Genomic DNA, 55,982 nt, shown 5'->3' with positions numbered 1-55,982 from the left:
CCTTCTGGGACCCGTACAGCCGCCTCGACAAGATCCCGGTCGCGCTGGTCAACGACGACAAGGGCACCACCGCCGCCGGAAAGCACATCGCGGTCGGCGACGAGATCACCGGCAAGCTCCTCGACTCCAAGACCTTCGAGTGGCACGAGGTGAGTTCCGCCGAGGCGCACAAGGGCGTCGAAGACGGTACGTACTACCTCTCGCTCACCATGCCGTCGGACTTCAGCAAGCGGGTCGCGTCCAGTTCGGGCGACTCCCCCGAGACCGGCGCGCTCCAGGTGCGGACCAACGACGCCAACAACTACATCGTCGGGCAGATATCCCGGACAGTGTTCTCCGAGGTGCGCACCGCCGCGTCGACCAACGCCTCGCGCAGCTTCCTCGACCGGATCTTCATCAGCTTCTCCGACCTCCACGACGCCACGGCGAAGGCCGCCAAGGGTGCCGACGACCTCAAGGGCGGTATCGGCAAGGCGAAGAAGGGATCGCAGGATCTGGCGGACGGGCTGACGGACGCCAAGGCCGGCAGCAGCAGTCTGGCCGGTGGGATCGTCAAGCTGAACAAGGGCGCGGGCGACCTCGAAACCGGCTCCCGGCAAGTCGCCGACGGCACCCAGTTGCTCGCCGACAAGGTCAACGGGGTGGCGGCCGACGTCCGCCCGTTCCTGAAGGACAACGGCAAGTCGATCGGCGACACCGCCCGGCTGGTCGCCGATTCCTCGCAGACCGTACGGGACAACCTCGACCTGCTGGTGAAGTCGGCGCCCACCGCGGCCACCGCCGCCCACACAGCCTCCGACGACCTGGCCGACGTCTACCGCACCCGTTGCACGGAGCAGCCGCTCGCCGACCCCACCGTCTGCCCGCCGCTGAAGCGCGCGAAGACCGCGGCGGCCGATGTCGCGAAGGTCGCCGACGATGTGAATGTGCTGGTCACCAACCAGAACGGCGATCTGAAGAAGCTGCGCGCCCAGCTGACCACACTGCAGCAGCAGGCCACTGACCTGGCCGAGAGCGCGCCGCACCTGGACGAGGACCTCAAGTCCGCCGTGAAGAAGGTCAACGCGCTCAACACCGGCGCCCACAAGGTCGCCAAGGGAGCGGACGAACTGCACACCGGCCTGGCCACGGCCAAGACAGGCTCCGCCGACCTGGACACCGGGGTGAGCAATCTCAAGAAGGGCGCCAACGACCTGGACGGCGGGCTGATCCGGCTGGGTGACGGCTCGGCCACCCTCGCCGAGGGACTCAACGACGGCGTCGGCAAGATCCCCGACTACGACAAGAAGGACCGCGACGCGCGTACGGAGGTCATGGCCGATCCGGTGCAGCTGGCCTCCAAGTCGCTGCACGCGGCCCCCAACTACGGCACCGGCTTCGCCCCTTACTTCATCCCGCTCTCCCTCTGGGTCGGCGCGATGGTGGCGTACATGCTGATCCAGCCGCTCAACCGGCGCGCACTCGCCGCCGGGGCCTCCGCCTGGCGGATCGCCTTCGCGGGCTGGCTGCCGGTGGCCGCGATCGGTCTGCTGCAGGTGGCCGCCCTGATGTCCGTACTGCACTGGGGCCTCGGTCTGCAGATGACCCGTGCCGCCGGAACGATCGGCTTCCTGGCGCTGGTCACCTGCTGCTTCGCAGCGATCGTGCAGTGGCTCAACGCCCGGTTCGGGGCTGCGGGACGCATCCTCGTGCTGGCGGTGCTGATGCTCCAGCTGACCTCGGCCGGGGGTACGTATCCCGTCCAGACCAGCCCCGGATTCTTCAACGCGATCCACCCCTACCTGCCGATGAGTTACGTCGTCGAGGGGCTGCGCCGGCTGATCACGGGCGGCGGCCTCGGTCCCGTCTGGCAGGGCTGCGCGGTGCTGCTGGCCTTCACAGCGGGGGCGCTCGCACTGACGGCGGTCTCCGCACGCCGCAAGCAGGTGTGGACCCTGGACCGCCTTCACCCGGAGCTGAGCCTGTGAGCGCGCCCGGACCTGTGAGAATCAGGGGCATGGAAAGCAGTAGCACCACGCGCCGCCAGGCCACCCGGCAGAAGCTCTACGAGGCGGCGGTGACTCTCATCGCCGAGAAGGGCTTCTCGGCGACCACGGTGGACGAGATCGCCGAGCGCGCCGGGGTCGCCAAGGGCACGGTCTACTACAACTTCAAGAGCAAGACCGAGCTCTTCGAGGAGTTGCTGCGCCACGGCGTCGGGCTGCTCACGGCATCGCTGCGCTCGGCGGCGGAGGAGACCGAGGGGCGCGGCGGCACCCGGGTCCAGGCCCTGGACGCGATGATCAGGGCCGGTCTGGTCTTCATCGACCGCTATCCGGCCTTCACTCAGCTGTACGTCGCGGAGCTGTGGCGCACCAACCGGGCCTGGCAGTCGACCCTTTTGGTGGTGCGTCAGGAGGCCGTCGCCGTGGTCGAGGAGGTTCTGCGCGAGGGCGTGAAGAACGGTGAGCTCAGCGAGGAGATCGACATCCAGCTGACGGCTGCCGCCCTGGTCGGCATGGTGCTGGTGGCGGCCCTGGACTGGCAGGCGTTCCAGCCGGAGCGGTCGATCGACGATGTGCACTCGGCACTGTCGCTGCTGCTCCACGGGCGCGTCAGCGGGCGCTGACCCCCGAGGGGGCCGCCCCTGAGGCGGGGCCGGCCACCGCTGCCGGGGCGGCCCCGCCGCGGCCGCCCGCACCGACGCACAAAGACGCCGGTCCGGCGAGGCTCGATCCCCCCGAGCCTGCGCCGGACCGGCGTCTGCTGTGCAGCCGGAGAACCTTCCCCCGTGACCCCCGTCTTCCCCCCGTGGTCCCCGGGCTCTCCGTCGTGCCCCCCGCTCCGGAAGGAGTGCCGCGCCCGTTCCGCCGCCCCGTGTCGGCGGTGCCGGTGCCGCGCCCCTCTCCGTGGGCTCCAGTCTCCCGTCCCCGCAGGTGGGAGCCCATCCGCGCACCTACTCATCTCGTTGTCTAGGTACGGATACTCAGGGCTGCGTACCGAAGCCCACTCCGGGCCGATCGCCGTCTGGTTACGATCGCGTCCGTGTCCGTACTCCCTCTGGTGTTCACAAGTGGCTGGGCGAGCGGGATCAACGCCTATGCGGTGGTCCTGCTGCTCGGTGTCTTCGGCGCGACCGGGATCACCGACGAGGTGCCCGCATCGCTGCAGCGCACCGATGTCCTCGTCGTGGCCGGTGTGCTCTTCCTGTGCGAGGTGGTGGCGGACAAGATCCCGTACGTGGACTCGGTCTGGGACTCGGCGCACACCGTCATCAGGCCGCTCGCCGGTGCCGTCGTGGCGGCGCTGCTGGCCGGCGAAAGCGGTTCGCTGCCGGAGCTCGCGGCCGGGGCCGTCGGCGGTTCCACCGCGCTGATGAGCCACCTGGTGAAGGCCGGCACCAGGATGGCGGTCAACACCTCGCCCGAGCCGTTCAGCAATATCGCGGTGAGCGCGGCCGAGGACCTGGGCGTCGCAGGAATCGTCACGTTCGCGATATTCCATCCGCTGGCGGCCGCGGTCATCGCCGCGGCACTGCTGCTGCTCGGCATGGTGATACTGGTCTTCCTGACCTCCCGGATCCGTCGGTTCCTGCGCCGCAGGGCCCAGCGCCATGAGGAGAAACGCCTGGCCGGGACCGGTTCGCACTGGCCACTGGACTGAGTGTCACAGGCGGCCGTTAAGGTCACTGACATGGCACGAATTGCGGTGATCGGCGCCGGGATGGGCGCGATGGCGGCGGCCGCCCGGCTCGCCGTGGCAGGCCACCGGGTGACGGTGTACGAGCGGTCGGAGACCTTCGGCGGCTCGGTCGGCCGGTATGCCCATGAGGGCTTCGCCTTCGACACCGGTCCCGCGCTGCTGCATCTGCCCGCTGTCTACCGCGACTTGTTCGTGAAGACGGGCAAGGAGCCGCTGGAACGGTGCGTCAACATGACCCAGGTCGATCCGGCGAGCCGCCACATCTTCGCGGACGGCACCGCGGTCTCGCTGCCGAATGCCTCACGGGCCGGGGTGGTCGCCGCCCTGGACACCGCGCTCGGGGGCGGCGCGGGCGCGGCCTGGGGCGAGTTCCTCGACCGGGCGCGCGATGCCTGGGACCGGTCCCGGCGTCCGCTGCTGGAGGAGCCGTTGCGCTCCGACTGGCAGGTGCTCAGCCGTGATCCGTATCCCGCGCTCCGGCAGCGCCGGCTGCTGCGCTCGGCCCGTCAGGCGGGCACAGTGACGGAGGTCGGCGCGTGGGAGCTCTCGGACCCCCGGCTGGCCGCCCTGTTCGACGGGTACGCCCTGTCGTACGGGCTCGACCCGCTGCGCGCCCCGGCGGCGGCCGCCCTGCTGCCGTACATGGAGGAGACCTTCGGCAGCTGGTACGTCTCCGGCGGGATCCGGGCCCTGGCGCAGGCGGTGTACGAGCGGTGTCTGGCCCGGAAGGTGGAGTTCGTCTTCGGCGGCGAGGTGGCCCGGGTCGTCGAGAAGGACGGCCGGGCGGCGGGCGTCGAGCTCCTGGACGGGACGGTTGCCGAGGCCGGCCATGTGGTGCTGGGGGCCCGTCCGAATCCGGGCCTGGTGCCCGGTCAGGAGCTGTGGCGGGACGGCGATGTCGCGGTGCAGCCGAGGCAGGGAGTGGTGCCGGGCCGGTTCCTGGTCCTGCTGTCGCTGCGCGGCGCCCGGCCCGCGGATGCCGTGCACCGGACCGTGGTGCACCCGGCGGACGGGGGGGCGGAGCGCGAGGCGGTGTTCGGCGGAAGGCTCGCCGACCGTCCCACGGTGACGGTACTGCGCCCGGACGACCCGTCGACCCGCCCCGACGACGCGCACGAGGCAGTGACGCTGATGGCGACGGTCGCCCCGCACGGCGCGGTGGACTGGACGGACGCGGCGCTGCGCGAGCGGTGCGCCGACGCACTGATCGAAGCGGCCGGCGAGGCCGTGCCCGGCATACGGGAGCGGCTGCTCCACGCCGAGGTGCGGACCCCGGCCGAGACGGCGGCCGACACCGGCGCCGAGGGCGGCTCGGTGCCCGCGCCCGCGCTGGCCGGGGCGGGGGGCGCGTATCTGCACCCGGGCAATCGCACCCGGCTGCCGGGGCTCTACGTCGCGGGCGGCTGGTCGCATCCGGGTGGCGGGCTCGCCCATGCGGGGATGTCGGGGGCGCTGGTCGCCGGGCTGATCGTGGAGGGGGACGGGTTCCGGGGCTCCCAATGAGGGAGAGGCCGCCGGTCGGCGGCGCCACCCGGGTGCCGGGCAGGTCCGATCGCCGCCCTGCCCTCGGTCACTTCCGCGGCACCCTGCTCCTGCCGGTCCGTGGTCAGTAGCGGTACTGCTGCTCGTTGTGGCCGGTGTCGTAGCCGTTCGGGTACGGGGCAGGCTGTGCCGGCTGCTCCGGAGGTGCGGACGGGTACTGCTCGCCCTCGCGCTGCTGCGGCACCCAGACACCGCCGGGCGGGGTCTCGGGGGCGTACTGCTGGGCGTACGGATCGGCGGCGTACTGCTGCTGGCCGCCGTAGCTGTCGTTGCCGTAGCTGTCGTACGAGGTGTACTGCGCGGAGCCGCCGGTGGTGCCGGTCCCGATGTACGGGTCGGAGTATGCGGCGTACTGCTGCTGGCCCGTGCCGTAGTCGTACTGCCCGGCGGACGAGTCCTGACCCTCGTACGGCTCCTGGCCCGGCGCCGCGTACGTGGAGTGGTCGGCGAAGGGGTCGTACGCCGCGTACTGGGACTGCTGCTCGGGCTGCCGGCCCTGGTTCTGTCCCTGCTGTGACTGCGGGTGATCGCTGTAGATGCCGTACTGCCCGGTGTCGTCCGGCAGCGGCTCCGGCTCGTAGACCGCAGCCCCCGGTGCCGCGGCGTCCGCCCGCTGCGGGACCTGCTCGTCGTACTCCATCTCCAGGTCCGACACCTCGAGCTTGGGCTCGCGGCTGCCCCGGTCGCCCCCGCCCCGGCGGCGACGGCTCGCGCCGGGGCTGCCCCCTATCGCCCAGCCGGTCGAGAAGCCGCGCCTGAAGGACAGCGTGACGTACGTCTGACCGGTTGCGAACGCGATCGCGCCGACGGCGATGACGAACACGGACGGCATCAGTACGCCGACGACCACACAGCCGAAGCCTCCGAAGGCGAGCAGACGCCAGCGAAGGCGCGCCTTGTACTGCAGGAGCACCTCGCCGAGCAGCCACAGCGCGACGATTCCGAACGCGATGTAGAGGACTGTCCAGCCCATGCCCGCCCCCTCCTACGGCCACCGCCCCGGGTCGTGGCGGGTACGGCCGGTCACGACTGCTTGTGCAGTCCGAGATTCTCGTAGATTTCGAGCGTCGCCGTCGAGTTGTTGAGCGTAATGAAGTGCAGTCCGGGCACACCCTCGGATCGCAGCTTCGCGCAGAACTGCGTTGCGAAGTCGATGCCAATGGAGCGTACAGCGGCGGGATCGTCCTTGGCGGCGAGGATGCGTTCTTTCAGTGCGGAAGGGAAAGACGCGTTGCTGAGCTGCGCAAACCGGTCCAACTGCTTGACGCTGGTCAGCGGCATGACCTCGGGGATGATCGGCGTTTCGCAACCCGCAGCGACCACACGGTCACGCATCCGCAAATAGTCCTCCGGATTGAAGAACATCTGGGTGATCGCATAGTCGGCACCGGCGCGGCACTTGTCCACGAAATGCCGGGTGTCGGTGTCCCAGTCGGTCGAACGCGGATGCATCTCGGGAAATGCCGCGACGCCGACGCAGAAATCGCCGGATTCCTTGATGAGCCGGACGAGATCGGCCGCGTACCGCACACCCTGCGGGTGCTCGACCCACTCGCCCATCGGGTCGCCGGGCGGGTCTCCGCGCACGGCGAGGATGTTCCGGATTCCGGCGTCGGCGTACTGCCCGATCATGTTGCGCAGCTCGGCGACGGAGTGGTTGACCGCCGTGAGGTGCGCGACCGGGGTGAGGGTGGAATCGGCGGCGATCTGCTGGGTGGCCTTGACTGTCCCGGCTCGGGTGGAGCCACCGGCCCCGTAGGTCACGGAGACGAAGCTCGGCCCCACCGCCTCGACGCGGCGCAGCGCATTCCAGAGGTTCCGCTCACCCTTCTCGGTCTTGGGTGCCCAGAACTCGAACGAATACGAAGTCTTGCCGGTCGCGAGGAACTCACGCACCGTGCGTGCGTGATCTGTCCTGGTAGAAGGTGTGCCAAGGGCCATACGGGCAGGTTAACCAGCGCGCGACAGTCACAGGACCAGACCAGCGGTAATTGCCCGAATTGACTGGTTGTTTGTCCACCCTTCGGACATCTGGCCGGATCACACTCCGGTGCGCACCCGGATTCGCTTGGCCAGCTCGGCGGTGGCGGCGCCCGGGTCGGCTGCCTCGGTGATCGCCCGTACGACGACCACCCGGCGCGCTCCGGCGTCCAGCACCTCGTCGAGATTGCCCGCGTCGATCCCGCCGATGGCGAACCACGGACGCCACTGGTCGAGCGAGGCGGCGTACCGCACGAGGTCCAGGCCCGGGGCGTGCCGGCCGGGCTTGGTCGGGGTGGGCCAGCAGGGGCCGGTGCAGAAGTAGTCCACCCCGGGCTCGGCGACGGCCGCGTCGACCTCGGACTCGGCGTGGGTGGAGCGGCCGATCACCACGTCCTCGCCGATGATGGCGCGGGCGGCGGAGACCGGCAGGTCGCCCTGGCCGAGGTGCAGCACGTGGGAGCCGATGGCGTGGGCGACATCGGCCCGGTCGTTCACCGCGAGGAGCTTGCCGTGGCGCCTGCAGGCTTCGGCGAAGACCGCCAGGTGTTCGAGCTCCTCGGCCGCTTCCATGCCCTTGTCGCGCAGCTGGACGATGTCCACACCGCCGGAAAGGACGGCGTCGAGGAACGCGGGGAGGTCACCTTGGCGCCTGCGGGCGTCCGTGCACAGATAGAGCCGGGCGTCGGACAGCAGCGCGCGAGGCGTGGACATGGTGCGCTTCCCCCCTGGAGAGCGTTGCGGAGCGGTTATCGGTACGGCGCGGGGGTGCGGGCCGCGCACTGCTGCGCGGCCCGCCCCTCACATACGGACTGCGGTCAGACGGCGAGCGCCTGGGCGCGGCGCTTCACCTCCGTGCCGCGATTCTCGCTCAGCGCCTGGGCAGGGGTGCCCGGCAGGGTCGGGTCGGGGGTGAAGAGCCATTCCAGCATCTCTTCGTCGGTGTAGCCGTCATCCCTCAGGAGCGTCAGGGTTCCGGAGAGACCCTTGACCACCTTGTTGCCGTCGATGAAGGCGGCAGGCACCTGAAGCGTCCGGTTCTCACCACGTCGTACGGCGATGAGCTGGCCCTCCTTGACCAGCTGCCGCACGCGCGTCACCTCGACATCGAGCATTTCGGCGATGTCGGGAAGGTGGAGCCAGGCGGGGACGAGAGCATCGATCTTTGCGTCAATCTCGGTCACAGGGACAAGCGTGCCATCCCGGACCGACAGTCGGTAGCCAGGCCGACCGTACGGGGGTCTGGGTACGCCGTCAGAGGGTTGCCGACTTCAGCGGTACGGAGGGGTCGGCGGCCCGTGCCGGATCGAGATGTGCCCCCGCCTCGATGAGCTTGCGCCCCTGCGCCAGATCGCGTGGCCGGCCGACGGCGAGGACCGCGACCAGGACGCCGCCTCGCAGCCAGCACACCGACCAGGAGGGACCGGCCGGATCGCCGCGCCACAGCAGGGTGTCGGCGCTCCCGTGGTGGCCCGCGTACTGCACGAACCGGTCGAACTGCTCGGACCAGAAGTACGGCACGGGGTCGTACGTCTGCAGCGCCGGGCCGTTCTCGGCCCCCGCCCCGATGATGTTGGCGGCGGCGGTCCGAGGGCCCTGGAGGGCGTTGTCCCAGTGGTGGATGAGAAGGCGTTCGCCGTACCGCAAGGAGGGGAACGAGGCGCAGTCACCGACCGCGTACACATCGGGGAGCGAGGTGCGCAGCGCCCCGTCGGCGGTCACCGATCCGTCGGGGCCGAGCGCGATGCCGGAGCCGGCCAGCCAGCCGGTGGCGGGCCGTGCGCCGATTCCGACGACGACCGCTCCGGCCGGGATCGTGCGGCCGTCCGCGAGGATCACCCGGCCGGGTTCGATGCGGGCGACCCGGGCTCCGGTGAGGAGTTCGGCGCCGCTCTCGGCGTACCAGGCGGTCATCGGGGCGGCGACCTCGGCGGGCATGGCGCCCGCGAGGGGCCGGTCGGCGGCCTCGACGACGGTGACCTCACAGCCCGAGGCGCGGGCCGCGGTGGCGAACTCGGCGCCGATCCAGCCCGCGCCGACGACCACGACGCCGTGCTGCCCGTCGAGTACGGGCCGCAGCCGTGCCGCGTCGTCGAGGGTGCGCAGCAGATGGACGCCGGGAACGCCCTCGGCACCGGGCAGGACAACCGGTTCGGCGCCGGTCGCGATCACCAGGACGTCGTATGCAACAGGTCCTGACGGGGTGTCCAGCTCATGCGCGCCCGGCCGCACACCGGTGACTTCGCGGCCCAGCTGCAGATCGATGTCCAGCGCCCCGAAGTCGACGTCGAAGGCGGAGTCCTCGGCCTTGCCGAGCAGTACCGCCTTGGACAGCGGGGGCCGGTCGTAGGGCTGGTGCGGTTCGGCGCCGATCAGGGCGACGGAGCCGGTGAAGCCCTGTTCCCGCAGGGCCACCGCCGTCTGCACGCCGGCCATGCCCGCGCCGACGATGACGACGCGGCGCCCTGCCTGCCGGTCCGGCCGCTCTGACTGCTGCTGCTCGCTCACCTGTACACCTTAAACAACTGACGGATCGTCAGGAAAGGGGGAGCTCTTCGGCCAGTGCGCCCAAGACCGTTCGGGGCGTGCCGGTGGGGCAGGACCCGTTCCTGCTCACCGCCCAAAAACGGTTTAGGGTGGCCAACGTAAAACACTCGCGGGAGCCCGGACGCACCGGGCTGAGAGGGAGGCTGGGGCGGCCTTCGACCGTACGAACCTGATCCGGGTCATGCCGGCGAAGGGAAGGGTTGGGGACCCATGCGTTCCTCTCGGAACGGAAACGGATCCGACGTCCTTGTCATCGGGGGCGGGATCATCGGTCTGGTGACCGCCTGGCGGGCCGCGCAACGCGGACTGCGCACCGCGGTCGTCGATCCCGAACCGGGTGGCGGAGCCGCCCGGGTGGCGGCCGGCATGCTGGCCGCCGTCACCGAACTCCACTACGGCGAACAGATGCTGCTGGGCCTCAATGTCGCCTCGGCCGCCCGCTATCCGGCCTTCGCGGCCGAGCTGGAGGCGGCGAGCGGACAGGAGACCGGCTTCCGCGCCTGCGGCACCCTGGCCGTCGCGCTGGACTCCGACGACCGTGCCCATCTGCGGGAACTGCACGCCCTGCAGCAGCGTTCGGGCCTGGAGTCGGAGTGGCTCACCGGCCGCGAATGCCGCCGCCTGGAGCCGATGCTCGCGCCGGGCGTCCGCGGCGGTCTGCGGGTCGACGGCGACCACCAGATCGATCCCCGCCGGCTGGCCGCCGCACTGCTGACCGCCTGCGAGCGGGCCGGGGTGGTCTTCCACCGCGGATGGGCGGAGCGCCTGGCGGTGATACGCGACCGGGCCGCCGGAGCCGTGCTCTGCGGGGGTACGGAGCTCGCCGCCGACCAGGTCGTGCTCGCCGCGGGCAGCCTCAGCGGCCGGCTCCCGGGGCTGCCGGACGGGGTCGTGCCGCCGGTCCGGCCGGTGAAGGGGCAGGTGCTGCGGCTGACCGTGCCCGCCACGTACGCACCGTTCCTCACCCGGACGGTCCGGGCCGTGGTCCGGGGAAGCCACGTCTATCTCGTACCGCGCGAGAACGGCGAACTGGTCGTCGGCGCCACCAGCGAGGAGATGGGCTGGGACACCACCGTCACCGCGGGCGGCGTCTACGAGCTGCTGCGGGACGCCCACGAGCTGGTGCCCGGCATCACCGAGCTCCCGCTCACCGAGACCCGGGCCGGCCTGCGCCCCACCTCCCCCGACAACGCCCCGTTGCTCGGCCCCACCGCCCTGCCGGGCCTTCACCTCGCCACCGGCCACCACCGCAACGGGGTGCTGCTGACTCCCGTCACCGGTCACGTCATGGCAGAGCTCCTCACCACAGGCGAGCTGCCCGAGGTGGCTCGCCCCTTCACTCCGCACCGTTTCTCGTCCGCCGCCGTCTCCGTACGTCAGGAGCAGCCCGCATGACCGATCCCGCGCCCCTCACCGTGTCCGTGAACGGCGAGGTCCGTCTCCTCGCCGCGGGCACCACCCTGGACACCCTTGTGGCCACCCTGACCGCCGCGCACTCCGGCGTCGCGGCCGCCGTCAACGAGACCGTCGTCCCGCGCGGCCAGTGGTCCACCGCCGCACTCGTTGACGGTGACCGCGTCGAGGTCCTGACCGCGGTCCAGGGAGGCTGACCATGTCCGACGACCTCTTCACCCTCGGCGACACCGCCTTCGGCTCCCGGCTGATCATGGGAACCGGCGGGGCGCCCAGCCTCGACGTGCTGGAACGCTCCCTGACCGCCTCCGGTACCGAGCTCACCACCGTCGCGATGCGCCGCCTCGATCCGACCGTGCAGGGCTCGGTGCTCTCCGTGCTCCAGCGGCTCTCCATCCGCGTGCTGCCGAACACGGCGGGCTGCTTCACCGCGGGCGAGGCCGTGCTGACCGCCCGGCTGGCCCGCGAGGCGCTCGGCACGGACTGGATCAAGCTTGAGGTGGTGGCCGACGAGCGGACCCTGCTGCCCGACCCGATCGAGCTGCTGGACGCCGCGGAGACCCTGGTGGACGACGGCTTCACCGTGCTTCCGTACACCAATGACGACCCCGTACTGGCCCGCAGGCTCCAGGACGTGGGGTGCGCGGCGATCATGCCGCTCGGCTCCCCCATCGGCTCCGGCCTCGGCATCCGCAATCCGCACAACTTCCAGCTGATCGTCGAGCAGGCCCGGGTGCCGGTGATTCTCGACGCGGGCGCCGGGACGGCCTCGGACGCGGCGCTCGCGATGGAGCTGGGGTGCGCGGCGGTGATGCTGGCGTCCGCGGTGACCCGGGCCCAGGAGCCCGAGCTGATGGCCGCGGCGATGCGGCATGCGGTGGAGGGCGGGCGGCTGGCGTACCGCGCGGGCCGGATCCCGCGCCGCCACTTCGCCGAGGCCTCGTCGCCGGTGGAGGGGCGCGCGGTGCTGGACCCGGAGCGCCCGGCGTTCTGACCCACCGGACCGCCGCCGGCGGCTGCGGCGCGCATGTCCCTGTCACGGCTCGGCTGCAGTACGGCCCCGGGTCCGCCCCGGCCCGTGGGCCGTGTCCGTGGCGGCTCGTAGACTCGCATGCGTGGATACGACCCTCCAGGACCCTCTCGTCGGGCAGCTGCTCGACGGCCGCTACCGCGTCGATGCCCGCATCGCCGTGGGCGGCATGGCCACGGTCTACCGGGCCGTGGACACCCGGCTCGACCGGGTGCTCGCCCTCAAGGTGATGCACCCGGCGCTCGCCACGGACGCCTCGTTCGTCGAGCGCTTCATCCGCGAGGCCAAGTCCGTGGCCCGGCTCGCGCACCCCAATGTCGTCGCGGTCTTCGACCAGGGCGCCCAGGGGCAGTACGTCTACCTCGCGATGGAGTACGTCGCGGGCTGCACCCTGCGCGACGTACTGCGCGAGCGCGGCGCCCTGCAGCCGAGGGCCGCACTGGACATCCTGGAGCCGGTCCTGGCCGCCCTGGGCGCCGCGCACCGCGCGGGGTTCGTGCACCGCGACATGAAGCCGGAGAACGTCCTGATAGGGGACGACGGCCGGGTCAAGGTCGCCGACTTCGGTCTCGTAAGGGCCGTGGGCGCCGTCACCAACACCACCGGGTCCGTCCTGGGCACCGTCTCCTATCTCGCCCCCGAGCAGATAGAGCACGGCACGGCGGACACCCGCACCGATGTGTACGCCTGCGGTGTCGTCCTGTACGAGATGCTGACCGGCTCCAAGCCGCACGCCGGCGACACCCCCGCCCAGGTCATCTACCAGCACCTCAACGAGGACGTCCCGGCCCCGTCGGCTGCCGTCCCTGGGCTCCCCTTCGAGCTCGACGACCTGGTGGCCGGCGCCACCGCCCGTAACCCCGAGATCCGCCCGTTCGACGCGGTGGCGCTGCTCGCCGAGACCCGAGAGGCCCGCTCCGGTCTCACCGACGCCCAGCTGGACGCCGTACCGCCGCAGGCTCTCGCCGAGGTGCACGACGCCGCCGAGGACCGCACGAGCGTGATCCCGCGGCTGCTCCCGGCCGACCAGGGCGTCGCCCACCACACCAGCCGGCTGGAGATGCCCCCGCCGACGCCGCCGCAGCCCGCGCCGCACGGCCTGCGCCGCCTCGGTCCGCGGCGCTCCGTCATCGCCGTGGTCGTCGCGGTGTTGCTGGCGCTGGGGATCGGCACCGGTGTCTGGTACATCAACTCCGGGCAGTTCACCCGGGTCCCCTCTGTGCTCGGCCAGACCGAGAAGACCGCCCAGGAACGGCTCTCGGGCGCCGGCCTGGAACTCAAGAGCGTCAAGCGGGCCTACAGCGACACCGTCGAGCGCGGCAAGGTCATCAGCAGCGACCCCGAGTCCGGCGCCCGCATCCGGGGGAACGACGCGGTGACGCTCGTCGTCTCGCGCGGCCCCGAGATCGTGAAGGTCCCCGATGTCCAGGACCTCTCGCTCGGGGACGCCAGGCGCGCGCTGAAGAAGGCAGGCCTGGTGCCCGGCATGGTCACCAAGGAGTTCAGCGAGGAGACGGGACGGGGCGAGGTGATCCGTACGGACCCCGAGGCGGGCACCGAGCGCCACCCGGACTCCGCGGTCGCCCTCGTAGTCAGCAAGGGCGCCCCGGTCGACGTCCCCGATGTCACCGGGCTGTCCGTCGAGGACGCCACCGCCGCGCTGGACGAGAAGGGGCTGAAGGCAAAGGTGCTGCCCGACCGGGTCAGTTCCCCCGAGGTCGCGGGCGACATCGCCCATCAGTCGCCGGCCGAGGGCAGCCAGGCCGCCGAGAGCGACACCATCACGCTCACGGTCTCCAAGGGACCGCGGATGATCAACGTCCCGGATGTCATCGGGAAGAACGTCGACGACGCCAGGCGCGAGCTGGAGGCCGCGGGCTTCGAGGTCAAGGTCGACCGCCCGTTCCTCTCCTTCGGCGACACCATCGACAGCCAGTCCGTCGACGGCGGTAAGCAGGCCCCCGAGGGCAGCGCCATCACCATCAAGACCAAGGGACTCTAGATCCGTATGCGCAACCCAGTCGGCGGCCATGTTCCCGTGGCCGGCGGCCTCGCCAAGGTCGGCCTCCCCTACGCCCGCGAGATGGGGGCGGAGGCCGTCCAGGTCTTCGTCGCCAACCCGCGCGGCTGGGCGACGCCCGCAGGCAACCCGGCCCAGGACGAGCAGTTCCGTGCCGAGTGCGCCGCCGATTCCATACCGGCGTACGTCCACGCCCCGTATCTGATCAACTTCGGTTCGCACACCGTGGCCACCGTCGAGAAGTCCGTGGACTCGCTGCGCCACTCACTGCGCCGGGCCCGCGAGATCGGCGCCCTGGGCGTCGTGGTGCACACCGGATCGGCAACGGGCGGCCGACCGCGCGAGCAGGCCCTCGCACAGGTACGCATGCACATGCGGCCGCTCCTGGACGAGCTGACGCACGACGACGACCCGTATCTGCTGCTGGAGTCGACCGCCGGGCAGGGGTTCTCGCTCTGCTCGCGGACCTGGGACTTCGGCCCGTACTTCGAAGCACTCGACGCCCACCCCAAGCTCGGCATCTGCCTCGACACCTGCCACATCTACGCGGCGGGCCACGATCTGACGGGCCCGGCGGGCATGCGGCAGACACTTGACCTGCTGGTGGACACGGTCGGCGAGGGCCGGCTGAAACTGATCCACGCCAATGACTCCAAGGACGTGGTGGGAGCCCACAAGGACCGGCACGAGAACATCGGCGCCGGGCACATCGGCGAGGAGCCGTTCCGAGAGCTTTTCGCTCATCCGGCGACCGCCGGTGTACCGCTGATCGTCGAGACACCGGGCGGCAAGGAGGGGAATGCGGCGGATGTGGCGCGCCTGAAGGGGCTGCGCGACCGGGGCTGAGTGCTGCGCACTGTTTCCCCATTGAGGAATACCCCATGGGGGTATACGGTTCCTGCTGTCGGCAGGAACCGCTACTCGGCATTGGGGGATCGCCATGCAGCACGACACACACCACGAGCAGCACAGCCACCATGAGCGGGGCGAGCAGCACGGGGAGCACACAGATCACAACCTGCGCGTAGACCACGGCGAGCACGCAGCCCACCCAGGCCACGCCGACCACACCAGTCACACCGACCGCCACCTCGGCAAGGCAGGCTGGGCCATGGCCGCACAGGCCACCCTGCACTGCCTCACCGGATGCGCCATCGGCGAGATCCTCGGCATGGTGATCGGCACGGCGCTCGGCTGGGGCAACATGGGGACGATGGTGCTCGCGATCGTCCTGGCCTTCTTCTTCGGCTACACGCTGACGCTGCGCTCCATCCGGAAGGCGGGCGTCGACTTCCGTACGGCCCTGCGGGTCGCCCTCGCCGCCGACACCCTCTCCATCGCGGTGATGGAGCTGATCGACAACGGCGTGATCGCACTGTGGCCGGGCGTCATGGACGCCGCTCTCTCCGACACGTTGTTCTGGGGAGCGCTCGCACTCTCGCTCGGCGTCGCCTTCGTCGTCACCACACCGGTCAACAAGTGGATGATCGGCCGCGGCAAGGGCCACGCAGTGGTGCACCAGTACCACGACTGAGGGTGGACCGGGCCGGGCCGGGAGCTGTCAGGTCAGAGCTCGGGGCCGTCCCCGGGCTCTTCCTGGTAGGAGTAGCGCTGCTCGCGCCACGGGTCGCCGATGTTGTGATAGCCGCGCTCCTCCCAGAAGCCGCGGCGGTCGGCCGTCATGTACTCCACGCCCCGGACCCACTTGGGCCCCTTCCAGGCATAGAGGTGCGGCACAACGAGCCGGAGCGGGAAGCCGTGCTCGGCGGTGAGCAGCTCGCCGCCCTTGTGGGTGGCAAAAAGCGTTCGGTCCGAGGCGAAGTCGGAGAGCCGAAGGTTCGAGCTGAACCCGTACTCGGCCCAGACCATCACGTGGGTGACGTTCGGCGCGGGTGGCGCGAGTTCCAGGACCGTGCGGGCGAGCACCCCGCCCCATTCGGCGCCGAGCATGCTGTATTTGGTGACGCAGTGCAGGTCGGCGACGACCGAGGTGAACGGCAGCACCGAGAACTCCTGGTGGTTCCAGCAGTGCTTCTCGCCGTCCGCCGTGGCGCCGAAGACCCGGAACTCCCAGCGGTCGGGCTTGAACTTGGGCACGGGCCCGTAGTGGGTAACCGGCCAACCACGCTGGAGTCGCTGTCCTGGCGGAAGCTCGGACTGCTCTGACGCGCTGTTTTCCCGGCTTTCCGGCTGACCCATGACTCCATGGTGACAGACAGGCAGGGGTGGTCCTGACCAGGGCATGGCCAATTCAGACATCTCGTACTAAGCATGTACTTACTGGACGATCACCGGGTGCGGTGCGAGGATGCGGCCAACTTGCCCAGTTCACCGGTTGGAAGGAGCCTCTGCGATGCAGGGCGACCCCGAGGTCCTTGAGTTCCTGAACGAGCAGCTGACCGCCGAGTTGACCGCCATCAATCAGTACTTCCTGCATGCAAAGATGCAGGACAACTTCGGCTGGACGAAGCTCGCGAAGTACACCCGCTCCGAGTCGTTCGACGAGATGAAGCACGCCGAGATCCTCACGGACCGCATTCTCTTCCTCGATGGACTGCCCAACTACCAGCGGCTGTTCCACGTACGAGTGGGTCAGACCGTCACCGAGATGTTCCAGGCCGACCGTCAGGTCGAGGTGGAGGCGATCGACCGCCTCAAGCGCGGAATCGAGCTGATGCGCGGCAAGGGCGACATCACGTCCGCAAACATCTTCGAGTCGATCCTGGAGGACGAGGAGCACCACATCGACTACCTCGACACCCAGCTGGAACTGGTCGAGAAGCTCGGCGAGCCGCTCTACATCGCACAGCAGATCGAGCAGCCCGACAGCTAGGGCCTGTGCGGCGGATCAGACCGCTTCGGGAAGCCGGATGCCCGGGGCCATGCCCGGGGCGATGCCGGGAGCCATACCCGGATCGACCTCGGGGACGGCGTCCGTGGCGGCGTCGCCGGCAGTGCCCGGCGTCCGCTTCCGGTCGATCAGCTCGCGGCGCGGGCAGGCTCCGCGGCCGAGCACGGCCTGGATCGCGCGGACGCAGCCGCCGCAGTCCGTTCCCGCCTTGCAGGCGGAGGCTATCTGCCGGGGCGTGCACGCCCCGGCTTCCGCATGTTCCTTGACCTGCTTCTCCGTAATGCCGAAGCACGAGCAGACGTACATGCGGTTCACCTCCCGGCGGGATCGGTCGTCGGCGCCACCCCGTTAATCGGTGAGGCCAACCTAACCTTACCTGGCGCTCCAAGCCCTTGAAAGCCTCCGAACGCCCTGTGGGGCACGGATCACATCGATCCGTGCCCCACAGTCGTACGCGTGCTGCCTGCGGTGATGCCTACTGGTCCCGGTACATCTCGGCGACCAGGAACGCCAGGTCGAGGGACTGGCTGCGGTTGAGCCGCGGGTCGCATGCCGTCTCGTAGCGCTGGTGCAGATCGTCCACGAAGATCTCGTGCCCGCCGCCGACGCACTCGGTGACATCGTCACCGGTGAGCTCGACGTGGATGCCGCCCGGGTGCGTGCCGAGACCCTTGTGCACCTCGAAGAAGCCCTTGACCTCGTCAAGGACGTCGTCGAAGCGACGGGTCTTGTGGCCGGAGGCGGCCTCGAAGGTGTTGCCGTGCATCGGGTCGGTCACCCACGCCACGGTGGCGCCGGAGGCGGTGACCTTCTCGACCAGGTCGGGGAGCTTGTCGCGGACCTTGTCGGCGCCCATGCGGACGATGAAGGTCAGCCGGCCGGGCTCGCGCTCGGGGTCGAGGCGTTCGATGTAGCCGAGCGCCTCGTCGACGGTGGTCGTCGGGCCGAGCTTGATGCCGATGGGGTTACGGATCTTCGAGGCGAACTCGATGTGCGCGCCGTCCATCTGGCGGGTGCGCTCACCGATCCAGACCATGTGGCCGGAGGTGTCGTACAGCTCACCGGTGCGCGAGTCGGTACGGGTCAGCGCCGACTCGTAGTCCAGCAGCAGCCCCTCGTGCGAGGAGTAGAACTCGACCGCCTTGAACTCGGCCGGGTCCGTACCGCACGCCTTCATGAAGTTCAGCGCGTTGTCGATCTCGCGGGCGAGCGCCTCGTAGCGCTGGCCGGACGGCGACGACTTCACGAAGTCCTGGTTCCAGGCGTGCACCTGGCGCAGGTCGGCGTAACCGCCGGTGGTGAAGGCACGGACCAGGTTCAGCGTGGAAGCGGATGCGTGGTACATCTGCTTCAGCCGCTCGGGGTCCGGGACGCGGGCTTCCTCGGTGAAGGCGAAGCCGTTGACGGAGTCGCCGCGGTAGGTCGGCAGGGTGACGCCGTCGCGGGTCTCGGTCGACTTGGAGCGCGGCTTGGAGTACTGCCCGGCGATCCGGCCCACCTTCACGACGGGTACGGAGGCCGCGTAGGTCAGGACGGCGCTCATCTGGAGCAGCGTCTTCAGCTTGGCCCGGATGTGCTCGGCCGACACGGCGTCGAAGGCCTCGGCGCAGTCACCGCCCTGCAGCAGGAACGCCTCGCCCTTGGCGACGGCTCCCATGCGGGCACGCAGCTGGTCGCACTCACCCGCGAAGACGAGCGGGGGATACGACGCGAGGTCCGCGAGTACATCGCGCAGAGCCTCGGCATCGGGGTACTCGGGCTGCTGCGCCGCGGGAAGGTCTCGCCAGGTGTTGCCACCGGCGACGGAGGTATTGGCGTTCACGGTCACACCGACAACATTACGGGGTCCGGCGGCGCGTCCATCCGTAGGCTCAATAGTTGAGACGCGCGCTCGGATGACGTGGTCATCCGTTAGGGTTCGGAACATGTTCGCGCAGACAAACCAGAACTGGTGGTGGACCGCTCATCCGGCGGCCCACTGATCGATCGCGCGCAACAGACCACGCGAAGGCCGCCCGAGGGGCGGCCTTCTCTGCGTTTCGGGAGCCGTTCCTCCATCCGGAAGGAACACCCCCGATGTCTCAGCCTCACCCCACCGAGCTCGTCGTCCAGCGGCTCCTGACGGACGACTGCCCGCCGTTCGCACTGCTGCGCAGGCGCACCCCCGGCCGTGACCACGACACCGTCGAGGTGCTGATCGGCCGGGTGCGGGAGGTGGACCGGCTCGCCGGTCTGCCCGTCGGTCCGCAGCCGTCGCTCGCCCTGGTGCCGTTCCGGCAGATCGCCGAGCGCGGATTCGACGTGCGTGACGACGGGACACCGCTGTCCGTGCTGACCGCGGACGAGACGTACGAGCTGCCGCTGGCCGAGGTGCTGGACCACCTGCCGGTCCATGACGTCCGGGTCGAGGGCGGGGCCTTCGACGTGCCCGACGAGGAGTACGCCGGGATCGTCCGGCGGGTCATCGAGGACGAAATCGGACAGGGCGAGGGCGCGAACTTCGTCATCCGGCGGACCTTCCGGGGCGAGATCCCGGGATTCGGACGGGCCGACGCGCTGGCGCTCTTCCGGCGGCTGCTGGCCGGTGAGCGGGGCGCGTACTGGACGTTCGTCGTACACACCGGCGAGAGGACGCTCGTCGGTGCCAGCCCCGAGGTGCACGTGCGGATGTCCGGCGGGACGGTCGTGATGAACCCGATCAGCGGGACGTACCGCTACCCCGCCGAGGGTCCGACCGTCGAGAATCTGCTGTCCTTCCTCTCCGACCGCAAGGAGAGGGACGAGCTCTCCATGGTGGTCGACGAGGAACTCAAGATGATGTGCACCGTCGGCGACATGGGCGGAGTGGTGGTCGGGCCGCGGCTCAAGGAGATGGCCCATCTCGCACACACGGAGTACGAGCTGCGCGGGCGTTCCTCGCTGGATGTGCGGGAGGTGCTGAAGGAGACCATGTTCGCGGCGACGGTCACCGGCTCCCCCGTGCAGAACGCCTGCCGGGTCATCGAGCGGTACGAGCCCGGCGGCCGCGGCTACTACGCGGGCGCGCTGGCGCTCCTGCGGCAGGAGCCGGGCAGCGCGCAGACCCTGGACTCACCGATCCTGATCCGTACCGCCGACATCTCGGCCGACGGGCATGTGCAGGTACCGGTCGGGGCGACGCTCGTACGCCACTCCGATCCGGACAGCGAGGTCGCCGAGACCCATGCGAAGGCGGCAGGCGTGCTGGCCGCCCTGGGGGTGCGGCCGGGCCGGCCGCGGGCCGAGGCGGCATCTCCGCAGCTGGCGGCCGACCCGCGGGTGCAGGCGGCACTGGACGCCCGGCGCAGCGGTCTCGCACCGTTCTGGCTGCGGATGCAGGAGCGTACGTACGAGCTGTCCGGCCATGCGCTGGTGATCGACGGCGAGGACACCTTCACCGCGATGCTGGCGCATCTGCTGCGCTCCTCGGGTCTGGAGGTGTCGGTGCACCGCTACGACGAGCCGGGGCTGCGCGAGCGCGTACGGGCGCACCAGGGTCCGGTCGTGCTGGGCCCCGGGCCCGGGAATCCGAGTGACACCACCGACCCGAAGATGCGGCTGCTGCGCGAGTTCGCCGCGGAGCTGGTCCGTGATCACCGGCACGGGCTGCTGGGGGTCTGCCTCGGCCATGAGCTGATCGCGGCGGAGCTGGGTCTGGAGATCGTCCGCAAGACCGTGCCGTACCAGGGCACGCAGACCCGGATCGATCTGTTCGGGCGGCCGGAGACGGTCGGCTTCTACAACAGCTTCACCGCGCGCTGCGACGACGACGTGGTCACCGAGCTGGCGGCGCACGGTGTCGAGGCGAGCCTGGACGAGGCGAGCGGGGAGCTGCACGCGCTGTGCGGTCCGGGCTTCGCGTCGGTGCAGTTCCACCCGGAGTCGGTGCTGACACTGCGCGGCGCGACGATCGTGGCCGGGCTGCTGGCAGGGCTGCCGGTGGCCGGCTGAAGGAGGCTCGGGGACCCCGGAGAAGCTCCGGGGTCCCGGTTCACCGGGACAGCACCGGGACGAGGACGTTGTCGCTGCGGCGGCCGGCCTGATAGTCGGCGACGTTCTGGACGGTGGCGTCGATGATCTGGGCCACGGCGTCCTGGGTGTAGTACGCCTGGTGCGAGGTCACGACGACGTTCGGGAAGGTGACGAGCCGGGCGAGCGTGTCGTCGTCGACGCCCTCCAGGGACTTGTCGAGGAAGAAGAGCCCGGCCTCCGCCTCGTACACATCGAGTCCGACACCCAGGAGACGGCCCGCGCGCAACTCGGCGACCAGCGCCGTGGTGTCGATGAGTCCGCCGCGGCTGGAGTTGATCAGGATCGCGTCGTCCTTCATGTGTGCCAGGGCGTCCTTGCCGATGATGTGGTGCGTCGAAGGCAGCAGCGGGACGTGCAGGCTGATCAGGTCGGAATCGGCGAGGAGCCGTTCCTTCTCCACGTATTCCATGCCGAGCCCGACGCAGGCGGGGTTCTCGACGACGTCCCAGCCGAGCAGCTTCATGCCGAAGCCGTGGGCGATCCGGGTGAAGGCCTCGCCGATCTTGCCCGTACCGATCACGCCGGCCGTGCGGCCGTGCATGTCCCGGCCGAGGAGGCCGTCGAGCCGGAAATCGAAATCGCGGGTGCGGCTCGCGGCCCGGATGATGCGGCGGTTGACCGCCATCGCGAGCGTCCAGGCGAATTCCGCGACCGAGTAAGGCGAGTAGTAGGAGACGCGGACGACCCGCAGGGCGAGCCGCTCGGCGACGTCGAGATCGATGTTGTTGAAGCCGGTGGAGCGCTGGGCGATCATCTGCGTGCCACCCGCTGCGAGGGTCTGCAGGACGCTGCTGCCCAGGTCGGCGTTGACGCTGGTGGAGATGATCTCGTGGCCCGCCGCGATGGGGGCGGTGTCCTCGGTGAGGAAGACGTCCAGGCAACGGACCTCGTGCTGTCCGGCGAAGGCCTTCTCGAGCAGCGGCTTCTCGTCGGACTGCACACCGAATGCCAGGATTTCCATGACTTCTCCCGTTCATTGCGCAGATCAGGGGACATGGGCCGGTCATCGCGAATATACGACCCATGCCCCCGGTGCGCCGCCCGGTCCCCGGTGCGCCGCTCAGCCGAAGAAGACACCTGCCTCCGCGTAGAGGGCCGGGTCGACGGTCTTGAGCCGGGCAGTCGCCTCCGCGATCGGCACCCGGACGATGCCGGTGCCCTTCAAGGCGACCATCGTGCCGAAGTCGCCGTCCCGCACGGCATCGATCGCGTGCAGGCCGAAGCGGGTGGCCAGCCAGCGGTCGAAGGCGCTGGGGGTGCCGCCGCGCTGGACATGGCCGAGGACGGTCGTTCTGGCCTCCTTGCCGGTGCGGCTCTCGATCTCCTTGGCCAGCCATTCGCCGACGCCAGAGAGCCGGACATGACCGAAGGAGTCGTGCGATCCGTCCTTGAGAATCATCTCGCCCTGCGCGGGCATGGCTCCTTCGGCGACCACCACTATCGGTGCGTAGCTCGCCCTGAAACGGGAAGTGACCCAGGCGCACACCTGATCGATGTCGAAGCGCTGTTCCGGGATGAGGATGACATTCGCACCGCCGGCCAGTCCCGAGTGGAGCGCGATCCAGCCCGCATGACGGCCCATCACCTCGACGACGAGAACCCGCATATGGGATTCGGCGGTGGTGTGCAGCCGGTCGATGGCCTCGGTCGCGATGCCGACAGCCGTATCGAATCCGAAGGTGTAGTCGGTGGCGGAGAGGTCGTTGTCGATGGTCTTGGGAACGCCGACGCACTTGATGCCGTGCTCGTCGGACAGGGTCGCCGCCACGCCCAGGGTGTCCTCGCCGCCGATCGTGATGAGCGAATCGACCTCGTACTGGGCGAGGTTGTCCCTGATCCGGCGGACGCCGTGCTCCGCGCCGAGCGGATTGGTGCGCGAGGAACCGAGGATGGTGCCGCCGCGCGGCAGGATGCCGCGCACCGCCGGAATGGAGAGCGGCACCGTCTCGCCCTCCAGCGGGCCGCGCCAGCCGTCCCGGAATCCGATGAAGTCGTAGCCGTACTCCTGCACGCCCTTGCGGACGATGGCGCGGATGACCGCATTGAGCCCGGGACAGTCGCCGCCCCCGGTCAGTACTCCGACCCGCATGGAAGCATCCCTTCGCCGAAGTGAGCCCCCCGACCACCACGTTAATCGTGATCCAGGTCACTCGGGGATGGGGTGAAAGGTCAAATCCGTTGCGTTACGGGGCGGTTGGTCTCACAGGTGCGGAGCTGCACGCTCCGGCGCGTTCAGGCGTCGTCGAGGCCGCGCTCGATCGCGTACCGCACGAGCTCCACCCGGTTGTGCAACTGGAGCTTGCCCAGGGTGTTCTGGACGTGGTTCTGGACGGTGCGGTGCGAGATGACCAGACGCTCGGCGATCTGCTTGTACGAGAGCCCCTTGGCGACCAGCCGCAGCACCTCGGTCTCGCGCTCGGTGAGCTGCGGGGCCTTGGGTTGTTCGGACGCGACAGGCGCGGGGTCGGAGGCGAGCCTGCGGTACTCGCCGAGGACCAGTCCGGCAAGGCCCGGGGTGAAGACGGGGTCGCCGACGGCGGTGGACCGCACGGCCTCGGTCAGCTCCTGCGTACTGGCCGACTTGAGGAGATAGCCGGTGGCGCCGGACTTGACCGCCTCCAGCACGTCGGCGTGCTCGCCGCTCGCGGAGAGCACCAGGACGCGCAGTCCGGGGTAGGAGCCGACGAGTTCCTTGCAGACCTGTACGCCGGGCATGCCGGGCAGGTTGAGGTCGAGTACGAGGACGTCGGGGGTGGCGGCCTTCGCCCTGCGGACGGCCTGCGGCCCGTCACCGGCGGTCGCCACCACTTCGAAACCGGACTCGGAAAGATCGCGGGCGACGGCATCGCGCCACATCGGGTGGTCGTCGACGACCATCACCCTGATGGTCCGCTCCTCGGCACCCTGGATGTTCTCCGTGCTCATCTTGCTGATCCTGCCTTCCCCCGTGAAACCTTCGGAATCTTCAACTCGACCTCAGTGCCCTGGCCGGGCACCGAAATCAACTCTGCCGTGCCGCCCAGGTCACGCAGCCTTCCCCGGATCGACAGGGCGACCCCCATCCGCCCCTCGCCCTCGGCCTGGGCGAGCCGCCCCTCCGGGATGCCGGGGCCGTCGTCCCGGACCGTCACGATCACCTCGTCCGGCCAGTCCTCGACGAGGATCCAGGCCTGGGCATTCTCCCCCGCATGGACACGGACATTGTCCAGGGCGGCACTGACAGCGGCCGCCAGCTCCTTCGCCGCCCAGGGAGCGAGCAGCACCGGCGCGCCGGGCTCCGCGAAACTGATCCGGGAGCCGGCGTGCGGTGCGAGCAGGGAGCGCAGATCGCAGTCGGCCTGCCCGGACGGTTCGTCGTCGACCTCGACGCTGCGGACCACGGCGCCCTCGGCTGCGTCCTCGGAGACGCGGGTGGTGGGCACCAGACCGCTGGAGACCAGGGTGCGCAGGGCGACTTCCTGCTCCCCGGCCATCCGGCCCAGTTCGGCGGCCTCGCCGCCCAGCGCCGTGCCGCGGCGCTGCACCATCGCGAGGACCTGGAGCACGCTGTCGTGGATGTCGCGGGCCAGCCGCTCCCGCTCGCGGGTGGCGGCCTCGATCTCCAGAGCGCGGGCGAGGGTGCGCTCACTGGCCCTGGCCACCTCGACGACGTAACCGATGGCGATGGAGGCGACCCAGACCAGCAGGACGTTGTGGAAGGTGTCCCGGCTGGGCTCGCCGCGCTCGATGATGTTGGCGACGGCGACGAAGGTGGAGGCGAAGGCCGCCCAGCGCCAGCCGCCCTTGATCGCGAAGGCCAGCACGGAGCCCGCGGTCCAGATGGACGGCAGCGTCGGACCGTCGACGAGCTGGGCCTCGAAGTCGGCGAGCGGGGTGAGGAGGATGCCCACGAGGGCGAGGGCCAGGTCGGCGCCGAGGAAACGCTTGGTGCAGGCGACGGCGCCCGCGACCTTCGGAAGGGTGCCGAGCGTCCACGCCGCCATCACCACCAGAAAGGCGATGGCGACCCACGGCCGGTCGTACCTGTCCCGGCCGAAGACTGCGAGCAGGATCGCGTAGATCATCGTCAGAATGCGGTACGCAGTCAGCGCACGCCACAGCGGCTGCTCGACCGACATGCGGACGACCCTCTCGCGCCTGGCCATTTCCCCACCCCCCGGACGGGAACGACGCGGTTACGCGCCGGACCGTTCCGTCACCCTTGCGTTCCGGACTCTCTGGCCGCGTGCTTCTGCTCCTCGGCGCGGCGCTTCGCCTCGTCCGCGATCTGCCGCTTGGCTGCGGTCGCGTAGATGTCGACGTACTCCTGGCCGGAGAGCTTCATGATCTCGTACATCACCTCGTCGGTGACCGAGCGCAGGATGAAGCGGTCCCCCTCCATGCCGTGGTAGCGGCTGAAGTCGAGCGGCTTGCCGATCCTGATCCCGGGGCGCATCAGCTTGGGGATCACCTGGCCCGGCGGCTGGATCTTCTCCGTGTCGATCATCGCGACGGGGATGACGGGCGCTCCGGTGGCCAGCGCCACCCGGGCGAGTCCGCCGGGCTTGCCTCGGTAGAGGCGGCCGTCGGGCGAGCGGGTGCCCTCCGGGTAGATGCCGAAGAGCCCGCCGCTCTCGATGACCTCGATGCCCGCCTTGATGGCCGCCTCGCCGGCGCCGCGGGCACCCGAGCGGTCCACCGGGAGCTGGCCGACGCCCTTGAAGAAGGCGGCGGTCAGTTTGCCCTTCACGCCGGGCGCGGTGAAGTACTCGGACTTGGCGATGAAGGTGACCTTGCGGTCCAGGACGGCCGGCAGGAAGAAGGAGTCGGAGAACGACAGATGGTTGCTCGCGAGGATCGCCGGTCCCTGCGCGGGGATGTTCTCCAGGCCCTCCACCCATGGCCTGAAGGCGAGCTTCAACGACCCGCCGATGGAGAACTTCATTGCGCCGTAGATCAACTCGGGTGCCTCCTGTGTGCTGTCCGACAGACCTTAACCCGTGGGACCGTCCGCGCTCCCGCCCGGCACGGAGCCGAAGCGGCGGCCGGGGCCGTAACGACCCTGGTCGGTGTCGGTCCGGTCGCGTACGGTGAAGTAATCCTTCTGCACTCCCCCCTTTCGCTCCCCTTCGAGCCTCACGAACAGGAGACCCCGGTGCCGGTCCTGCCTGGAGCCGAGCCGTTCCGCCACGAGGGCGGAGAGGTCGGTGTCCTTCTCTGTCACGGATTTACCGGTTCCCCGCAGTCGCTGCGCCCCTGGGCCGACTATCTGGCGGAGCGCGGGCTCACCGTCTCGCTGCCGCTGCTGCCCGGGCACGGCACCCGCTGGGAGGACATGCAGATCACGGGCTGGCAGGACTGGTACGCGGAGGTGGACCGGGAGCTGCGCGCCCTGCTGGAGCGGTGCAGCCAGGTCTTCGTCTTCGGGCTTTCCATGGGCGGCGCGCTCACGCTGCGGCTGGCGGCGAAGCACGGGAACGCGATCAGCGGTCTGGTGCTCGTCAATCCGGCGAACAAGGTGCACGGCCTGTCGGCGTACGCGCTGCCGGTCGCCCGCCATCTGGTGCGGACGACGAAGGGACTGGCGAGCGATATCGCCCTGGAGGGCTCCGACGAGGTGGGGTACGACCGGGTGCCGTTGCACGCGGCGCATTCGCTGCGGAATTTCTTCCGCCTGGTCGACGCCGAGCTGCCCCAGGTCACCCAGCCGATCGTCCTGCTGCACAGCCCGCAGGACCATGTGGTGCCGCCCGCCGACTCGGCCCGGATCCTCAGCCGGGTGTCGTCGACGGATGTCGAGGAGATCCTGCTGGAACAGAGCTACCACGTGGCGACGTTGGACCACGATGCGGAGCGGATCTTCGACGAGAGCTACCGGTTCATCGGCCGCCTCGCTCCGAGCGTAGGAAAGAAGGGGAGCACGTCAGGTGGCTGAGCACGACGCGGAGCGCGCGGGCAGCGAGGAGGGACGCGAGCCCCTGCCCGCGGAAGGAGCTGCCCTCCCCGCGGAGGGAGCGGCTCTTCCCGCGGAGGGAACGTCCGTCCCCGACGACGGTACGGGTCCGCAGGATGCGGCTGCCCAGAAAGTAGCGCCGGGCGCCGACGGCGAACGGTCCGACCCGTCGATCGACGAGGACGCCGTGTGGAAGGCGATCGTGGCGGGGTACGGCGAGGAGCCGCCGGACCCGCCGGGCGCCAAGCCATTCAGGTCGATCGAGGATCTCGCGCTGCTGGAGGATGATCAGTCGGGGGTCCTGGATCCGGACAAGGGGGTCGGGAAGAAGGCCCCGAAGCCGCCGGAGAAGCCGCTCGGCAGCTCGATCGTGTTCGCCCCCGGCGTCGCCGGTCCGCGCGACTACGAGGTCGAGGAGCCGAAGGACGGCGACATCGACGACAGCGACGAGGGGCACTTCGTCCCTCCGGAGCCGCCGCCACTGCCGGAGGCCGATGTCACGGCGAAGTTCGCCTGGCTCGCGGTCGTCGGCGGTCCGGTGCTGATGCTGGTCGCGGTGCTGCTGCGGTGGGACATGACCTGGTGGCTCACGACGGTCTGCGTCGGCGGATTCCTGGGCGGCTTCGTCACGCTGGTGGCGCGGATGCAGGACGACGACGAGGACGGCGACGACCCGGGGCGCGGAGCGGTGGTCTGAGACCGGAGGCCGGTCGGGGTGGCCTTGAGCTGCTGCCGCGCAGCTCAGGGCCTGGTCGCGGGTACCCGTAGTGCCGCCAGCACCGGCAGGTGGTCCGTGGCCGCCCGCAGGTCAGCGTCGGTGACACCGGGGAGCCCTGCGGGGACACCGCAGCCGAGCACCTCGATCCCGCCCGTCGCGAACACGGCGTCGATGCGCCGCCGCGGATGGTCCGGCGAGAAGGTGTTCTCGTCACCCCACGGCCTCACGGCCCAGCAGTCCTGGAGCCGCCCGGCCAGCCGCCGGAACGCGGTCCCGGTCGGTACATCGTTGAGGTCGCCGGCCGCGATGGCGTGCTCGACGCCCATCGCGTCCAGCCGTTCCAGCAGCATCTGCGTCTGGGCCAGGCGTTCGTCGCGCTGCAGGCTCAGATGGAAGCTCAGCAGACCGATCCGGGTGCCCGCGATCCGTACCACCGATGTGGCGAAGCCCCGGCGGTGCAGGCCGGGGGTGAGTGGCAACAGCACGTCCTGTGTCCGCTCCACGGTGGCCCGCAGCGAGCAGAGCAGCAGTGGCCCGGCCGCCGTGGCGCCGCCGCTCAGGACGACCAGCTCGGTGCGGGCCGCGAGCCAGGCGGCGCGCTTGCGCCAGCGGAAGAAGCGCGGGGCTTCCTGGATGAGGACGAGGTCGGGGGCGCAGGCGCTGATGACGCGGGCCAGTGCCTCGCAGTCGTCGCGCATCGACCGGACGTTGTAGCTGAGCACTCTGATGACGGCCGAACCATCCGGCTCGGTACGGGAGTCGGGCAGCAGCGTCAGGACCATGCGTCTCACGATACGACGGACGCCCGCCGCTCCCCAGGGGGCGCGACGGGCGTCCGGCTCTGTGCGGTTCCGGGTGGTTCAGCCCTGGCGGGCCAGGTCAGCCGCGCCCACCAGACCTGCCTTGCCGCCCAGTTGGGCCGCGAGCACCTGGGCGTGCGGACGCCATTCGCCGCCGATCAGCCAGCGCCGGAACGACTTGCGGATCGGGTCGAGGACGAGCTCGCCCTCGTCCGACACACCGCCGCCGACGATGAACGCGGACGGGTCGAAGAGCGAGGCGAGGTCGGCGAGTCCGGCGCCGGCCCAGCGGGCCAGCTCGCGGAACGAGTCGATCGCCACCGGGTCGCCCTGCCGGGCGGCCGCGCTGATGTGCTTGCCCTCGATGCCGTCCACCGTGCCGTCGCCGAGCGACAGCAGGATCGAGGCGCTCGAAGGGGTGGCGTTGGCACGCTGCTTGGCGTACCGGACGAGGGCGCGTCCGGATGCGTACTGCTCCCAGCAGCCCTGGCTGCCGCAGCCGCAGAGCAGGCCGTCCGGGACGACCCGGATGTGGCCGAACTCGGCGGCCACACCGAAGCGTCCGCGGCGCAGCTTGTTGCCGATGATGATGCCGCCGCCGAGACCGGTGCCGAGAGTGATGCAGATGACGTCGTCGTGGCCCTGTCCGGCGCCGAAGCGGTATTCGCCCCAGGCGGCGGCGTTGGCGTCGTTCTCGACGACGACCGGAAGGCCGACGCGCTGTTCGACCTTGTCCTTCAGCGGCTCGTGCCGCCAGTTGATGTTCGGAGCGAACAGCACAGTGGCGCGCTTGTCGTCGACATATCCGGCGGCGCCGATGCCGACGGCTTCGATCTGGTGGCCCTCGCTCGCACCGGACACGGCCGTCGCGATCGCGTCGACAATGCCTTCAGCCGTCGGCGGGGTCGGCACCTTGAACATCGAGAGGATCTGTCCCTCTTCGTCGACCACTCCAGCTGCGATCTTCGTGCCGCCGATATCGACGCCGATGGTGAGTCCCATGAATCCCTCAGTTTCGGTCGAGCCCCGCTGTGGCCAACCGTACCCGAGCCGGGAACCCGACCCATCGGTGCCGGTCAGTCCAGGTCGATGTGTTCGCCCGCGGCGGGGCCCTCGTCGCGCGGGTCGGTGGGGTCGTCGGCCTTCTTTTCTGTGCCTGCGGGGGCCCCGGCGCCCTGGGTCCAGCGGCGTTCCTGGCCTTCCACGGCGGAGCGGTAGGCGGCGAGGAGTTCGTTGCCGGCCGCGGCGATGTGGTCGAAGACGTCCGGATTGCGTTCGATGACGGGCTCGACGGCGGACTTGGCCTGCTTGATGATCTGCTGCACGGTGCCCTGGGCCGCCGCGCCGAACAGCGGCGACCGGAGGGACGAGACCTTGTCGGCCACGGCGTCGACCAGCTTGCGCAGCTCCTCGGCTGCGGAGCCGGGCGGCGGGCCGTGCTGGGCGCGGCGGCGGGCCTTCTCCGCTTCGAGGTCCTCGGCGCAGGCCTTCGCCCACGCGTCGTCGTCGACGGGACGATCGGTGGCTTCGCTCATAGCGGACTCCTGCGACGTGGTTTGCCTGGCGGCCCGGCATACGGGACACGTACTACCGACGTTACCCGAACCGTGATGCGCCGTTCAGCTCGTCCGGGGCCACAGACCGGGGTCCGGCGTGAACCGGACCCGGAGCACCCCGTCGGTGAGGGCGGCGCCGGAGACGGTGCAACGGCGCAGCCCGGAGTCCAGGGGGACGATGCGGTGGAACGGTCCCACGGTGAGGAGCAGTTCGTCGCCGCGGCGCACCAGCTGGAGGTCCGACTTGACGACACCGGGCAGGGGCAGGCACCAGACCAGAACGGAGTCGCCCTCGCCGGGCGGCGGGGCGGTCACGATCCGGCTGCCGGGCAGCAGCGGCCGCAGCTCGTCGAGGCCGTCCGGAGCGTTCGGGTCCTCGATCCACCAGGGGTCGTCGGCCCGGCCGGGGCTCCGGTCGTCCAGTTCCGCGGCGAGTCCGTCGCCCTCGAAGAGGCCGCCGCCGGTGCCCGCCTCCTCGAAGACGGTGGAGCCGGATCCGGTGTCGAGAAGGGTGAGGTCGTCCAGGCTCCGCGGATCGCGGCCGAGGTGGGGCACTTCGCACAGGGCTGCCGCGGGCACCCATTCCTCGTACCAGTGGTCGATGGTCTTCTCCTGCTGCGCGGCGAGGGCCGCGAACCATGGGTCGCCGGAGTGCCTGGGCAGTACCCGGTTCACCGCGAGGGTGTCGACGCGCAGTCCGTGCAGGGCGAGGCCGGTGCGGGCGGTGCGCAGGGCGTCCTCGGCGGCGGGGCCGGGTTCGGCGACCAGCCGCAGCGTGGTGTTGCGGTCCTCGATCAGTGCCTGGACGGCGGCCAGCTCGGCGTCCCTGCGGGCGGCGGCCTCGTACAGCCACTGGGCGGGCATGGGCACGCCGGCGAGCTGGGCGAGCATCGGGCGCAGGGCGCGTGCGGCCTGGCGTTCCTGGGGCAGCAGCCGGCGCAAATAGCGGCGCAGTTGTTCGGGCAGGGCGAGTACGGCGAGCGCTTCGCGCAGCGGCGGCAGGTCGACGACGAGGAGTTCGTAGCCGCCCGGCGACCAGTCGCCCCGGGCGGCGCGGCGCAGGGCGTGCAGGAGGGCGAGCTGGGCGCTGCCGGGGAGTTCGGTGAGTTCCTCGCCGTCCAGCCGGTTCCCGCCGAGCAGGTCGAGCACGCCGGACGCCTGCTCCTGGAGGGTGAGCAGTTCGCTGCGGAAGTGTTCGCCGGAGTCGATGCGGGCGGACCACAGGCCGTCCGTGACCTCGGCGGGTTCCGTACCTTCGGGGAAGCCGGGTATGGCGTCGGCGGAGAGCAGCAGGGTGCGACGCCCGCGACGGGCCGCGGCCAGCGCAGTCGCCGCCGCGACGGTGGTACGGCCGGCGCCGCCGGGGCCGGTGACGAGGACCGTACGCACCGGGTCAGGCCTTCGGGACGGACTCGACGCGCTTCTTCAGGCCGGCCAGGGCGCGGTCGATGATGACCTTCTCGGCCTTGCGCTTGATCATGCCGAGCATCGGGATCTTGACGTCGACGGTCAGCCGGTAGGTGACCTCGGTGCGGTCGCCGTCGCCGAGCGGGGCGAGCGCGTAGGAGCCGTCGATGGCGCGCAGCATCTGGGACTTGACGAGGGTCCAGCTGACCTCGTAGTCGCCGATCCAGGTGTACGCGAGGGTGTGGTCGTCCTTGATCGCTCCGGCGTCCAGGACGAGACGGACCTTCTCGGCGCGGCCCTGGTCGTCGGTGGAGAGGACCTCGGCCTCCTTGACCTCGCCGGTCCACTCCGGATAGCGGGCGAAGTCGGCGATCACTCCCATGACGTCGGCCGGCGCCGCCTCGATCGTGATGCTCGAGCTGGTGTGTTCAGCCATCGCCGTGGCTCCTCCAGTGCGGTGTACCGGTGCGTCGGCAGAGGCCTGCCGTCAGAAGGCTATCGCGTGTGCACGGCGCCTCGTTCCAGGGTCCGGTGCCGGTGCGGTCACCATTCCAGGGCCCAGGGCCTGCCGGTTGACGCGAAGTGGCCGACGTTCACGCATTCGGTGGTGTCGATCCGCATCCGGCGGACCAGCGGCTGGTGGACATGGCCGAACAGTGCGTACCGGGGGCGGGTCCTGCGGATGGCGTCGAGCAGGGCCCGGCTGCCGCGTTCGAAGCGGCGCGCCACCGTGTCGTACGTCAGCTCCGGCACATCGGGGGGAATGTGGGTGCAGAGCACGTCGACCGGGCCGACGGCCTCGATCTTGGCCGCGTACTCCTCGTCGCTGATCTCGTACGGGGTGTTCATCGGGGTCTTCAGACCGCCGCCGACGAAGCCGAATACGCGGCCGCCGATCTCGACGCGGTCGCCGTCGAGGACGGTGGTGCCCGGGCGTGCGTACTCGGGCCACAGGTCGGGGATGTCGACGTTGCCGTAGGTGGCGTACGTCGGGGCGGGGAAGGCGGCGAAGAGTTCGGCGTACTGCTTGCGCACCGCCGAGACGATCGCGGCGTTGCGGTCCATGCCCGCCCACAGGCCGCGGCCGAACTCGCGGGCCTCCTCGTAGCGGCGAGCAGTGCGCAGTTCGACGATCCGGTCGGCGTTCTCCACGCCGAACAGATCGGGGAAGATGCCGCGCGAGTGGTCGGCGTAGTCGAGGAAGAGCACCAGGTCACCGAGGCAGATCAACGCGTCGGCGCCGTCCCCCGCGCGGGCCAGGGCCTCGGTGCTGCCGTGCACGTCACTGACCACATGAACGCGCGTGCGCCGTGCGGTCGAGGTTCCTCGGCTGTTCGGTCCGGCTGGCATGACGATCACCCTAGAACTCTGCTGTCCACCTGGGTAGAGGCCGCCGGACCTGCGACGACCTCCGGGCGGTAATCACAGTGGACTACTGTGCGCGCAAGGATCACCGTTGTGTGTGACGCATAAGACATCTGGCCGGAACCCCCTATCGGGAACCGAGTACTGGTGGGTAACGTCCGGGCAGTCCAGCCGTGCTCACACCACTGAGCACCCGCCAGTCTTGGACCGCAGCCGGTGCGTCACACAGAGCCGTGGCACCGGAGCCCGATGAGGAGCAGCAGTCTTGCGCGAGTTCAGCCTTCCGGCCCTGTACGAGGTCCCCTCGGACGGCAACCTGACGGATCTCATCCGCCGCAATGCCGCTCAGCATCCCGATGTTGCGGTGATGAGCCGCAAAGTGGCGGGAGTGTGGACCGATGTCGACGCCACACAGTTCCTGGCCGAGGTCAGAGCCGTCGCCAAGGGTCTGATCGCTGCGGGCATCGAAGCGGGCGACCGGGTGGCCCTGCTCTCCCGTACGCGCTACGAGTGGGTACTGCTCGACTTCGCGATCTGGAGCGCGGGCGCGGTCACCGTCCCGGTGTACGAGACCAGCTCGCCCGAGCAGATCCAGTGGATCCTCGGTGACTCCGGTGCCACCTTGTGCATCGTGGAGTCGGAGGCGCACCAGGCCTCCGTGGTCTCGGTCCAGGCGGATCTGCCTGCCCTGAAGGGCATCTGGCAGATCGAGGACGACGCGGTCCGCCAACTGTCGGCGACCGGCGAGGACGTCTCGGACGAGACCCTGGACCTGCGGATGGCGAGCGCCAAGGCGGACGACCCGGCCACCATCGTCTACACCTCGGGCACCACCGGCCGTCCCAAGGGCTGCGTGCTCACGCACCGCAGCTTCTTCGCGGAGTGCGGCAATGTGGTGGAGCGGCTGAAGCCCCTCTTCCGTACCGGCGAGTGTTCGGTGCTGCTCTTCCTGCCCGCCGCGCATGTCTTCGGACGGCTGGTCGAGGTGGCCTCGGTGATGGCCCCGATCAAGCTCGGCTGCGTACCGGACATCAAGAATCTCACCGATGAACTGGCCTCCTTCCGGCCGACGTTGATCCTCGGTGTGCCGCGGGTCTTCGAGAAGGTCTACAACTCGGCGCGCGCCAAGGCGCAGGCCGACGGCAAGGGCAAGATCTTCGACAAGGCCGCGAACACGGCGATCGCGTACAGCCGCGCGCTGGGCACCCCTCAGGGCCCGTCCATGGGCCTGAGGTTCAAGCACAGGGTCTTCGACCGGCTGGTCTACAGCAAGCTGCGGGCCGTTCTCGGCGGACGCGGCGAGTACGCGATCTCCGGCGGCGCACCGCTGGGCGAGCGGCTCGGCCATTTCTACCGCGGTATCGGCTTCACGGTGCTTGAGGGCTACGGGCTCACCGAGACGTGCGCGGCCACCGCGTTCAATCCGTGGGACCGGCAGAAGATCGGTACGGTCGGCCAGCCGCTGCCCGGCTCGGTCGTCCGGATCGCCGACGACGGCGAGGTACTGCTGCACGGCGAGCACCTGTTCACCGGCTACTGGAACAACGAGGTGGCGTCGGCCGAGGCACTGGCCGACGGTTGGTTCCACACGGGCGACATCGGCACGCTCGACGAGGACGGCTATCTCGCGATCACCGGACGCAAGAAGGAGATCATCGTCACGGCGGGCGGCAAGAACGTCGCTCCCGCGGTGATCGAGGACCGCATCCGCGGGCACGCCCTGGTCGCCGAGTGCATGGTGGTCGGCGACGGGCGGCCGTTCGTGGGCGCGCTGATCACCCTGGACGAGGAGTTCCTGGGCCGCTGGGCCGAGGAGCACGGCAAGCCGGCCGGCTCGACGGCCGTGTCGCTGCGTGAGGACCCGGAGCTGCTGGCCGAGGTGCAACGGGCGGTGGACGACGGGAACGCCGCGGTGTCCAAGGCGGAGTCGGTACGCAAGTTCCGCATCCTGGCGTCTCAGTTCACCGAGGAGGCGGGGCACATCACACCGTCGCTGAAGCTGAAGCGGAATGTGGTGGCGAAGGACTTCGCGGACGAGGTCGAGTCGATCTACCGAGGCTGACCCGAAGCATGTGAGAGGGGGCCCGCACGGCGTGTGCGGGCCCCCTCTCACGTACTCGCGCGGGCCCCCTCGGCGTACCGCGTCACGTGTGGTCAGAGCAGCGCGCGGAGCCTGTCGGCCAGCAGGTCCCAGCGCCACTTCTCCTCGACCCAGGCCCGCCCCCGCTCTCCCATCCGCTGCCGCAGCTCCGGGTCACGGAGCAGGGTGACGATCCGGTCGGCCGACTCCTCCACGGAGCCGCCGCGCACCACCCAGCCGGTCTCGCCGTCGAGCACGGCGTCCGGCGCACCGCCCGAGTCGCCCGCCACCACCGGCAGTCCGGTCGCGGACGCCTCCAGGAAGACGATGCCGAGGCCCTCCACGTCGAGGCCGCCTCGACGGGTCCGGCACGGCATGGCGAAGACGTCGCCCGCGCCGCAGTGGGCAGGCAGTTCGTCCCACGGCACCGGCCCGGTGAAGCGCACCGACTCGCCGACCCCCGTCTCCTCGGCCAGCCGTTTCAGCTCCTTGGCGTACGGTCCGCCACCGACGATCAGCAGCACCGCGTCCGGTACCTGCGCCAGGATCGCGGGCATCGCGAGGATCAGCGTGTCCTGGCCCTTGCGTGGCACGAGCCGTGACACACAGACGACGACGGGCCGGTCCGAGAGCCCGAGCCGGGCCCTGATCAGGTCCCCGCCGGAGTCCGGGTGGAAGGTCTTCTCGTCGACGCCGGGCGGCAGTTGAACCATGCGGTCCGCCGCCTCGGGACTGAGTGTGGTGGCGATCCGGGAGCGGGTGTACTCCCCCAGGTAGGTGATCGTGTCCGTGGTCTCGCCGATCCTGCCCAGCAGCTGCCGGGCCGCGGGCAGCTGGGCCCAGCCCGCCTCGTGCCCGTGCGTGGTGGCGACCAGGCGGCGGGCACCGGCCCTGCGCAGCGCCGGAGCCATCAGCCCGAGCGGGGCCGCGGCGCCGAACCAGACGGATGTGCAGCCGTGTACGCGCAGCAGCTGCACCGCGCGCCGGGTGACCCGCGGGGTCGGCAGCAGCATCGTCGTACGGTCTCGGACGACGGTGAACGGCTGCTCGGCGTCGAAGGCGGCGGTGGCCGCGATGCCTTCGGGGCTGCGCTTCCAGGTGGAGGTGTATACGACGATCTGTCCGGGGTCCAGGCGCAGTGCCATGTTGTGCAGGAATGCCTGGATGCCGCCGGGGCGGGGCGGGAAGTCGTTGGTCACGATCAGGGTCTTGTCCATCCCGGCCGACAGTACCGGGCGGCCGGGCCGATGGCTCTCGCACAGGCCGGGCGGGCATCATGGCTCGTCGTACCCACTGCCGAAACGGATGAGGCGTCCATGACGGGATCGACCGGCGCGCGGCTCGCTCTCGCGGTGTGGGCCCTCACCAGGGTCACGCTGCTGCTCTGCGTCACGAAGGTGATCACGCTGCCCGGACCGGACGTGACCAGTGATGTCTCGGTGATCTACCACGGCTGGTCCGAGGTCCTGAAGACCGGTACGTACCCGCAGTCCGACGTCACCTGGCAGTACCCGCCCCTCGCCGCGCTCGCCATCCTCTCCCCCGCCCTGCTCCCGTTCCTGGACTACGCCTCGGCCTTCTTCGTCCTCGCGTTCCTGTGCGACGGGCTGGTGCTGGGGCTGCTGCTGTACGCGGGCCGCCGGACCGGCCGGTGGACGGCGGGCGCCTGGGTGTGGGTGGCGGGGGTGCCGCTGCTCGGTACGACCGCGTACGCCCGCTACGACGTGATGGTGGCGGCGGTGGCGGTGGCGGCGCTGCTTGCGGGGGTGCGGCATCCGCGGGTGCTGGGGGTGCTGGCCGCCGTGGGGGCGCTGCTGAAGGTGTGGCCGGTGCTGATCCTGGCCGGTACCGCACGTGGGCCGCAGACGCGCCGGGCGTGGACGGCCGCGGCGGTGGCGGCGGCCGGGTTGCTGGTGGTCTGCACCGTGGCGATGCCCGGTGCGCTGGCCTTTCTCGGCTTCCAGCGCGACCGGGGCACCGAGGTCGAGTCGCTGGGGGCGCTGGTCTTCCATGTGTGGCGGCAGTTCGGCTGGCAGGGCCGGGTGGAACTGCACTACGGCTCGCTGGAGTTCCTGGGTCCGCATGTGCCGCTGGTGAGCACGCTCGCCCTCGGCCTGTCCGTCGTGGCCTTCGGCTGGCTGCTGGTGTGGCGGCTGCGGGCCTGTGACTTCCGGGTGAACACCCCGGCCGACGCGGCGTTCACGGCGGTGCTGCTGTTCACGACGACGAGCCGGGTGATCAGCCCCCAGTACATGGTGTGGCTGGTCGGCCTGGCGGCGGTCTGCCTGGTCTTCCGCGACAGCCGGATGGGGCTGCCGGCCGTTCTGGTGCTGCTCGCCACGGGCATCACTCAGCTGGAGTTCCCGCTCGGTTTCGTCCATGTGGTGACCAGCGACGCGATGGGCGTGACGCTGATGTTCCTGCGCAACGGCCTGCTGGTCGCGGCGACGCTGATCGCCTGCCGGCAGCTGTGGCGGCAGACGGTGTCCGGGATGCCGCGCGAGGGCGGCCGGCCGCCGGCCGCCCGGTCCGGCGCCGGCCGGGATGCCGAGCCGGTCGGCTCCTGAGCGCGTCTCGCTCAGAGCCTGTCGGGTGACCTCCGATCGGATAACGGACGCGGTCTGGTGCGTGCGATTCCAAGGCGAAGGAGGGAGTCGACGCGAAGGGGGTCCCCCCATGCCTTCAGCTATGGGGGAGTCGGTGACTGACGACAACGCGGGAAGCGTGCGTGCCAGGGCGTGGCCGCCCGGTCGGAGGGCACCCGACAGGCTCTCAGCCGAGCCGGGAGCGCAGATACTCCCGCCAGCGTGCCGTGAAGTCCTGCGGGGTTGTGGAGAGCACCTTGTGCATGGCCTGCTCCACCGCCCCGTCCCGCCCTGAGTGCCCTCCGACGGCCCGATAGAAGGCGAACAGCTTCTTCTCGCCCCAGTGGTCGGCGATCAGCTCGCAGGCCAGCCAGGCGCCCTCGTACGCCCTCGCCAGACGCGCGGGGTCTCCCGCGAAGCCGAAGTCCTCGCCCGTGGGGAGCTCGGCGGGCAGATCGCCGCGCAGGACGGCGCCGGCCAGTTCGGGCGCGGCCTGTGCGGCGGTACGGTCCTCGGCGCGGTAGGCCGCCCAGTCGGCGAAGCCCTCGGAGAGCCAGGTCGGGGTGGCGGCGGAGGTGCGGGTGCGGGTGGCGACATGGGTGATCTCGTGGGTGAGGACGATCCGCTGTCCGAAGGTGCCGAGCATGCCGTACGCCTGCGGGTTGACGATCACCCGGTCCGCGGGCGCCCGGTCCGGACCGCCGGTCTGCGCGGTGGTGACGGCCGCGATGCCCCGGTAGTTCGCCGCCGGTGACCCCAGCAGATCCGCCATGTCCTCCATGGTGTGCGGTACGAGCACCACCACGCGGCCTGCCCAGCGTTCCGGCCAGGCGTCCGAGACGGCGGGCACCGCCCGGTCCGCGGCCCGGGCGATCCGGCGCAGCTCCTGCTCGGTGCGGCCGACCCCGAGGACGAGGCTGTGCTTTCCGTCCACGACCTGGACATCGCCCTGCTGCCAGAGCTGCCGGCCGCTGTCCTTGCCCGCCCGGTCGCCGACGATGTACCAGCGGTCGTCCGCGCTGTCCCGTCTCAGATCGAGCACCCGGTCCGCGGTGACCGGGGCGGCGTCGTAGCCCTTGATCCGGTAGCGCAGCTGTATGTCCGCGGTCGCCCGGTCGGTGCCCTGTCCGGTCACGTCCGTCAGCCGGTACGTCCATGAGCTCAGCGGTACGTCCGCGAGGTTGTCCAGTTCCCGGCGCTGGGCCGTGCGCAACCCGGTGGCCCTCGGGTCTATGGCGGCCAGATAGGCGTCCGTGTCGTGTTCCAGCACGGCGGCCGCGCGGCGGTCCAGGGTGGCGCGGATACCTCGGGCGGTGGAGTCCGGGGCGGCGCCGTCGTCGGGGGCCGCGCAGGCGGAGACGAACAGCAGCCCGGCGAGCAGCACTCCCGCCGTGCGCCGTCCTCCGTTACGTCCCCGCGGTGCGGTACGCCGCCTGTCAGTCACCCGGTCGAGGGTACGGGTCAGATGCGGGTGACCGAGGAGACGGGCATCATGCCGACGGGGTCGTAGCGCACCGGGGCACCCGGGTACGGGGCGTGGATCACCTGGCCGTTGCCGACGTACATGCCGATATGGCCGGCGTCCGCGCGATAGGCGACCAGGTCGCCGGGGCGGGCCTCGGAGAGCGGCACCATGTGTCCCGCGTACCGCTGGGCCTGTGAGGTGCGCGGCAGGCTGACCCCGGCCTGGGCGTACGCCCACTGCATCAGCCCGGAGCAGTCGAATCCGGCCGGCCCGTTGGCCCCCCAGATGTACGGGCGGCCCAGTGCCTGCCGGACCGCCATGACGGCTGCGGCCGCCCGTGCGGAGCCGGCCGGCAGAACGGCCGTGGCCGGGAACACGTCGTCGCGGCCGGAGCGCGAGGACCGCTCGAAGTCCGCCCGGTCGGCCCCGGGCAGCGCGTCCAGCAGCTGCTTGGCCCGGGCGAGCTTGCGCTCGACGGTCTGTTTGTGGCGGGTGGCGGCCGCCCTGTTGCGCTCCAGATCGGCCAGCGCCCGCGCGGCCTCCGCGCGGGTCTGCGCGAGAGAGCGCTGAGCCTGCTGGAGCTGCCGCAGCTCGGTGGCCTGATACTCGGTCAGGCGGTCCAGGGTGGCCGCCCGGTCGAGGTAGGTGTCCGGGTCGGAGGAGAGCAGCAGAGCGAGCGAGGGATCGAGGCCGCCCGAGCGGTACTGCGCGCTCGCCACCGAACCGAGCGCCGTACGCATCCGGTTGAGGCGTTCCTGGTCGCGGGCCGCCCGGTCCTGGGTCCGCTTCAGCTCGCCGCGCAGCCGGTCGGCGTCCTCACCGGCCTTGTTGTACTGCTCGGTGGCCCGCTCCGCCTCGCTGTACAGCCGGTCGAGCCGGGCCTTGGCGGTCCGGGGCGTGTCCTGCGGGTCGGCGTTCGCGGTGGCCGCCCCGAGCGTGGCGGCCGCGGTCGCCGCCGCGGCCGACAGAACAGTGACCCGGGCGCCCCGGTTGAGGCCGGGCTGTGTGGAACGGCGATGGGACACCACAGGACGCCGCACTCCCTTCCGCTGTAGGCAGACGCGCGCAGCCCCTGCCGCCCGGGACGGGCGGACCGACGACCGGGAGCTGCACGGCAGGCAGACAGTAGTCGGACGATTACGGAGCGACCAAAGGCTGCGCCGGGCGGCAGGACGGCAGAAACGGCGACGCCCCGCCGGTGACCTGTGGTCTCCGGCGGGGCGGACTGTCTGCGCGGGCGCGGGAATTCGCCCGTTCGGGCGTCGTCAGCCGACGCGCACGCCGAACTGGAAGCTGCCCATGGTGTTCATCGACTCGTAGCGGACGACCGTGCCCGTGTACGGGGCGTGCAGGACGGTGTTGTTGCCCGCGTAGAGGCCCACGTGAGACGTGTTGTTGAAGAAGACCAGGTCGCCCGGCTTCAGCGCGCTGCGCCCGATGTGGACACCGTCGTTGACCTGGGTGTACGTGACCCGGGATATCTGGACGTTGGCCTGGGCGTAGGCCCACTGGGTCAGCCCGGAGCAGTCGAAGGATCCGGGGCCGGTGCCGCCGCGCTGGTACGGCTTGCCCACCTGGGTGGCGGCGGCGTTCAGGGCGGCGGCACCCCAGGCGGAGGCGGGGGCCTCCTTGCCCAGGTCGACCCGGTCGCCGGCGGAGCGGCTGGCACGCTGGTCGTCCTCGCGCATCTTCGTGCGCTCGGCTTCGGTCATCGTGTTGAGCAGGCGCTGCGCCTCGGCCAGCTTGTCCTGGAGCTTCTTCTTCTTCGCGCCGAGCGTCTTGCGCACGTCCGCGAGGTCACCGAGCTTGTCCTGGGCCTCCTTGCGCTCCTGCGCGAGGACCCGCTGCTTCTCCTGGATCTTCCCCAGGGTCTCGGTCTGCTTGGCCGTCAACTGGTCGAGGGCCGAGGCCTCGTCGAGGAAGGTGTCCGGGTTGGACGAGAGGAAGAGCTGCACCGACGGGTCGATGCCACCGGAGCGGTACTGGGCGGCGGCGAGCGAACCGAGGCCGTTGCGCAGGTTGTTGATCTCCTGCTGGCCGCGGGCCACCTTGTCCTGCAGCGCGCCGACTTCCTTCTCCAGCTTCTGCTGCTTCTCCTTGGCGCCGTAGTACTGCTCGTTGGCCTCGCCGGCCTCATGGCCGAGCTTCTCGACCTTCGCCTTGACCTCGCCCTTGGAGGGCTTCGGATCGGCGTGGGCGGCCTGGGAGGTCAGGGCCACGGCCGCGGCGGCGGTCACGGTGAGCACGGTCACACGGGCGCGGCTCGGCTGCTTGGGACGACGGTGGGACGCCACGGAGGCGAGCTCCTTCTTCCTCGAGCCGCCTACCGGGTTGTGGGGGACATAAATCCCCGGCTCCGTGCACGTCACGGACTCGGCGGTGCCTTCGCCGTCACCCCGAATGGGTGATCAACCGTGCGAAGGTTCGAGGCCTGACCCTAGTGACCAACTTGTGATCAGTTCAAATCCTCACAAGAAAAATCTCGTCACAGGCTGCACTTCTTTACCCACGACACACAGGGGGTAGCGGAGACTTGACGGTCCGTTCCTTGATTTCCACCGAGACCCGGCAAGTGCCACTAGACGCGCGAAAGGCGCTTCAGGAGCAAGACGGACGCAACGGGCCTGGCGCCCGCCTTGGCCACTCCGTCGGCGACTTCGCGGTCGGTGGAGACCACCACGACGGGCCGGCCCGGCGGTTCGGCGCGCGCCAGCTGACGGATGAGTTCATCAGCGGTCACACCAGGCTTGCTGAACAGCACCCGGACCCCGCGCGGCGGTGCGAGCAGCACCGGGGCGGCCAGCTCGGCCCCGTCGAAGACACAGGTCATCTCAGCGCCGGTCTGCGCCGCGAGCACCGCGAGGCCGCCCAGCAGCCTCAACCGCTGCTTCTCCAGCGGCAGCTGCGGATAGCCGGTCTTGGTGACGTTGTAGCCGTCGACGATCAGATGCGCCTGCGGCAGCGCGAGCAGCTGGTCGAGCAGGGCCGGATCGGTCTCCGAAAGGGCCCTGGCGGCAATGTCCTTGGGCGACATCCGGCCCGGCTCGACAGCGTCGACGCTGTCCGCGGGGCGGATGGAGGAGGGCGGCAGGGCCAGTTCGCGACGGAGCCCGCGGGCCGCGTCGAGCACTGTGTCCAGCAGCAGCCGCAACCGCATGTCCTCGACCGAGCGGCCCTCCCTGGCAGCCCGACGGCCCGCCTCCACGGACGCCTCGGCCTCCCCGAGCCGCGCCTTGAGCCGGCGGCTCTCGCTCTCGGCCGCGGAGACCTGGGCGGCTGCCTCGGACCGTACGGCGTCGGTCTCGGCCCGGCTGCGGCGCAGCGCGGCCTCGCCGCGCTTGACCTCGTTGACGACACTGCGCAGTTTGCGCTGAAGGGATTCGACTTCCTTGCGGGCCGCGTCCAGCTCTCCGCGGAGCCGTTCGGTCTCGCTCTTCGTCTGGGAGCGGGCCTGGGCGAGTTCCTCGCGCAGCCGTTCCAGCTCGCGGCGGCTCTCCTCGTCGGCGCGCTCGGCGTCGGCCCGCTGGGCCTCCTCGCCGGCGGAGGTGACCAGCTTGACCCAGCCGGCCGGGCGCAGCACATAGGCCGCGGCGGCCACATCGACGGGGTCAGCGGCGGCGGGCGGCGAACCGGCCTCCAGCGCGGCCGTCAGCTCCGGCTGCCCCTCCTTGAGCCGTTCGCCGATGCGCCGGCGGAACAGTGCGTCGCCTTCCAGCGCGGCCGCCATCGCGTTCCCGGCGAACTTGGCGCGCCGGGTCGGGGTGAAGCGGGCGTACTGTCTCAGCTGGGCCGGCAGTTCGGTGACCGTCAGGTCGCCGAACGCGTCCGAGACCAGCGCGACGACCCGTCGCCGTACACCTTCGGGCAGCGGGCGGTCGAGCGCCTCGACGGCGTCGTCGGCCGCCTCGGCCGACTCGGCGCCGCTAGCGGGCTGCTCCACCATCCGTCACCCCAAATTGTCTGTCCGCCCGGCCCCGTCAGGAGTCGGCACCCGGCCTGTCCACCAGTTCGATCTGATCCACCGCGTTGCACCAACGGCAGCGCACCGACTCGATGGTCTCACTGACCACCTCGCGTTCCTCGACGGTGGACTCCCCGGCCAGGTCGAGATGGACGTATTCGATGACCTTGGAAGAACGCGTCACGTCGAATCGTGTGAGATTTCCGCAGAGCGTGCAGCGCCAGCGGGTCCCGTCGGTCGGCTGGGGAACCGTCGTCATCGTGCGTCCTCTTTCGTCGAGCCTCGTGCTGCCTGCTTCAAGGATCTCGCGGTGCGCCGTCGAACTGCGGATGTCCTGCCGTAACCCTACGGCCTAGCCACGTCCCCCCGACACGGCGAGGCGGTCTGTCCCGTTCCCTCCGCTTGCGTCATGCTCTGTTCATGATCGATCGGCGGGCTGCGGCCGCCAGATTAGCCAGTGGATTCCTACGGACGCTCACCTCGGGCGGACCGCCCGTGGCCTACGCCCTGATCGCCCTGTGCTGCCTGGTCTTCCTGATCAGTCCGCTCTCCGGCTTCAACCCGTCCTACGGCACCGCCGACGCCCTGCTCGCCGCCCAGGCCGGGTATTTCGAACGCTGGGGCGTGATCCCGAGCGAGCTGTGGGACGGCTCCGCACGGGCCCTGCTCACCCCGCTCACCGCCCTCTTCGTGCACGGCAGCTGGCTGCATCTGCTCGGCAACATGCTCTTCCTGTACGTGTTCGGGGCGATGGCCGAGGAGCGCATGGGCCATGCCGAGTTCACCTTCTTCTATCTCGGCTGCGGCTATCTCGCCCTGGTCTCCTACGCTGCCGCGCACGCCACGTCCGACCAGACGCTCGTCGGTGCGTCGGGGGCGATCTCGGCGGTGCTGGGGGCGTTCCTCTACCTGTTCCCCAGGGCCCGGGTCACCAGCCTGTTCCCGTTCCTCTTCTTCCTGCCGCTGCGCTTCCCCGCCTGGATCGTGCTGATCTTCTGGTTCGTCCTGCAGTGGCTGGCGGTCCAGGGCGCGGGCAGCGGGGGCCCCGGCGTGGCCTATCTGGCCCATGTGGTCGGCTTCGTCCTCGGCTTCCTCTACGCCTGGGGGCGCTATCGGCGTACGGATAGAGTGAAGACTCCAGCCACGGCCACCGAGGGAGAAAGCCAGCCGTGATCACCGCGATCGTGCTCATCAAAACCAGCGTGGACCGGATTCCCGAGATCGCCGAGGCCATCGCAGCGCTGGACAGCGTCAGCGAGGTCTTCTCGGTCACCGGTACGTACGACCTGATCGCCATGGTCCGGGTGGCCAAGCACGACGATCTGGCGGACGTCATCCCCGGCCGGATCAGCAAGATCCCCGGCGTCGAGGCCACCGATACGCATGTGGCCTTCCGTACGTACTCGCAGCACGACCTGGAGGCCGCCTTCGCCATCGGCCTCGACGCGTAGGTACGCCCCTTATTACGGCGTAATTGCGGCGTAGCACTTCTTAATTACGGCGTAGCACTTCGGCGGGGGACGGGCAGCCGAGCCCGTCCCCCGCCGAAGTATTGCGCGCCCGTCAGAGCTGCGCTGCGCCCCGGTCCGGAACGCAGCGACCGTCCTCGGTGCGGTACTTCCACTGGGCGCCCTTGCTCACCAGTTCCTTGACCGCGCGCACGAATCGCTCGATGTGCTCGTCCGGCGTACCTGCCCCGAAGCTCACCCGGATCGCGTTCAGCGACCGCTCCCCCGGCTCGGCCTCCGGCGCGCCGCACTCGCCGACCTCCTGCGGGTCGCTGCCCAGCAGGGTGCGGACCAGCGGGTGTGCGCAGAACAGTCCGTCGCGGACCCCGATGCCGTACTCGGCGGAGAGCGCGGCGGCGAAGTGCGAGCTGTTCCAGCCCTCCACCACGAAGGAGATGACGCCGACCCGCGGGGCGTCGTCGCCGAACAGCGAGAGCACCTTGACCTCGGGGACTCCGGCGAGTCCGGCCCGGACCGCGGTGACAAGGTGCTGCTCCCGCGCGACCAGGTTGTCGAAGCCCGCCTCGGTCAGCGCCTTGCAGGCGGAGGCGATGGAGTACACGCCGATGACGTTGGGGGAACCGGCCTCGTGGCGGGCGGCGGTGGAGTGCCACTCGACGTCCACACCGCCATCCGTGCGGCGGGCGACCTTGCGCGAGGCGCCGCCGCCGGCCAGGTACGGCTCGGCGTCCTGCAGCCAGTCGGCGCGGCCCGCGAGCACACCCGAGCCGAACGGCGCGTACAGCTTGTGTCCGGAGAAGGCGACCCAGTCGACGTCCAGCTCTGCGATGTCGACGGGGTGGTGCGGGGCGAGCTGCGCGGCGTCCAGCACGATCCGGGCACCGTGCGCGTGCGCGGCGGCCGCCAGTTCCTTGACCGGCCACAGTTCGCCGGTGACGTTGGATGCGCCGGTGACACAGACCAGCGCGGGGCCAATGGGGCCTCCCCTGCTCGAACGGAGCTGAGAGCTTGGGGAAGGGTCACGGTCGGCGAGCGCCCGCTCCAGCGTCTCGACGGCCTGGGCCGGGGTGCGCGGGGCGTTCAGGTAGGTCACCCGTGCGTCGCGCCACGGCAGCAGCGAGGCGTGGTGCTCGGTCTCGTACACGAAGACCTGGCAGTCGGCGGGGACGACGGCGGCCAGCAGGTTGAGGGAGTCGGTGGTCGAGCGGGTGAAGATGACCTGGTCGTCGGCGCGGCAGCCGAGGAACTCCGCGACGGTCGCGCGGCTGTTCTCGAAGAGGTCCGTGGAGAGCTGCGAGAGGTACCCGGCGCCGCGGTGGACGCTGCCGTAGTACGGGGCGTACGCGGCGACGTCGTCCCAGACGCGCTGCAGGGCCGGGGCGCTGGCGGCGTAGTCGAGAGCGGCGTACGTGACTTCACCACCCGTGACCAGCGGAACCGTTACATCCTTGCCCAGAACCGGCAGAGGGGCACAAAGCGACTGGTCGGTGGCAGCGGTGAAGACAGACATGGCGAACTCCCGTAACAGGCAGGCGAATTGCATGCGCCGGCGGATACGCGGCAGCGCAGCGGAAGGTGAAAAGGGTGTGCGGAGAAGGGCCGACAAGCCCTATCGCATTCGCTTGCTCACAAGAGACTCCCTAGGGACCAGGACCCCGGGGGCTGGCATTCACAGATGCCGAGGGGCCCGCGCTTGCCGCAGACCTCGCTGCCCACGGCCTGGTCTTCACCCGGGGCACCCCGCCACGGACGGAGGGTTGCCGGACAGCGGGCCGGGGCCGTAGTCGCTGTCACTCATGACCTGCCCAGCATCTTGCCATACGCGCGTCAACGCGCAAGGCGCGGTCCAAGATCTGGACCGCGCCCTGCGTCACATTCCGTCCGGTCAGGCGTTGCTGACCGTCACCCAGCGCTCCAGCGCCTGCCGGGCCGCCCCCGAGTCGATGGACTCGGCGGCCTTCGCGATCCCTGCGGCGAGCTGCTCGTTCAGCGTGCCGTCCGTCGGGTCCAGCGCGACCAGCGCCGCTGCCGAGTTGAGCAGCACGGCGTCCCGTACGGGGCCTCGCTCGCCGGCCAGCACCCGGCGGGCCACATCCGCGTTGTACGAGGCGTCGGCGCCGCGCAGCGCCTGTACCGGCACCAGCTCCAGACCGACGTCGCGCGGGTCGAACGCCTCCTCGCGCACCGATCCGTCCCGGACCACCCAGACCCGCGAGGTCGCAGTGGTCGTCAGCTCGTCCAGGCCGTCGTCGCCGCGGAAGACCAGCGCCGAATTGCCGCGCTCGGCGAGGACACCGGCGATGATGGGCGCCATCCGCAGGTCGGCAACGCCGATGGCCTGGGAGCGCACCTTGGCCGGGTTGGTGAGCGGCCCGAGGATGTTGAACGTGGTCGGGGCACCGAGTTCCTTGCGGGCCCTGGACACGTACCGCAGGGCGGGGTGGAACTTCACCGCGAAACAGAAGGTGATGCCCGCCTCCTCGGCGACCTCGACGACCCGCTGCGCGCTGAGCTCCAGATTGACGCCGAGCTTCTCCAGCACATCGGAGGAACCGCTCGCCGACGAGGATGCGCGGTTGCCGTGCTTGACGACCTTGGCGCCGGTACCCGCGATGACGATCGCCGACATCGTGGAGATGTTGACCGTCTTGGCGAGGTCGCCGCCGGTGCCGACGATGTCGACCGTGCGACCGGGTACGTGGATCGTGTTGGCGTGCTCGTACATCGCGCGCACCAGGCCGGACACCTCGTCGACCGTCTCGCCCTTGGCGCGCAGGGCCACCGCGAAACCGGCGATCTGCACATCGGTCGCCTCACCGCTCATGATGCGGTCCATCGCCCATGCGGTGTCGTCCGCGGTCAGGTCCTCGCCGCGCAGCAGTGGGTTCAGCACGCCGGGCCAGGAACGGTCCGCCACGCTGTCGCCGCCGACCGGGGTCACAACGTTCATGGTCCGCTCCTGGGGGTCCATAGCCGATAAAAGGGGTTACCCCCACCCTATCGAGCGCCACGGACAGCGAAGAGCCCCGTCCATCGGATGGACGGGGCTCCTGCTGTGGCGATCAGTTCAGGCGATCAGTGGTGACCGTGGCCGCTGGTGATCTCCTTGTACTCCTCGGTGGTGGGCTTGGCGATCTGGTTGTCCTCGCCGAAGTAGCCCTTGCTGAGCCGGGCCCGCAGCTTCTGCAGAGCGGACACCTTGCGCTCGACACCGTTCTCGTCGACCGTCGGGCCGATCTCCACCGGCTTGTACTGCTCGTGCGCGGTGAGCGTGTGCAGCTGCTCGGGGCCGAGCGGCTCGTGGATCTCGACGAACTCACCGTGCGGCAGGCGCTTGATGATGCCGGACTCGCGCCCGTGCAGCACCTTCTCCTTGTCGCGGCGCTGGAGGCCGAGGCAGATCCGCCTGGTGACGATGAACGCGATGACCGGGCCCACGAAGATGAAGATCCGGACGAACCAGGAGATGGCGTTCAGCGACAGGTGGAAGTGCGTGGCCCACAGGTCGTTGCCACCGCCGATGAAGACGATGACGTACTCGGTGATCCAGGCGACACCGAAGGCCGTCCGGGTCGGGGCGTTGCGCGGGCGGTCCAGGATGTGGTGCTCGCGCTTGTCCCCGGTGACCCAGGACTCGACGAACGGGTAGACCGCGATGATCGCGAGTACCAGTCCGAAGGCCATCAACGGAATGAACACACCCAGGACCAGCGTGTGACCCCAGAGATTGATCTCCCAGCCAGGCATCACTCGGATCAGACCCTCGGCGAAGCCCATGTACCAGTCGGGCTGGGCGCCGGTGGACACCTGGTCCGGGCGGTACGGGCCGATGGCCCAGATCGGGTTGATCGAGGCGATGGCCGCGATGACGGCGATGATGCCGAAGACCAGGAAGAAGAAGCCACCGGCCTTCGCCATGTACACCGGCAGCAGCGGCATGCCGACGACGTTCTTGTTGGTGCGGCCGGGACCCGCGAACTGCGTGTGCTTGTGGTAGAAGACCAGGATCAGGTGCGCCACCAGCAGGCCGAGCATGATGCCCGGCAGCAGCAGGATGTGGATCGAGTAGAACCGGGCGACGAAGTCGTGACCGGGGAACTCTCCGCCGAACAGGAACATCGAGATGTACGTGCCGACGATCGGCATCGACAGGATCGCGCCCTGGGTGAAGCGGACACCCGTACCGGACAGGAGGTCGTCCGGGAGCGAGTAGCCGGTGAAACCGGTGAACATACCCAGCACGAACAGCAGGAAGCCGAACAGCCAGTTGATCTCACGCGGCTTGCGGAACGCACCCGTGAAGAAGACGCGCATCATGTGCACGAACATGCCGGCCAGGAAGATCAGCGCGGCCCAGTGGTGGATCTGGCGAACCAGCAGACCACCGCGGACGTCGAAGCTGATGTCCAGCGTCGAGGCGTAGGCCTCGGACATCCGGATGCCCTGCATCGGCTCGTACGAGCCGTGGTACACGACTTCGTTCATGCTCGGGTGGAAGAACAGCGTCAGATACACACCCGTGAGGATGATGATGATGAAGCTGTAGAGGGCGATCTCACCGAGCATGAAGGACCAGTGGTCCGGGAAGATCTTGCGCATGTTGGCCTTGGCCAGGGAGTAGATCCCGAGCCGGCCGTCCGCCCAGTCGGCCACCCGCTCACCGGCGGGCGCCTTGCGCTTTGTGTCGGTCGCAGTACTCATCCGCGCTCCCAGAATGCAGGACCGACGGGCTCTTCGAAGTCACCGAGCGCCTCGAGGTTGCCCTCGCTGTTCACACCGATCCGCAGCTGCGGAAGGGCGTGACCGGCCGGACCGAAGATGACGCGGGCGCCGTCGGAGAGGTCGAAGGTGGACTGGTGGCACGGGCAGAGCACGTGGTGCGTCTGCTGCTCGTACAGGCTGATCGGGCAGCCGACGTGGGTGCAGATCTTGGAGAAGGCCACGATTCCCTCGTGGGCCCACTCGCGCTCGCGCTTGTCCTTGATGTTGGCCGGCTCGATGCGGATGATCATCAGCGCGGCCTTGGCGATCTGGTTCTGGAAGTCCTCCGCGTCCTCCTTCAGGCCCTCGGGCATGGCGAAGGTCAGCGAACCGACGGCCACGTCCTCGGGACGCAGCGGCTCCATCGTGTTCATGTTGATGAGCTGCTTGCCCTTGGCCCACAGGGTGTTGCGGAGCTTCTTCTCCGGCAGCGGACCGAGGTCGCGCAGCAGCATCACGCCGGAGAGCGGCACCAGGGCCAGCGCACCGAACATGGTGTTGCGGATCAGCTTGCGCCGGCCGAACGCGGACTCCTCGGCACCCGCCGCGAAGTCTGCGAGGACCTTCGCCTTGACCTCGGGCTCGGCCTCGATGGCGTGCCGGTCGTCGGCGACCTCCACGTCGGACATCAGGGTGCGCGCCCAGTGGACGGCCCCGGCTCCGATCGCGAAGAGGGCCACGCCCAGGGTCAGACCCAGGGAGAAGTTGAGCGCGCTCACATGGCCGAAGGGCCAGATGTACACGATCTTGTCGACCGGGAAGATGACGTACGAGGCGATGAAGCCGATCGTCGCCAGCATGGACAGCGTGAACATGAACGCCACGGCGCGCTCGGAGCGCTTCGCGGCCCGTTCGTCGATGTCCTGGATGCGCGGCTTGTGGGCCGGCAGCCCCGGGTCGGCGAACGGGTCGTCCGCGACCTCTACCGCGCCGTGCGCGGTGTCCTGCTCAGCGGGCAGGTTCTCGTCTGGAATCTCTTGGCTACTCATGACTTCTTGGCCTTAGCGGTGTGGGCCGCGACCCAAATGGCAACTGCGATCAGTGCGCCGAGCCCGAAGATCCAGGCGAACAAGCCCTCGCTGACCGGCCCCAGGCCGCCCAGCTTGAGCCCACCCGGGTTCTCCGACTGGGCGCTGTTCACGGTCTGGATGTACGCGATGATGTCCCGCTTCTGCTGCTCGGGCATCGTCGTGTCCGGGAAGGACGGCATGCTCTGCGGGCCGGTCTGCATGGCCTCGTAGATGTGCTTCGGGTCCACACCTTCGAGGCTGGGCGCGTACTTGCCGTTCGTCAGCGCACCACCCTCACCGGTGAAGTTGTGGCACTGCGCGCAGTTGGTACGGAACAGGTCGCCACCCTTGGCGATGTCCGCACCGTCAGGGCTGACCTGGTTCTTGGTCGGAACGATCGGACCGGCGCCGAGCGACGCGACGTACGCCGCGAGCTGGTCGATCTCGGCCTGGCTGTAGATGACCTTCTTCTTCGGTACCTGGGCACCCGGCTGCTGCGCCGGCATACGGCCTGTACCGACCTGGAAGTCCACGGCGGCGGAGCCCACGCCGACCAGGCTCGGCCCGTCGGTGCTGCCCTGACCGCCGGTTCCGTGGCAGCTGGCGCAACCGACGGAGTACAGCTTCTTGCCCTCATCAATGGCGAGGGACTGGGCGGTGTCGTCGGCCTGCGCCTTACTCGCGGGCGCAAACGCGGCGTACAGCCCCCCAGTGGCCGCCAGCGCGAGGAGTAGTACGACGACCGCCGCCAACGGATGGCGTCGTCGTGCGGAGAGCTTTTTCACGGATTACCCCGGTGTCAGGATCTTCTGCGTCGATGCTGGATGTGGTTCGGGTTCGAGCCCGGTTACTTGATCATGTAGATCGTGGCGAAGAGGCCGATCCACACGACATCGACGAAGTGCCAGTAATAGGACACGACGATGGCAGCGGTCGCCTGTTCGTGGGTGAACCTCTTGGCTGCGTATGTCCTGCCCAGAACGAGCAGGAAGGCGATGAGACCGCCTGTCACATGCAGCCCGTGGAAGCCGGTCGTCAGGTAGAACACCGAGCCGTACGGGTCGGAGGACAGCGAGAGGCCGTCCTTCTTCACCAGCTCGGTGTACTCGAAGACCTGGCCTCCGATGAAGATCGCACCCATCACGAAAGTGATCACGAACCAGGTACGGAGCTTCTTCACGTCGCCCCGCTCCGCGGCGAAGACGCCGAGCTGGCAGGTGAGTGAGGAGAGCACCAGGATCGTGGTGTTCGTCGCGGAGAACGGGAAGTTCAGGGCCGAAGCCATTTCCTTCCAGTGGTCCGGTCCCATCACCGATCGCAGGGTGAAGTACATCGCGAAGAGGGCCGCGAAGAACATCAGCTCGGAACTCAACCAGATGATGGTTCCGACGCTGGTGAGGTTCGGTCGATTGACCGACGGGTGCGCGTGCCCGGTTTCTACTGTCGTTGCTGTCGCCACGACCGACATTATGTCGGTCCCTTATCCCGCCCTCACTCCGGGGGGTGCCGTTCGGTGTGTCAACAGGGTGTGCCCTCCCCGAACGGCCCATGAATCCGCTGTCCCGGGCGGTGCTGACAGCCCATCGGGCGGAGTACGATCCGCGCATCGGTTCATGCCCGGAAAGCCCCGAAGACACAGATGTCACGGAGGAACAATGCAGCCGACCGCCACGGTCCTGGTCTACAGCGACGACGCCAACACCCGTGAGCAGGTGAAGCTGGCAGCCGGGCGCAGGCCCGCGGCCGATGTGCCACCGGTGGAATTCCTCGAGTGCGCCACCCTGCCCGCTGTCCTGGACGCACTGGACAACGGCGGCATCGATGTCTGTGTGCTGGACGGCGAGACGGCACCCGCGGGCGGCATGGGCGTCTGCCGGCAGATCAAGGACGAGATCTTCCACTGCCCGCCCGTACTGCTGCTGATCGGGCGCCCGCAGGACGCCTGGCTGGCCACCTGGAGCCGTGCGGACGCCGCGGTGACGCTTCCGGTCGAACCGGTCGAGTTCGCGGACGCCCTGGCCGCTCTGCTGCGCAGCAGGGACTGCGTGGACGCCTGAGCCCTGCCGGGGTTGTGTCCGCAGTCCCGCTGAGGGGCAGCGCGCTCCCCGGGCCGGTCAGACCTCGGGGCGCAGTCGCGCCGCCTGGAAAGTGTCCGTGCGGTCCGGGGTGTCGTTCTTGTGCAGAGCGCTGCCCTGCTGCCATTTGGCCCAGGAAAGGTTCCAGTCGCCGTAGCCGTTGTCGAACGGCGTCATCGTCTCGCCCTGACTGCCGACGACCTGGACGATGTCGCCCGTGCGCACGGTGTTGAAGAACCATTCGGCCAGGCTGGTACTCATGCCCGTACAGCCGTGACTGACGTTCGCGTACCCCTGCGAACCGGTGGACCAGGGGGCCGCGTGCACGTACTCGCCGCTCCATGTGACGCGGGTCGCGTAGTAGACCAGCAGGTCGTACCCGTCGTCGGAATTCTCCGAGATGCCGATGGTCTCCCCGCGCATGCGTACGGAGTACTCCTTGCTCAGCACGACCTTGACGCCGTTTCGGGTGGAGAAGCCGGGCTTGCCGGTGGTCACCGGAATGGTGTTGATCACTTTCCCGTTGCGTTTGACGGTCATCGTGTGCGCTGCGGCGTCGGTGATGGCCTCGACACGGTCGCCCGTGGTGAGCTTCAGCGCCTTCGCGGGGGCTCCGTACAGCGCGTCGGCGACCTTGACGCCCGCCAGGCCGCTGGTGACCTCGATGGTGGCCTTGGCGGGCCAGTATTCCTTGGGGCGGTAGTGCAGGATCTTGTCGTCGACCCAGTACCAGGAGCCGGTCACGGCGGGCGTGGAGCGGACCCGCAGGGCACGCTCCACGATGGCCCTGGACGCCTCGTCCTTGACCGGAGCGCTGAGTTCCGCCGTAATGGGCTGTCCGACGCCGTAGGTGCCCGCCTGAGGGCCGAAGGTGACCTTCAGGAGCTTCTTGGCCTTGGCGGAGGCGGTATCGAAGGAGAGCGTGCGGCTGCCCGGGTCGCCGTCGCCGTCCTCCATGCTGACCCGGACCGTGTAGCGGGCGCCGGCGGCGAGCGGGGAGGTGGAGTGCCAGCGCCTCCCGTCGGCGTCGAGCTCGCCGGCCAGATGGCGTCCGATCGCGTCCACGGCCGACACGTCCGTGATCCGGCCGTCGTCGTCGTTGACGGTTACTTCGAGCGGCTTGTCGGAGTCGGCCTTCTCGTCGCCCTCCGGGACGTTGGAGGAGATCTCGTCCGCCGCGTCGTACGGTTTCGCCGCGAGCGGGTGGCCATGTGACCCACCGCAGGCGGTCACACCTGCGACCAGGGTCACGACCAGCAGAGTGCAACTCACTACGGGGCGGAAGCGCGGCGCGTGGTTCATGAACACACGCTATGAAGATTCATCCCTATAAGCGCGCAATGTGACTGCAAACGGGGGATTTGCACTCCTTTTGGCGGAGAAGTACACGCCAAACGGGGGGCCTGCACTTCCCTTGGTGGAGAAGTGCAGGCCCCCCGTCAGGTGGAGCGGTGACTCGCGGTCACTGGGTGCGGTTCTCACCGCGGTAGTACTCGAAGACCCAGCCGAACAGGCCGATCAGGATCACCGGGAGCGAGAAGTAGAGCAGCCACCAGCCGAAGACGATGCCCAGGAAGGCGAGGGCGCCACCGACGGCCAGCGAGAGCGGCTGCCAGCTGTGCGGGGAGAAGAACCCCACCTCGCCGGCCTCGTCCGCGACATCGGCTTCCTTGTTGTCCTGAGCCATGGCGTCGACCCGCTGCGCCGTGAAGGCCAGGTAGAAGCCGATCATGACGCTCAGGCCGAAGGCCAGGACGAGCGCGGTGGTACCGGCCGGCTCCTTCGACCACACGCCATACGTGATGGCCATGGCGAGGATGAAGACGCTCAGCCAGAGGAACATCTTGCCCTGGATCTTCACTTACCGGCCTCCTTGCCACCAGCGAGGGCCTTGTCATCCGCGAACTGGTGCTCCAGCTGCTCGAGCGCCGCGATCTCCGGGTGATGCAGGTCGAACGCCGGGGATTCGGAACGGATCCGCGGCAGCGTGAGGAAGTTGTGCCGCGGCGGCGGGCAGGAGGTCGCCCACTCCAGCGAACGGCCGTAGCCCCACGGGTCGTCGACCTCGACCTTCTTGCCGTACTTCGCGGTCTTCCACACGTTGTAGAAGAACGGCAGCATCGACAGGCCGAGCAGGAACGAGGAGATCGTCGAGATCGTGTTCAGCGCGGTGAAGCCGTCTGCGGCAAGGTAGTCCGCGTAACGACGCGGCATGCCCTCGGCACCCAGCCAGTGCTGCACCAGGAACGTGCCGTGGAAGCCCACGAACAGCGTCCAGAACGTGATCTTGCCGAGCCGCTCGTCCAGCATCTTGCCGGTGAACTTCGGCCACCAGAAGTGGAATCCGGAGAACATCGCGAAGACCACGGTGCCGAAGATGACGTAGTGGAAGTGCGCGACGACGAAGTACGAGTCCGAGACGTGGAAGTCCATCGGGGGCGACGCCAGGATCACGCCGGTCAGACCACCGAAGGTGAAGGTGATCAGGAAGCCGACGGCCCAGAGCATCGGTGTCTCGAAGGACAGCGATCCCTTCCACATCGTGCCGATCCAGTTGAAGAACTTCACACCGGTCGGTACCGCGATGAGGAATGTCATGAACGAGAAGAACGGCAACAGCACACCGCCGGTGACGTACATGTGGTGCGCCCACACGGTCACGGAGAGGCCTGCGATCGCGATCGTCGCGCTGATCAGACCGATGTAGCCGAACATCGGCTTTCGGCTGAACACCGGGATCACTTCGGAAATGATTCCGAAGAATGGCAAGGCAATGATGTACACCTCTGGATGGCCGAAGAACCAGAAGAGGTGCTGCCAGAGCAATGGGCCGCCATTGGCCGCGTCGAAGATATGCGCACCGAACTTGCGGTCCGCCTCCAGCGCGAAGAGCGCGGCGGCGAGGACCGGGAAGGCCAGCAGGACCAGCACACCGGTCAGCAGGACGTTCCAGACGAAGATCGGCATGCGGAACATCGTCATGCCAGGGGCACGCATGCAGATGATCGTGGTGATGAAGTTGACCGAACCGAGGATCGTACCGAAGCCGGAGAAGGCCAGACCCATGATCCACATGTCGGCACCGACACCCGGCGAGCGGACGGCATCCGAGAGCGGGGAGTAGGCGAACCAGCCGAAGTCGGCCGCACCCTGCGGGGTGAGGAAGCCGGCCACCGCGATGATCGAGCCGAAGAGGTACAGCCAGTACGCGAACATGTTCAACCGCGGGAACGCCACGTCGGGCGCGCCGATCTGCAGCGGCATGATCCAGTTCGCGAATCCTGCGAACAGCGGCGTCGCGAACATCAGCAGCATGATCGTGCCGTGCATCGTGAACGCCTGGTTGAACTGCTCGTTCGACATGATCTGCGTGCCGGGACGGGCCAGTTCGGCGCGCATGAAGAGCGCCATCAGACCGCCGATGCAGAAGAACGCGAACGATGTGACCAGGTACATCGTGCCGATCGTCTTGTGGTCAGTGGTGGTCAACCACTTGATGACGATGTTTCCCGGCTGCTTCCGCCGGACCGGCAGCTCGTCCTCGTACGAGTCGTCTGCTGCCGCGGCACCCTGAGGTTCGTTGAGGATGCTCACAGTTTGTTCGTCTCCGCATTCCTGGCCGGGTCAGTCTGCGCGATGCCGGCCGGCACGTAGCCCGTCTGGCCCTTCTTCGCCAGCTCCTTG

At 69.6% G+C, this 55,982-nt stretch carries 55 protein-coding genes and 2 riboswitches (2 of these 57 running past the window's edge); of the genes, 20 read left to right on the top strand and 35 right to left on the bottom strand.

Annotated features, from left to right (window positions below; translation table 11 throughout):
- From OG609_RS30045 to OG609_RS30030, 4 genes are all read left to right on the top strand, one after another.
- Positions 1-1,967, top strand: the 3' portion of a protein-coding gene (locus tag OG609_RS30045; protein WP_327275699.1) for a YhgE/Pip domain-containing protein. The gene continues 121 nt to the left of window position 1, outside the view; the window shows 1,967 of its 2,088 coding nt (coding positions 122-2,088); the start codon falls outside the window, past its left edge; it ends in the stop codon at positions 1,965-1,967.
- 29 nt (positions 1,968-1,996) lie between these two features.
- Positions 1,997-2,608, top strand: a complete 612-nt coding sequence (locus tag OG609_RS30040) for a TetR/AcrR family transcriptional regulator (protein ID WP_189277730.1) — start codon at positions 1,997-1,999, stop codon at positions 2,606-2,608.
- Between the two features lie 416 nt (positions 2,609-3,024).
- Complete coding sequence (locus tag OG609_RS30035; protein WP_327275698.1) at positions 3,025-3,642, top strand: DUF4126 domain-containing protein; 618 nt, start codon at positions 3,025-3,027, stop codon at positions 3,640-3,642.
- Between the two features lie 30 nt (positions 3,643-3,672).
- Positions 3,673-5,184: a phytoene desaturase family protein gene (locus tag OG609_RS30030; RefSeq protein WP_327275697.1), complete on the top strand. Its 1,512-nt coding sequence runs from the start codon at positions 3,673-3,675 to the stop codon at positions 5,182-5,184.
- A gap of 103 nt (positions 5,185-5,287) precedes the next feature.
- Here the strand turns inward: OG609_RS30030 and OG609_RS30025 are convergent, their stop codons facing one another.
- The 5 genes from OG609_RS30025 to OG609_RS30005 all read right to left on the bottom strand — a co-directional run bounded on the left by OG609_RS30025 (position 5,288) and on the right by OG609_RS30005 (position 9,711).
- The gene (locus OG609_RS30025) at positions 5,288-6,196 is read right to left on the bottom strand and encodes a hypothetical protein (RefSeq protein WP_327275696.1); all 909 of its coding nucleotides are present in this window, start codon (positions 6,194-6,196) and stop codon (positions 5,288-5,290) included.
- 50 nt (positions 6,197-6,246) lie between these two features.
- On the bottom strand, positions 6,247-7,164 hold the full coding sequence (gene metF, locus OG609_RS30020; protein ID WP_327275695.1) for a methylenetetrahydrofolate reductase [NAD(P)H]: 918 nt from the start codon (positions 7,162-7,164) through the stop codon (positions 6,247-6,249).
- Between the two features lie 99 nt (positions 7,165-7,263).
- Positions 7,264-7,917: a thiamine phosphate synthase gene (gene thiE / locus OG609_RS30015; protein WP_327275694.1), complete on the bottom strand. Its 654-nt coding sequence runs from the start codon at positions 7,915-7,917 to the stop codon at positions 7,264-7,266.
- Positions 7,918-8,021: 104 nt separating this feature from the next.
- Positions 8,022-8,387: an Rv2175c family DNA-binding protein gene (locus OG609_RS30010; protein WP_030919271.1), complete on the bottom strand. Its 366-nt coding sequence runs from the start codon at positions 8,385-8,387 to the stop codon at positions 8,022-8,024.
- Between the two features lie 70 nt (positions 8,388-8,457).
- Positions 8,458-9,711, bottom strand: coding sequence for an NAD(P)/FAD-dependent oxidoreductase (locus tag OG609_RS30005; RefSeq protein ID WP_385652766.1), 1,254 nt, complete (start codon positions 9,709-9,711; stop codon positions 8,458-8,460).
- A 138-nt stretch (positions 9,712-9,849) separates the two neighbouring features.
- Positions 9,850-9,964, top strand: a riboswitch (TPP riboswitch).
- On the opposite strand from OG609_RS30005, the gene thiO reads away from it, so the two are divergent.
- From thiO to OG609_RS29975, 6 genes are all read left to right on the top strand, one after another.
- A complete protein-coding gene (gene thiO / locus OG609_RS30000; protein WP_327275693.1) occupies positions 9,961-11,145 on the top strand; it encodes a glycine oxidase ThiO in 1,185 nt (394 codons plus the stop codon). It overlaps the preceding riboswitch by 4 nt.
- On the top strand, positions 11,142-11,360 hold the full coding sequence (thiS, locus tag OG609_RS29995) for a sulfur carrier protein ThiS (protein WP_327275692.1): 219 nt from the start codon (positions 11,142-11,144) through the stop codon (positions 11,358-11,360). The genes thiO and thiS overlap by 4 nt, the downstream gene beginning before the upstream one ends.
- A gap of 2 nt (positions 11,361-11,362) precedes the next feature.
- Positions 11,363-12,157, top strand: coding sequence for a thiazole synthase (locus OG609_RS29990; RefSeq protein ID WP_327275691.1), 795 nt, complete (start codon positions 11,363-11,365; stop codon positions 12,155-12,157).
- Positions 12,158-12,278: 121 nt separating this feature from the next.
- Positions 12,279-14,195: a Stk1 family PASTA domain-containing Ser/Thr kinase gene (pknB, locus tag OG609_RS29985; RefSeq protein WP_327275690.1), complete on the top strand. Its 1,917-nt coding sequence runs from the start codon at positions 12,279-12,281 to the stop codon at positions 14,193-14,195.
- Positions 14,196-14,201: 6 nt separating this feature from the next.
- On the top strand, positions 14,202-15,059 hold the full coding sequence (locus tag OG609_RS29980; RefSeq protein WP_327275689.1) for a deoxyribonuclease IV: 858 nt from the start codon (positions 14,202-14,204) through the stop codon (positions 15,057-15,059).
- Between the two features lie 94 nt (positions 15,060-15,153).
- Positions 15,154-15,747, top strand: coding sequence for a DUF4396 domain-containing protein (locus tag OG609_RS29975; protein WP_327275688.1), 594 nt, complete (start codon positions 15,154-15,156; stop codon positions 15,745-15,747).
- 32 nt (positions 15,748-15,779) lie between these two features.
- Here the strand turns inward: OG609_RS29975 and OG609_RS29970 are convergent, their stop codons facing one another.
- Positions 15,780-16,412: a sulfite oxidase-like oxidoreductase gene (locus tag OG609_RS29970; RefSeq protein ID WP_327275687.1), complete on the bottom strand. Its 633-nt coding sequence runs from the start codon at positions 16,410-16,412 to the stop codon at positions 15,780-15,782.
- A gap of 154 nt (positions 16,413-16,566) precedes the next feature.
- Between OG609_RS29970 and bfr the strand changes: the two genes are divergently transcribed.
- Positions 16,567-17,046, top strand: coding sequence for a bacterioferritin (bfr, locus tag OG609_RS29965; protein WP_093543851.1), 480 nt, complete (start codon positions 16,567-16,569; stop codon positions 17,044-17,046).
- A gap of 15 nt (positions 17,047-17,061) precedes the next feature.
- On the opposite strand, the gene OG609_RS29960 is transcribed toward bfr, so the two are convergent.
- Positions 17,062-17,370 (bottom strand): (2Fe-2S)-binding protein, encoded by a 309-nt coding sequence (locus tag OG609_RS29960; RefSeq protein ID WP_327275686.1) that lies wholly within the window; start codon positions 17,368-17,370, stop codon positions 17,062-17,064.
- A 169-nt stretch (positions 17,371-17,539) separates the two neighbouring features.
- Positions 17,540-18,886 (bottom strand): class II 3-deoxy-7-phosphoheptulonate synthase, encoded by a 1,347-nt coding sequence (locus tag OG609_RS29955; RefSeq protein ID WP_327278229.1) that lies wholly within the window; start codon positions 18,884-18,886, stop codon positions 17,540-17,542.
- 73 nt (positions 18,887-18,959) lie between these two features.
- Between OG609_RS29955 and OG609_RS46325 the strand changes: the two genes are divergently transcribed.
- A complete protein-coding gene (locus OG609_RS46325) occupies positions 18,960-19,046 on the top strand; it encodes a trp operon leader peptide (RefSeq protein WP_107451293.1) in 87 nt (28 codons plus the stop codon).
- A gap of 94 nt (positions 19,047-19,140) precedes the next feature.
- Positions 19,141-21,033 carry an anthranilate synthase family protein gene (locus OG609_RS29950; RefSeq protein ID WP_327275685.1) on the top strand — a complete coding sequence of 631 codons (1,893 nt, stop codon included), beginning with the start codon at positions 19,141-19,143 and terminating at the stop codon, positions 21,031-21,033.
- Between the two features lie 40 nt (positions 21,034-21,073).
- Here the strand turns inward: OG609_RS29950 and OG609_RS29945 are convergent, their stop codons facing one another.
- The 5 genes from OG609_RS29945 to OG609_RS29925 form a co-directional block, all read right to left on the bottom strand.
- On the bottom strand, positions 21,074-22,075 hold the full coding sequence (locus OG609_RS29945) for a 2-hydroxyacid dehydrogenase (protein WP_327275684.1): 1,002 nt from the start codon (positions 22,073-22,075) through the stop codon (positions 21,074-21,076).
- Between the two features lie 99 nt (positions 22,076-22,174).
- A complete protein-coding gene (locus OG609_RS29940) occupies positions 22,175-23,203 on the bottom strand; it encodes a 6-phosphofructokinase (RefSeq protein WP_327275683.1) in 1,029 nt (342 codons plus the stop codon).
- A 143-nt stretch (positions 23,204-23,346) separates the two neighbouring features.
- Complete coding sequence (locus OG609_RS29935; RefSeq protein ID WP_327275682.1) at positions 23,347-24,039, bottom strand: response regulator transcription factor; 693 nt, start codon at positions 24,037-24,039, stop codon at positions 23,347-23,349.
- Positions 24,036-25,259 carry a MacS family sensor histidine kinase gene (gene macS / locus OG609_RS29930; protein WP_327275681.1) on the bottom strand — a complete coding sequence of 408 codons (1,224 nt, stop codon included), beginning with the start codon at positions 25,257-25,259 and terminating at the stop codon, positions 24,036-24,038. Before macS ends, OG609_RS29935 begins: the two co-directional genes overlap by 4 nt.
- Before the next feature lie 50 nt (positions 25,260-25,309).
- Complete coding sequence (locus OG609_RS29925; protein WP_382898901.1) at positions 25,310-26,038, bottom strand: lysophospholipid acyltransferase family protein; 729 nt, start codon at positions 26,036-26,038, stop codon at positions 25,310-25,312.
- 210 nt (positions 26,039-26,248) lie between these two features.
- Here OG609_RS29925 and OG609_RS29920 point away from each other — a divergent pair, with 210 nt between their 5' ends.
- Complete coding sequence (locus OG609_RS29920; RefSeq protein WP_327275680.1) at positions 26,249-27,028, top strand: alpha/beta hydrolase; 780 nt, start codon at positions 26,249-26,251, stop codon at positions 27,026-27,028.
- A complete protein-coding gene (locus OG609_RS29915) occupies positions 27,021-27,743 on the top strand; it encodes a hypothetical protein (protein ID WP_327275679.1) in 723 nt (240 codons plus the stop codon). The genes OG609_RS29920 and OG609_RS29915 overlap by 8 nt, the downstream gene beginning before the upstream one ends.
- A 44-nt stretch (positions 27,744-27,787) precedes the next feature.
- Here OG609_RS29915 and OG609_RS29910 read toward each other — a convergent pair whose 3' ends face one another.
- The 6 genes from OG609_RS29910 to OG609_RS29885 all read right to left on the bottom strand — a co-directional run bounded on the left by OG609_RS29910 (position 27,788) and on the right by OG609_RS29885 (position 32,877).
- Positions 27,788-28,546: an endonuclease/exonuclease/phosphatase family protein gene (locus tag OG609_RS29910; RefSeq protein ID WP_327275678.1), complete on the bottom strand. Its 759-nt coding sequence runs from the start codon at positions 28,544-28,546 to the stop codon at positions 27,788-27,790.
- Positions 28,547-28,624: 78 nt separating this feature from the next.
- Entirely contained in the window at positions 28,625-29,566 is a 942-nt protein-coding gene (locus OG609_RS29905) for an ROK family glucokinase (RefSeq protein WP_327275677.1), read from the bottom strand.
- Between the two features lie 74 nt (positions 29,567-29,640).
- The gene (locus tag OG609_RS29900; RefSeq protein WP_327275676.1) at positions 29,641-30,099 is read right to left on the bottom strand and encodes a DUF5304 domain-containing protein; all 459 of its coding nucleotides are present in this window, start codon (positions 30,097-30,099) and stop codon (positions 29,641-29,643) included.
- Positions 30,100-30,183: 84 nt separating this feature from the next.
- Positions 30,184-31,509 (bottom strand): ArsA family ATPase, encoded by a 1,326-nt coding sequence (locus OG609_RS29895; RefSeq protein ID WP_327275675.1) that lies wholly within the window; start codon positions 31,507-31,509, stop codon positions 30,184-30,186.
- A gap of 4 nt (positions 31,510-31,513) precedes the next feature.
- Positions 31,514-31,963, bottom strand: a complete 450-nt coding sequence (locus OG609_RS29890) for an SRPBCC family protein (protein WP_266361911.1) — start codon at positions 31,961-31,963, stop codon at positions 31,514-31,516.
- Between the two features lie 107 nt (positions 31,964-32,070).
- Complete coding sequence (locus OG609_RS29885; protein WP_327275674.1) at positions 32,071-32,877, bottom strand: metallophosphoesterase family protein; 807 nt, start codon at positions 32,875-32,877, stop codon at positions 32,071-32,073.
- A gap of 280 nt (positions 32,878-33,157) precedes the next feature.
- Here OG609_RS29885 and OG609_RS29880 point away from each other — a divergent pair, with 280 nt between their 5' ends.
- Complete coding sequence (locus tag OG609_RS29880; RefSeq protein ID WP_327275673.1) at positions 33,158-34,954, top strand: AMP-dependent synthetase/ligase; 1,797 nt, start codon at positions 33,158-33,160, stop codon at positions 34,952-34,954.
- Between the two features lie 92 nt (positions 34,955-35,046).
- Here OG609_RS29880 and OG609_RS29875 read toward each other — a convergent pair whose 3' ends face one another.
- Positions 35,047-36,189 (bottom strand): glycosyltransferase family 4 protein, encoded by a 1,143-nt coding sequence (locus OG609_RS29875; RefSeq protein ID WP_327275672.1) that lies wholly within the window; start codon positions 36,187-36,189, stop codon positions 35,047-35,049.
- Between the two features lie 99 nt (positions 36,190-36,288).
- Here OG609_RS29875 and OG609_RS29870 point away from each other — a divergent pair, with 99 nt between their 5' ends.
- Positions 36,289-37,539 carry a glycosyltransferase family 87 protein gene (locus tag OG609_RS29870; RefSeq protein WP_327275671.1) on the top strand — a complete coding sequence of 417 codons (1,251 nt, stop codon included), beginning with the start codon at positions 36,289-36,291 and terminating at the stop codon, positions 37,537-37,539.
- A 205-nt stretch (positions 37,540-37,744) separates the two neighbouring features.
- Here the strand turns inward: OG609_RS29870 and OG609_RS29865 are convergent, their stop codons facing one another.
- The 5 genes from OG609_RS29865 to OG609_RS29845 form a co-directional block, all read right to left on the bottom strand.
- Positions 37,745-39,001: a hypothetical protein gene (locus tag OG609_RS29865; protein ID WP_327275670.1), complete on the bottom strand. Its 1,257-nt coding sequence runs from the start codon at positions 38,999-39,001 to the stop codon at positions 37,745-37,747.
- A gap of 17 nt (positions 39,002-39,018) precedes the next feature.
- Positions 39,019-40,050 (bottom strand): C40 family peptidase, encoded by a 1,032-nt coding sequence (locus OG609_RS29860; protein WP_327275669.1) that lies wholly within the window; start codon positions 40,048-40,050, stop codon positions 39,019-39,021.
- 237 nt (positions 40,051-40,287) lie between these two features.
- Entirely contained in the window at positions 40,288-41,316 is a 1,029-nt protein-coding gene (locus OG609_RS29855) for a C40 family peptidase (protein ID WP_327275668.1), read from the bottom strand.
- Positions 41,317-41,600: 284 nt separating this feature from the next.
- Complete coding sequence (locus OG609_RS29850) at positions 41,601-42,962, bottom strand: NYN domain-containing protein (protein WP_327278228.1); 1,362 nt, start codon at positions 42,960-42,962, stop codon at positions 41,601-41,603.
- A 37-nt stretch (positions 42,963-42,999) separates the two neighbouring features.
- Positions 43,000-43,242, bottom strand: a complete 243-nt coding sequence (locus OG609_RS29845) for a hypothetical protein (RefSeq protein WP_093893615.1) — start codon at positions 43,240-43,242, stop codon at positions 43,000-43,002.
- Positions 43,243-43,403: 161 nt separating this feature from the next.
- On the opposite strand from OG609_RS29845, the gene OG609_RS29840 reads away from it, so the two are divergent.
- Positions 43,404-44,156 carry a rhomboid family intramembrane serine protease gene (locus OG609_RS29840; protein ID WP_327275667.1) on the top strand — a complete coding sequence of 251 codons (753 nt, stop codon included), beginning with the start codon at positions 43,404-43,406 and terminating at the stop codon, positions 44,154-44,156.
- Positions 44,153-44,434, top strand: a complete 282-nt coding sequence (locus OG609_RS29835; RefSeq protein WP_093543818.1) for an Lrp/AsnC family transcriptional regulator — start codon at positions 44,153-44,155, stop codon at positions 44,432-44,434. Before OG609_RS29840 ends, OG609_RS29835 begins: the two co-directional genes overlap by 4 nt.
- 112 nt (positions 44,435-44,546) lie before the next feature.
- Here the strand turns inward: OG609_RS29835 and OG609_RS29830 are convergent, their stop codons facing one another.
- The 6 genes from OG609_RS29830 to ctaE form a co-directional block, all read right to left on the bottom strand.
- Positions 44,547-45,962 carry an aminotransferase class V-fold PLP-dependent enzyme gene (locus OG609_RS29830; protein ID WP_327275666.1) on the bottom strand — a complete coding sequence of 472 codons (1,416 nt, stop codon included), beginning with the start codon at positions 45,960-45,962 and terminating at the stop codon, positions 44,547-44,549.
- A gap of 174 nt (positions 45,963-46,136) precedes the next feature.
- Positions 46,137-46,254: riboswitch (SAM riboswitch) on the bottom strand.
- An 83-nt stretch (positions 46,255-46,337) separates the two neighbouring features.
- Positions 46,338-47,402: an anthranilate phosphoribosyltransferase gene (gene trpD, locus OG609_RS29825; RefSeq protein ID WP_327275665.1), complete on the bottom strand. Its 1,065-nt coding sequence runs from the start codon at positions 47,400-47,402 to the stop codon at positions 46,338-46,340.
- A 125-nt stretch (positions 47,403-47,527) separates the two neighbouring features.
- Positions 47,528-49,153, bottom strand: a complete 1,626-nt coding sequence (qcrB, locus tag OG609_RS29820) for a cytochrome bc1 complex cytochrome b subunit (protein ID WP_327275664.1) — start codon at positions 49,151-49,153, stop codon at positions 47,528-47,530.
- Positions 49,150-50,202: a cytochrome bc1 complex Rieske iron-sulfur subunit gene (gene qcrA / locus OG609_RS29815; RefSeq protein WP_327275663.1), complete on the bottom strand. Its 1,053-nt coding sequence runs from the start codon at positions 50,200-50,202 to the stop codon at positions 49,150-49,152. Before qcrA ends, qcrB begins: the two co-directional genes overlap by 4 nt.
- Positions 50,199-51,008, bottom strand: coding sequence for a cytochrome bc1 complex diheme cytochrome c subunit (gene qcrC / locus OG609_RS29810; protein WP_327275662.1), 810 nt, complete (start codon positions 51,006-51,008; stop codon positions 50,199-50,201). Before qcrC ends, qcrA begins: the two co-directional genes overlap by 4 nt.
- A gap of 62 nt (positions 51,009-51,070) precedes the next feature.
- A complete protein-coding gene (gene ctaE, locus OG609_RS29805) occupies positions 51,071-51,691 on the bottom strand; it encodes an aa3-type cytochrome oxidase subunit III (protein WP_093893621.1) in 621 nt (206 codons plus the stop codon).
- A 187-nt stretch (positions 51,692-51,878) separates the two neighbouring features.
- Here ctaE and OG609_RS29800 point away from each other — a divergent pair, with 187 nt between their 5' ends.
- On the top strand, positions 51,879-52,280 hold the full coding sequence (locus tag OG609_RS29800) for a hypothetical protein (protein WP_327275661.1): 402 nt from the start codon (positions 51,879-51,881) through the stop codon (positions 52,278-52,280).
- 57 nt (positions 52,281-52,337) lie between these two features.
- On the opposite strand, the gene OG609_RS29795 is transcribed toward OG609_RS29800, so the two are convergent.
- The 4 genes from OG609_RS29795 to ctaC form a co-directional block, all read right to left on the bottom strand.
- Positions 52,338-53,600: a L,D-transpeptidase gene (locus OG609_RS29795; protein WP_327275660.1), complete on the bottom strand. Its 1,263-nt coding sequence runs from the start codon at positions 53,598-53,600 to the stop codon at positions 52,338-52,340.
- A gap of 160 nt (positions 53,601-53,760) precedes the next feature.
- On the bottom strand, positions 53,761-54,159 hold the full coding sequence (locus OG609_RS29790) for a cytochrome c oxidase subunit 4 (protein WP_093893623.1): 399 nt from the start codon (positions 54,157-54,159) through the stop codon (positions 53,761-53,763).
- On the bottom strand, positions 54,156-55,892 hold the full coding sequence (gene ctaD / locus OG609_RS29785) for an aa3-type cytochrome oxidase subunit I (protein ID WP_327275659.1): 1,737 nt from the start codon (positions 55,890-55,892) through the stop codon (positions 54,156-54,158). Before ctaD ends, OG609_RS29790 begins: the two co-directional genes overlap by 4 nt.
- Positions 55,889-55,982 carry the end of an aa3-type cytochrome oxidase subunit II gene (gene ctaC / locus OG609_RS29780; protein WP_327275658.1) on the bottom strand. Its footprint extends 869 nt past the window's final position, so 94 of the gene's 963 nt are visible here — the last part of the coding sequence; its start codon lies beyond the right edge, outside the window; the stop codon is at positions 55,889-55,891. The genes ctaD and ctaC overlap by 4 nt, the downstream gene beginning before the upstream one ends.

Origin of the sequence: Streptomyces sp. NBC_01224 (genome assembly GCF_036002945.1) — a bacterium.
In the GTDB taxonomy this organism is placed as follows: domain Bacteria; phylum Actinomycetota; class Actinomycetes; order Streptomycetales; family Streptomycetaceae; genus Streptomyces.
The sequence above is the reverse complement of the archived record's forward strand: the minus strand, read 5'-3'. Positions and strand labels throughout refer to the sequence as shown.

Bases quoted from the DNA above. Each gene is read 5' to 3' on its own strand.
- OG609_RS29875 (WP_327275672.1), bottom strand. From the start codon at position 36,189: ATGGACAAGACCCTGATCGTGACCAACGACTTCCCGCCCCGCCCCGGC.
- OG609_RS29960 (WP_327275686.1), bottom strand. From the start codon at position 17,370: ATGTACGTCTGCTCGTGCTTCGGCATTACGGAGAAGCAGGTCAAGGAA.
- OG609_RS29890 (WP_266361911.1), bottom strand. From the start codon at position 31,963: ATGGCTGAACACACCAGCTCGAGCATCACGATCGAGGCGGCGCCGGCC.
- OG609_RS29845 (WP_093893615.1), bottom strand. From the start codon at position 43,242: ATGACGACGGTTCCCCAGCCGACCGACGGGACCCGCTGGCGCTGCACG.
- OG609_RS29795 (WP_327275660.1), bottom strand. From the start codon at position 53,600: ATGAACCACGCGCCGCGCTTCCGCCCCGTAGTGAGTTGCACTCTGCTG.
- OG609_RS29970 (WP_327275687.1), bottom strand. From the start codon at position 16,412: ATGGGTCAGCCGGAAAGCCGGGAAAACAGCGCGTCAGAGCAGTCCGAG.
- OG609_RS29950 (WP_327275685.1), top strand. From the start codon at position 19,141: ATGTCTCAGCCTCACCCCACCGAGCTCGTCGTCCAGCGGCTCCTGACG.
- thiE (WP_327275694.1), bottom strand. From the start codon at position 7,917: ATGTCCACGCCTCGCGCGCTGCTGTCCGACGCCCGGCTCTATCTGTGC.
- OG609_RS29840 (WP_327275667.1), top strand. From the start codon at position 43,404: ATGATCGATCGGCGGGCTGCGGCCGCCAGATTAGCCAGTGGATTCCTA.
- OG609_RS29935 (WP_327275682.1), bottom strand. From the start codon at position 24,039: ATGAGCACGGAGAACATCCAGGGTGCCGAGGAGCGGACCATCAGGGTG.
- OG609_RS29990 (WP_327275691.1), top strand. From the start codon at position 11,363: ATGTCCGACGACCTCTTCACCCTCGGCGACACCGCCTTCGGCTCCCGG.
- bfr (WP_093543851.1), top strand. From the start codon at position 16,567: ATGCAGGGCGACCCCGAGGTCCTTGAGTTCCTGAACGAGCAGCTGACC.
- OG609_RS30030 (WP_327275697.1), top strand. From the start codon at position 3,673: ATGGCACGAATTGCGGTGATCGGCGCCGGGATGGGCGCGATGGCGGCG.
- trpD (WP_327275665.1), bottom strand. From the start codon at position 47,402: ATGAACGTTGTGACCCCGGTCGGCGGCGACAGCGTGGCGGACCGTTCC.
- OG609_RS29800 (WP_327275661.1), top strand. From the start codon at position 51,879: ATGCAGCCGACCGCCACGGTCCTGGTCTACAGCGACGACGCCAACACC.
- OG609_RS30040 (WP_189277730.1), top strand. From the start codon at position 1,997: ATGGAAAGCAGTAGCACCACGCGCCGCCAGGCCACCCGGCAGAAGCTC.
- OG609_RS30025 (WP_327275696.1), bottom strand. From the start codon at position 6,196: ATGGGCTGGACAGTCCTCTACATCGCGTTCGGAATCGTCGCGCTGTGG.
- ctaE (WP_093893621.1), bottom strand. From the start codon at position 51,691: ATGTCGGTCGTGGCGACAGCAACGACAGTAGAAACCGGGCACGCGCAC.
- OG609_RS29885 (WP_327275674.1), bottom strand. From the start codon at position 32,877: ATGCCAGCCGGACCGAACAGCCGAGGAACCTCGACCGCACGGCGCACG.
- qcrA (WP_327275663.1), bottom strand. From the start codon at position 50,202: ATGAGTAGCCAAGAGATTCCAGACGAGAACCTGCCCGCTGAGCAGGAC.
- OG609_RS29900 (WP_327275676.1), bottom strand. From the start codon at position 30,099: ATGAGCGAAGCCACCGATCGTCCCGTCGACGACGACGCGTGGGCGAAG.
- OG609_RS29925 (WP_382898901.1), bottom strand. From the start codon at position 26,038: ATGAAGTTCTCCATCGGCGGGTCGTTGAAGCTCGCCTTCAGGCCATGG.
- OG609_RS29975 (WP_327275688.1), top strand. From the start codon at position 15,154: ATGCAGCACGACACACACCACGAGCAGCACAGCCACCATGAGCGGGGC.
- qcrB (WP_327275664.1), bottom strand. From the start codon at position 49,153: ATGAGTACTGCGACCGACACAAAGCGCAAGGCGCCCGCCGGTGAGCGG.
- OG609_RS29945 (WP_327275684.1), bottom strand. From the start codon at position 22,075: ATGGAAATCCTGGCATTCGGTGTGCAGTCCGACGAGAAGCCGCTGCTC.
- OG609_RS29980 (WP_327275689.1), top strand. From the start codon at position 14,202: ATGCGCAACCCAGTCGGCGGCCATGTTCCCGTGGCCGGCGGCCTCGCC.
- metF (WP_327275695.1), bottom strand. From the start codon at position 7,164: ATGGCCCTTGGCACACCTTCTACCAGGACAGATCACGCACGCACGGTG.
- OG609_RS46325 (WP_107451293.1), top strand. From the start codon at position 18,960: ATGACGTGGTCATCCGTTAGGGTTCGGAACATGTTCGCGCAGACAAAC.
- thiS (WP_327275692.1), top strand. From the start codon at position 11,142: ATGACCGATCCCGCGCCCCTCACCGTGTCCGTGAACGGCGAGGTCCGT.
- thiO (WP_327275693.1), top strand. From the start codon at position 9,961: ATGCGTTCCTCTCGGAACGGAAACGGATCCGACGTCCTTGTCATCGGG.
- macS (WP_327275681.1), bottom strand. From the start codon at position 25,259: ATGGCCAGGCGCGAGAGGGTCGTCCGCATGTCGGTCGAGCAGCCGCTG.
- OG609_RS29870 (WP_327275671.1), top strand. From the start codon at position 36,289: ATGACGGGATCGACCGGCGCGCGGCTCGCTCTCGCGGTGTGGGCCCTC.
- OG609_RS29910 (WP_327275678.1), bottom strand. From the start codon at position 28,546: ATGGTCCTGACGCTGCTGCCCGACTCCCGTACCGAGCCGGATGGTTCG.
- OG609_RS29830 (WP_327275666.1), bottom strand. From the start codon at position 45,962: ATGTCTGTCTTCACCGCTGCCACCGACCAGTCGCTTTGTGCCCCTCTG.
- OG609_RS29940 (WP_327275683.1), bottom strand. From the start codon at position 23,203: ATGCGGGTCGGAGTACTGACCGGGGGCGGCGACTGTCCCGGGCTCAAT.
- OG609_RS29905 (WP_327275677.1), bottom strand. From the start codon at position 29,566: ATGGGACTCACCATCGGCGTCGATATCGGCGGCACGAAGATCGCAGCT.